General features: G+C 71.4%; 49 protein-coding genes and 2 pseudogenes (1 of these 51 running past the window's edge). 21 read left to right on the forward strand and 30 right to left on the reverse strand.

Annotated features, from left to right (window positions below; all coding sequences use genetic code 11):
- Window positions 1-113 precede the first annotated feature (113 nt).
- Both JK364_RS28695 and JK364_RS58500 read left to right on the forward strand, forming a co-directional pair.
- Window positions 114-1,616 carry a carboxylesterase/lipase family protein gene (locus JK364_RS28695; protein ID WP_201854237.1) on the forward strand — a complete coding sequence of 501 codons (1,503 nt, stop codon included), beginning with the start codon at window positions 114-116 and terminating at the stop codon, window positions 1,614-1,616.
- 61 nt (window positions 1,617-1,677) lie between these two features.
- A pseudogene (locus JK364_RS58500) lies at window positions 1,678-1,953 on the forward strand (IS701 family transposase); the annotation flags it as partial.
- A gap of 48 nt (window positions 1,954-2,001) precedes the next feature.
- Here the strand turns inward: JK364_RS58500 and JK364_RS28705 are convergent.
- The 4 genes and pseudogenes from JK364_RS28705 to JK364_RS28720 form a co-directional block, all read right to left on the reverse strand.
- Window positions 2,002-2,844 carry an IS5 family transposase gene (locus JK364_RS28705; RefSeq protein WP_201854238.1) on the reverse strand — a complete coding sequence of 281 codons (843 nt, stop codon included), beginning with the start codon at window positions 2,842-2,844 and terminating at the stop codon, window positions 2,002-2,004.
- Window positions 2,845-3,039: 195 nt separating this feature from the next.
- Window positions 3,040-3,583: pseudogene (locus tag JK364_RS28710) on the reverse strand (AAA family ATPase).
- The gene (locus tag JK364_RS28715; RefSeq protein WP_201854239.1) at window positions 3,552-4,097 is read right to left on the reverse strand and encodes a SigE family RNA polymerase sigma factor; all 546 of its coding nucleotides are present in this window, start codon (window positions 4,095-4,097) and stop codon (window positions 3,552-3,554) included. The pseudogene JK364_RS28710 and the gene JK364_RS28715 overlap by 32 nt, the downstream one beginning before the upstream one ends.
- 83 nt (window positions 4,098-4,180) lie before the next feature.
- Window positions 4,181-4,630, reverse strand: coding sequence for a hypothetical protein (locus JK364_RS28720; RefSeq protein WP_201854240.1), 450 nt, complete (start codon window positions 4,628-4,630; stop codon window positions 4,181-4,183).
- Between the two features lie 284 nt (window positions 4,631-4,914).
- Between JK364_RS28720 and JK364_RS28725 the strand changes: the two genes are divergently transcribed.
- The 4 genes from JK364_RS28725 (at window position 4,915) to JK364_RS28740 (ending at window position 13,573) form a co-directional block, all read left to right on the forward strand.
- Window positions 4,915-8,529: an nSTAND1 domain-containing NTPase gene (locus JK364_RS28725; protein ID WP_201854241.1), complete on the forward strand. Its 3,615-nt coding sequence runs from the start codon at window positions 4,915-4,917 to the stop codon at window positions 8,527-8,529.
- A gap of 101 nt (window positions 8,530-8,630) precedes the next feature.
- Complete coding sequence (locus tag JK364_RS28730; protein ID WP_201854242.1) at window positions 8,631-9,809, forward strand: methyltransferase domain-containing protein; 1,179 nt, start codon at window positions 8,631-8,633, stop codon at window positions 9,807-9,809.
- A gap of 300 nt (window positions 9,810-10,109) precedes the next feature.
- A complete protein-coding gene (locus JK364_RS28735) occupies window positions 10,110-12,431 on the forward strand; it encodes a phage holin family protein (RefSeq protein ID WP_307841407.1) in 2,322 nt (773 codons plus the stop codon).
- Between the two features lie 35 nt (window positions 12,432-12,466).
- The gene (locus JK364_RS28740; protein ID WP_201854243.1) at window positions 12,467-13,573 is read left to right on the forward strand and encodes a PP2C family protein-serine/threonine phosphatase; all 1,107 of its coding nucleotides are present in this window, start codon (window positions 12,467-12,469) and stop codon (window positions 13,571-13,573) included.
- Between the two features lie 61 nt (window positions 13,574-13,634).
- Here the strand turns inward: JK364_RS28740 and JK364_RS28745 are convergent, their stop codons facing one another.
- The 3 genes from JK364_RS28745 to JK364_RS28755 are packed head-to-tail and all read right to left on the reverse strand — an operon-like array spanning window position 13,635 to window position 15,989.
- Entirely contained in the window at window positions 13,635-14,672 is a 1,038-nt protein-coding gene (locus tag JK364_RS28745) for a bile acid:sodium symporter family protein (RefSeq protein ID WP_201854244.1), read from the reverse strand.
- Window position 14,673: 1 nt separating this feature from the next.
- Window positions 14,674-15,108 (reverse strand): hypothetical protein, encoded by a 435-nt coding sequence (locus tag JK364_RS28750; protein ID WP_201854245.1) that lies wholly within the window; start codon window positions 15,106-15,108, stop codon window positions 14,674-14,676.
- A 14-nt stretch (window positions 15,109-15,122) separates the two neighbouring features.
- On the reverse strand, window positions 15,123-15,989 hold the full coding sequence (locus JK364_RS28755; RefSeq protein ID WP_201854246.1) for an isocitrate lyase/PEP mutase family protein: 867 nt from the start codon (window positions 15,987-15,989) through the stop codon (window positions 15,123-15,125).
- A gap of 253 nt (window positions 15,990-16,242) precedes the next feature.
- Here JK364_RS28755 and proP point away from each other — a divergent pair, with 253 nt between their 5' ends.
- A complete protein-coding gene (gene proP, locus JK364_RS28760) occupies window positions 16,243-17,706 on the forward strand; it encodes a glycine betaine/L-proline transporter ProP (protein WP_201854247.1) in 1,464 nt (487 codons plus the stop codon).
- 188 nt (window positions 17,707-17,894) lie between these two features.
- Window positions 17,895-18,266, forward strand: coding sequence for a nuclear transport factor 2 family protein (locus JK364_RS28765; protein WP_201854248.1), 372 nt, complete (start codon window positions 17,895-17,897; stop codon window positions 18,264-18,266).
- A gap of 12 nt (window positions 18,267-18,278) precedes the next feature.
- Here the strand turns inward: JK364_RS28765 and JK364_RS28770 are convergent, their stop codons facing one another.
- Window positions 18,279-19,082, reverse strand: coding sequence for a helix-turn-helix domain-containing protein (locus JK364_RS28770; protein ID WP_201854249.1), 804 nt, complete (start codon window positions 19,080-19,082; stop codon window positions 18,279-18,281).
- A gap of 80 nt (window positions 19,083-19,162) precedes the next feature.
- Here JK364_RS28770 and JK364_RS28775 point away from each other — a divergent pair, with 80 nt between their 5' ends.
- Window positions 19,163-19,474, forward strand: coding sequence for a 4a-hydroxytetrahydrobiopterin dehydratase (locus JK364_RS28775; protein WP_201854250.1), 312 nt, complete (start codon window positions 19,163-19,165; stop codon window positions 19,472-19,474).
- A gap of 228 nt (window positions 19,475-19,702) precedes the next feature.
- Here the strand turns inward: JK364_RS28775 and JK364_RS28780 are convergent, their stop codons facing one another.
- The 9 genes from JK364_RS28780 to JK364_RS28820 all read right to left on the reverse strand — a co-directional run bounded on the left by JK364_RS28780 (window position 19,703) and on the right by JK364_RS28820 (window position 29,534).
- A complete protein-coding gene (locus tag JK364_RS28780) occupies window positions 19,703-21,067 on the reverse strand; it encodes a cryptochrome/photolyase family protein (RefSeq protein ID WP_201854251.1) in 1,365 nt (454 codons plus the stop codon).
- 90 nt (window positions 21,068-21,157) lie between these two features.
- A complete protein-coding gene (locus JK364_RS28785; RefSeq protein WP_201854252.1) occupies window positions 21,158-21,934 on the reverse strand; it encodes an anti-sigma factor in 777 nt (258 codons plus the stop codon).
- Window positions 21,931-22,515, reverse strand: coding sequence for a sigma-70 family RNA polymerase sigma factor (locus tag JK364_RS28790; protein WP_164432216.1), 585 nt, complete (start codon window positions 22,513-22,515; stop codon window positions 21,931-21,933). Before JK364_RS28790 ends, JK364_RS28785 begins: the two co-directional genes overlap by 4 nt.
- A 203-nt stretch (window positions 22,516-22,718) precedes the next feature.
- Window positions 22,719-23,894 carry a S1 family peptidase gene (locus tag JK364_RS28795; RefSeq protein ID WP_201854253.1) on the reverse strand — a complete coding sequence of 392 codons (1,176 nt, stop codon included), beginning with the start codon at window positions 23,892-23,894 and terminating at the stop codon, window positions 22,719-22,721.
- Between the two features lie 248 nt (window positions 23,895-24,142).
- Window positions 24,143-24,973 (reverse strand): aldo/keto reductase, encoded by an 831-nt coding sequence (locus JK364_RS28800; protein ID WP_307841408.1) that lies wholly within the window; start codon window positions 24,971-24,973, stop codon window positions 24,143-24,145.
- A 79-nt stretch (window positions 24,974-25,052) separates the two neighbouring features.
- A complete protein-coding gene (locus JK364_RS28805) occupies window positions 25,053-25,877 on the reverse strand; it encodes an effector-associated domain EAD1-containing protein (protein WP_201854254.1) in 825 nt (274 codons plus the stop codon).
- Between the two features lie 56 nt (window positions 25,878-25,933).
- A complete protein-coding gene (locus tag JK364_RS28810; protein WP_201854255.1) occupies window positions 25,934-26,608 on the reverse strand; it encodes a hypothetical protein in 675 nt (224 codons plus the stop codon).
- 19 nt (window positions 26,609-26,627) lie between these two features.
- Window positions 26,628-28,454, reverse strand: coding sequence for an AMP-dependent synthetase/ligase (locus JK364_RS28815; protein WP_201854476.1), 1,827 nt, complete (start codon window positions 28,452-28,454; stop codon window positions 26,628-26,630).
- Window positions 28,455-28,640: 186 nt separating this feature from the next.
- The gene (locus JK364_RS28820) at window positions 28,641-29,534 is read right to left on the reverse strand and encodes a LysR substrate-binding domain-containing protein (protein ID WP_086883340.1); all 894 of its coding nucleotides are present in this window, start codon (window positions 29,532-29,534) and stop codon (window positions 28,641-28,643) included.
- Between the two features lie 149 nt (window positions 29,535-29,683).
- Between JK364_RS28820 and JK364_RS28825 the strand changes: the two genes are divergently transcribed.
- On the forward strand, window positions 29,684-30,802 hold the full coding sequence (locus tag JK364_RS28825) for a bile acid:sodium symporter family protein (RefSeq protein WP_230992663.1): 1,119 nt from the start codon (window positions 29,684-29,686) through the stop codon (window positions 30,800-30,802).
- A 9-nt stretch (window positions 30,803-30,811) separates the two neighbouring features.
- Here JK364_RS28825 and JK364_RS28830 read toward each other — a convergent pair whose 3' ends face one another.
- On the reverse strand, window positions 30,812-31,522 hold the full coding sequence (locus tag JK364_RS28830; RefSeq protein WP_201854256.1) for a class I SAM-dependent DNA methyltransferase: 711 nt from the start codon (window positions 31,520-31,522) through the stop codon (window positions 30,812-30,814).
- A gap of 91 nt (window positions 31,523-31,613) precedes the next feature.
- Between JK364_RS28830 and JK364_RS28835 the strand changes: the two genes are divergently transcribed.
- Complete coding sequence (locus JK364_RS28835; protein ID WP_201854257.1) at window positions 31,614-32,072, forward strand: VOC family protein; 459 nt, start codon at window positions 31,614-31,616, stop codon at window positions 32,070-32,072.
- A gap of 158 nt (window positions 32,073-32,230) precedes the next feature.
- Here the strand turns inward: JK364_RS28835 and JK364_RS28840 are convergent, their stop codons facing one another.
- The 12 genes from JK364_RS28840 to JK364_RS28890 form a co-directional block, all read right to left on the reverse strand.
- Window positions 32,231-34,126, reverse strand: a complete 1,896-nt coding sequence (locus JK364_RS28840) for an exo-alpha-sialidase (RefSeq protein ID WP_201854258.1) — start codon at window positions 34,124-34,126, stop codon at window positions 32,231-32,233.
- 463 nt (window positions 34,127-34,589) lie between these two features.
- Entirely contained in the window at window positions 34,590-35,903 is a 1,314-nt protein-coding gene (locus tag JK364_RS28845) for a serine hydrolase domain-containing protein (protein WP_201854259.1), read from the reverse strand.
- A gap of 188 nt (window positions 35,904-36,091) precedes the next feature.
- Complete coding sequence (locus JK364_RS28850; protein ID WP_201854260.1) at window positions 36,092-36,850, reverse strand: SDR family NAD(P)-dependent oxidoreductase; 759 nt, start codon at window positions 36,848-36,850, stop codon at window positions 36,092-36,094.
- Window positions 36,847-38,295, reverse strand: a complete 1,449-nt coding sequence (locus tag JK364_RS28855; protein WP_201854261.1) for an MFS transporter — start codon at window positions 38,293-38,295, stop codon at window positions 36,847-36,849. Before JK364_RS28855 ends, JK364_RS28850 begins: the two co-directional genes overlap by 4 nt.
- Before the next feature lie 80 nt (window positions 38,296-38,375).
- A complete protein-coding gene (locus JK364_RS28860) occupies window positions 38,376-38,960 on the reverse strand; it encodes a TetR/AcrR family transcriptional regulator (protein ID WP_201854262.1) in 585 nt (194 codons plus the stop codon).
- Window positions 38,961-39,151: 191 nt separating this feature from the next.
- Window positions 39,152-40,018 (reverse strand): formate dehydrogenase accessory sulfurtransferase FdhD, encoded by an 867-nt coding sequence (fdhD, locus tag JK364_RS28865; RefSeq protein WP_201854263.1) that lies wholly within the window; start codon window positions 40,016-40,018, stop codon window positions 39,152-39,154.
- A 5-nt stretch (window positions 40,019-40,023) separates the two neighbouring features.
- Window positions 40,024-40,896, reverse strand: coding sequence for a 2Fe-2S iron-sulfur cluster-binding protein (locus tag JK364_RS28870; RefSeq protein ID WP_201854264.1), 873 nt, complete (start codon window positions 40,894-40,896; stop codon window positions 40,024-40,026).
- A complete protein-coding gene (locus JK364_RS28875; RefSeq protein ID WP_201854265.1) occupies window positions 40,893-42,731 on the reverse strand; it encodes an NAD(P)H-dependent oxidoreductase subunit E in 1,839 nt (612 codons plus the stop codon). The genes JK364_RS28870 and JK364_RS28875 overlap by 4 nt, the downstream gene beginning before the upstream one ends.
- A 2-nt stretch (window positions 42,732-42,733) precedes the next feature.
- A complete protein-coding gene (locus JK364_RS28880; RefSeq protein ID WP_201854266.1) occupies window positions 42,734-44,683 on the reverse strand; it encodes a molybdopterin oxidoreductase family protein in 1,950 nt (649 codons plus the stop codon).
- Between the two features lie 27 nt (window positions 44,684-44,710).
- Window positions 44,711-45,709: a 2-dehydropantoate 2-reductase gene (locus tag JK364_RS28885; protein ID WP_201854267.1), complete on the reverse strand. Its 999-nt coding sequence runs from the start codon at window positions 45,707-45,709 to the stop codon at window positions 44,711-44,713.
- A gap of 207 nt (window positions 45,710-45,916) precedes the next feature.
- On the reverse strand, window positions 45,917-46,039 hold the full coding sequence (locus tag JK364_RS57105) for an MFS transporter small subunit (protein ID WP_269146307.1): 123 nt from the start codon (window positions 46,037-46,039) through the stop codon (window positions 45,917-45,919).
- Window positions 46,036-47,424, reverse strand: coding sequence for an L-lactate MFS transporter (locus tag JK364_RS28890; RefSeq protein WP_201854268.1), 1,389 nt, complete (start codon window positions 47,422-47,424; stop codon window positions 46,036-46,038). Before JK364_RS28890 ends, JK364_RS57105 begins: the two co-directional genes overlap by 4 nt.
- Window positions 47,425-47,581: 157 nt before the next feature.
- On the opposite strand from JK364_RS28890, the gene JK364_RS28895 reads away from it, so the two are divergent.
- From JK364_RS28895 to eccCa, 10 genes are all read left to right on the forward strand, one after another.
- A complete protein-coding gene (locus tag JK364_RS28895) occupies window positions 47,582-48,259 on the forward strand; it encodes a GntR family transcriptional regulator (protein ID WP_201854269.1) in 678 nt (225 codons plus the stop codon).
- 169 nt (window positions 48,260-48,428) lie between these two features.
- Window positions 48,429-48,761 (forward strand): hypothetical protein, encoded by a 333-nt coding sequence (locus JK364_RS28900; RefSeq protein WP_201854270.1) that lies wholly within the window; start codon window positions 48,429-48,431, stop codon window positions 48,759-48,761.
- Window positions 48,762-48,782: 21 nt separating this feature from the next.
- Complete coding sequence (locus JK364_RS28905) at window positions 48,783-49,091, forward strand: pore-forming ESAT-6 family protein (protein ID WP_201854271.1); 309 nt, start codon at window positions 48,783-48,785, stop codon at window positions 49,089-49,091.
- Window positions 49,092-49,135: 44 nt separating this feature from the next.
- Entirely contained in the window at window positions 49,136-49,534 is a 399-nt protein-coding gene (locus JK364_RS28910) for a DUF6507 family protein (protein WP_307841409.1), read from the forward strand.
- Window positions 49,531-51,615 carry a hypothetical protein gene (locus tag JK364_RS28915; protein WP_201854272.1) on the forward strand — a complete coding sequence of 695 codons (2,085 nt, stop codon included), beginning with the start codon at window positions 49,531-49,533 and terminating at the stop codon, window positions 51,613-51,615. Before JK364_RS28910 ends, JK364_RS28915 begins: the two co-directional genes overlap by 4 nt.
- An 86-nt stretch (window positions 51,616-51,701) precedes the next feature.
- Window positions 51,702-52,481, forward strand: a complete 780-nt coding sequence (locus tag JK364_RS28920; RefSeq protein WP_201854273.1) for a hypothetical protein — start codon at window positions 51,702-51,704, stop codon at window positions 52,479-52,481.
- 7 nt (window positions 52,482-52,488) lie between these two features.
- Window positions 52,489-52,758, forward strand: coding sequence for a hypothetical protein (locus JK364_RS28925; RefSeq protein WP_201854274.1), 270 nt, complete (start codon window positions 52,489-52,491; stop codon window positions 52,756-52,758).
- Between the two features lie 20 nt (window positions 52,759-52,778).
- Entirely contained in the window at window positions 52,779-54,149 is a 1,371-nt protein-coding gene (eccD, locus tag JK364_RS28930) for a type VII secretion integral membrane protein EccD (RefSeq protein WP_201854479.1), read from the forward strand.
- Between the two features lie 78 nt (window positions 54,150-54,227).
- The gene (locus JK364_RS28935) at window positions 54,228-55,718 is read left to right on the forward strand and encodes a CpaE/TadZ family protein (protein ID WP_201854275.1); all 1,491 of its coding nucleotides are present in this window, start codon (window positions 54,228-54,230) and stop codon (window positions 55,716-55,718) included.
- A protein-coding gene (gene eccCa, locus JK364_RS28940) for a type VII secretion protein EccCa (protein ID WP_201854276.1) crosses the window boundary here: on the forward strand, window positions 55,715-57,671 show its start. Its footprint extends 2,063 nt past the window's final position; 1,957 of the gene's 4,020 nt are visible here — the first part of the coding sequence; the start codon lies at window positions 55,715-55,717; its stop codon lies off the right edge, out of view. The genes JK364_RS28935 and eccCa overlap by 4 nt, the downstream gene beginning before the upstream one ends.

Consider the following 57,671-nt stretch of genomic DNA (forward strand, 5'->3'; position numbering starts at 1 on the left):
TCAAGGCCCCCGCGCTGCTGCTCGGAGCGTAACGGCCGGAAGATCTTTGACGCGTCCGCGAGGGCGATGGAACAGTTGCAACGTTTGATGTAAACGTTGCATAGGAGTTTCTGATGTCGAAAGACGTGCACGGCCCCAGGGTGACCGTCGAGGGCGGCACCGTGGAGGGCCGTTTACTCGAGGGTGTCGCCTCCTTCCTGGGAGTTCCGTACGCCGCGCCACCTTTCGGGTCGAACAGGATGCGGCCCCCGCAGCCGGTGGTTCCGTGGCAGGGCGTCCGCGACGCGGGCCGCATGGGGCCGACAGCGCCGAAGGGGGACTACCCGCCTGCTTTCCGGCGGCTCTTCCTCGAGGTGGAGATCGAGGGGGAGGAGTGCCTCAACCTCAACGTATGGACGCCCGACCCCAAGGTGAGCGGCCTTCCGGTGCTGGTGTGGATCCACGGCGGCTCGTTCGCCAACGGCTCCAATTCCGTGGCGGCGTACGACGGGTCGGCCTTCGCGCGCAGCGGCGTGGTCTGCGTGGCGATCAACTACCGGCTCGCCGCGGAGGGTTTTCTCTTCCTCGGCGACGGCGCGGCCAACCTCGGCCTGCAGGACCAGGTGGCCGCACTGGAATGGGTGCGGGACAACATCGCCGCCTTCGGCGGCGACCCCGGGAACGTGACGGTCGCGGGGGAGTCGGCCGGTGCGATGAGCATCGCCACCCTGCTGGCTATGCCGTCCGCAGCCGGGCTGTTCGCCCGCGCCATCACGCAGTCCGGCGCCGCCGCCAACACGATCACTGCCGAGCAGGGGCTGGCGGTCAGCAACCTGCTGGCCGAAGCCCTCGACGTGCCGGCCACCAGGGACGCCATCGCCGCCGTTCCGCTCGACCGGCTCGTGCGTGCCGCCGCCGAGGCGGTTACCGAGGTCCAGACCAATGCCGACCCCGCCAAGTGGGAAAGCCTCGCAGGGAGCGGTCTGCCGTTCGCGCCGGTGATCGACGGCACCGTCCTGCCGGCCCATCCGCTGGACGCCGCCCGCGCCGGGACGAGCGCCCCGGTTCCGCTGCTGACGGGCTGGAACCGCGACGAAAATCGCTTGGTACTCGTGGGCATGAACATGCTCGACGCGATAGACGAATCCACCCTGCTCGCCGCGGCGGGGGCCTACGGGCTCGGGCCGGAAGCGGTGGAGATCTACCGCGCCGCGCGCCCCGGCGCGACCCCCGCCGATCTGTTCGCGGCGCTCAGCACCGACTCGTCCTACGCCCTTCCGGCCCTCCGGTATGCCGAGGCCCGCATCGCCGGGGGCACCGGGCCCACCTGGGTGTACCGCTTCGACCATCTGGAGCCGACCGACAACCACGGCTTCGGCGCTTGCCACGCGTCGGAGGTGCCGTTCGTCTTCCGGACCGAGGGCCACGACAGCGTACGGGCGCTCATCGGGGACCATCCCTCGCCGACGGCAGCCGCCACAGCGCATGAGGTGTGGGTGTCCTTCGCCCGCGAGGGCACGCCCGGCTGGGAGCCTTATGACACGACCCGCCGTCCCACGGCACTGATCTCGGAGAAGGTTCGCGTGGTCGACGATCCCGCCCCCGACGAGCGTCACGCCTGGGACGGCATCCGCTAGCTAGCGGTGGTTTGTTGACATCGGGTCGGGGCCGCAGTAGAAGGACGAGCGGGGGTGTGTGATGACCGCTCGTCGTCCGTGTCCGCCGGCTCCGGGACCGCTGGAGCAGTACGCCGCCGGCTTTGATGATTTGTTCGACTCTCTGGCCCAGCGTCGGGGTTTTCGTCAGTACCTCACGGGGTTGCCGGCGCCGCGGGAACGGAACAAAACGCTGACATGCCTGGCCGAGGCCGAGCCGGTAGCGGGAGCCCAGCACCCCGCAGTACAGCGGCTGCAGTTCTTCCTCTCCGAATCCCCCTGGGAGCACGAGCGGATCAACACCCGTCGTCTTGACGTCGGCAACCGAGCAGCGCTCAGATAAGGGGTCGTGCGGATAAACGTGCGGTCATGGTCGGCGGTTCGGGCGTTCGTCCCAGCGGTGAGTGGTCCATGCCTGCCGGATCAGGCTACGTACGGTAATGCTCGTGTCGGCGAGGTCGAAGAAGGCGTCGATGACGGTGGCGCGCCGCTCGTAGCAGCGGGCGAGCCGGTAGAAGGCGTTCTGCCAGGCATGGGTGCGTTCGACATGCCAACGCTGAATGGCCTGGATGGGCGCCTTCTCTCCTTTGTGCGCGATGCGTCCGTGCAGGCCACGTTCGTTGAGCAGCGCGCGGGTCTTGTCCGAGTCGTAGCCGGCGTCCAGGTGCACGGTGACGTCGTCGGGCAACGGCCCCAGGTCGTCCAGACGGTCCAGGGTCGGGGCGAGCAATGGGGAGTCGTGGCGGTTGGCGCCAGCCAGGACACGACCCAGTGGAATGCCGTACCCGTCCGTCATGCCCGAGCGTTTCAGACCCTGTTTGGCGCGGTCGACCGGTGAGCGACCGGCGACCTCGCCGCCTCCGGGTGCCTTGGTGATGGAGCCGTCCACGGCGATCTGGTCGAGGACGAGGCCGACGATCCGGTCGTAGGAGTCCAGCGCGATCTGCTTGAGCTGGGCGAACACGCCGAGTTGTATCCACTCGTCGCGGCGGTTGCGGATCGTGGTGGCCGAGCAGGTCGTGTCGGCGATCGCTTCGTAAGAACAGCCGAAGCGCAGCAGTTGCAGCATCTTGTCGAAGATGATCCGGTCACTGATGCGCCGGCGGTGGCAGCCGAGTGGATGGTCTGGGTGGTACTCCGGCCGCTCGGGCAGCAGGGCCATGAATTGGTCCCAGAGCGGTTCTGTCAGCCATGATGGAAGCGCGGGCACAGTTCTCCCCAGTGATCACAGAGTGCAGAGTTGTCCGGCGTCGGCCCAAGCCCCCTCTGGCAGAAGCCGCCACCGGGCCCGACCCCCACCGGCCCGGCGGCCGGCGACGTGGCCCGCGCCCCCCACCTGCCGCCCCCATGCTCAAATGCGCCGAAGGCGCGAAACGGCGCCGCAGACAACACGCGACCTCGACGCTCACTCCAGGACATGCCGCAAATAGCTTCGCGGATCCGCGAGATAACGGCGCCAGTGGTCGACCAGCGCCAGCTCGCTCCAATCCACCCGCCGCATCCCGTGCTCGCCGACCTCGACCGCGTCGCGCAGATGACCTGCCCGCCGTTCTTCACCAACTCATTGAGGTGGCCGATGAGTTCCAGGCAGGAGGCGAAGGAGAGCGCCGCCTCCGGCTCGTCCATGACGTACAGTCCGGGCTGGAGGAACTTGCCCCGGAACGCCGCGAGAAACCCCTCGCCGTGGCTGACCGAATGCGGGCGGAAACCCTCCCGGTGCAGCGCGTCCAACGCGGTCTCGGCGCGCAGGAAGAACCCCTTGCGCGCCGACCAACTGCCCAGCATCCGCCGCCCGCGCGGCGCCGCGTCTCCCCGACGAGAAACGTCACGGGCGCGGTGAACCGCAGCCCGTCCGCCAGCAACCCCCGTACACACGGCACGGACCAGGGCCACTCCTCCTCCTCGTGCGCGCCCGGGTCAATGTGTGCGTACGCACGTTCGATAATCATCGCCCGAGTCTCTCACGTGACGCTCCAGCTCCTCGCGAAGCCGGGCGAGGGTGCGATGCAGCGTGCTCTTGACCGTTCCGGCCGACACGCCGAGGGCGGCGGCCGTCTCCTCCGTGGACATCTGCTCCCAGTACCGCAGCAGGACGACACTGCGCTGCTTCGGGGAGAGCGTCCTCATGACGTCCATCAGCAGAGCCCGGTCGGCGTGCCGCTCGGTGTCGTCCTCGATGCTCGTGTCCGGCAACTGCTCAGTGGGGACCTCCCGCAGCTTTCTGGCCCGCCACCATTCGGTTCGAGTGTTGATCATGGTCCGGCGCAGATAGGCGTCGGCGAGCTGCTTGTCCGCTATGCCATCCCAGCGGTCGTACGTTCGTGCGAGCGCTGTCTGCAGAAGGTCCTGCGCGTCGAACGGGTCGGCGATCAGGCGCCGGGCAGTGCGCAGCAGAGCGTCGTGCCGACTTCGTACGTATTCCTCGAATTCCAGCGCCTCACCAAGGTGCTCGCGCACGTTCACGTGGGGCTCCTTTCCGCCGCGGGCGGGCGCCCGGCTGTGCCGGGCGCCCGCGCTGCTCCGGGATTGGTGCACGTCGGCTGGGTTCAGATGCCCTTGCCGCAGTGCCAGGAGGCGTCGCCCCAGCTGAGGTTGGCGATGCACACGCGGGACTTGTAGCCCGTGTGGTCCCAGTAGTAGCCGGTGGAGTCCTTGGTCTTACCGTCCTTCGGGACGGGGTGCTGATCGGTGATCATTTTGTAGGCCCCGCCGTGCTTGCGCTCCAGCATCATGGTGCAGCTGGTGCCGTTCCAGGACTGGACGACCCCCTGGGCGAACCAGTGACCGTTGATCTTCTTGGTGTTCATCCAGCCCTTGCAGGCGCCCCGGGTGACCACCGAGTCGGGCTCGTATCCGTCGATGTGGACGCCGTGCCGCGCCGACGCGACGGCCGCCGGCCGGTCCGTGCTCACGGCATGGGCCGGAGCCGCCAGTGCGAGTCCGCCGGCCAGGGCCGTAGTCACCGCCGCCAGGGCAATGCTCTTGTGTGCGTTCACGATCTTGTCCTCTCTTCATGGGCCGGGCCCCGATGGCTGCTGCCGTACGGATGCGGGCGTTGCCCACCCCCGTGGAGCTACGTCCGCGCTTCGCACGGCGCCGCCGTGGGGCGTTGCGCTTTCGAGTTCACCGGGGCCGGAATTGTTCGGCACCCCTGTTCCGCCACACCGATCAATTGAGGTCAGGGCCGTGGCAGGTGAGGTGCTTGCCGCAGGTTCGGACGGTGCGTAGCTTGGCGCCGGTCAATCCGTCTCCGGGGGGAGGCGGGAGGGGGGAGTGACCGATGGCGGGGCGTCCTGAGAGCCCGCTGGACCCGAGCGCGGGTCCGGTGCAGCGGTTGGCGTCGGAGTTACGGAAGCTGCGGACGGAGGCCGGAAGCCCCACCTATCGGGCCATGGCCGCGCGCACCGGCCACGGGGCGAGCACGCTGTCCGAAGCGGCGGCAGGGGAGCGGCTGCCCACCCTCCCGGTGATGCTGGCCTACGTGGAGGCTTGCGGTGGCGACCCCGAGGACTGGGAAGAGCGCTGGCGGCAGGCCACCGCCGAAGAAGCCGCCGAGCCACGCTCCGACGACGCCGCCGAGCCTCCGTACCGGGGCCTGGCCCGCTTCGAACCGGACGACGCGGCCCTGTTCTTCGGCCGCGACCAACTCATCGACGACCTGCTGCACCTGACCGCCCACCACCGGATCACCGCAGTGGTCGGCGCCTCCGGCAGCGGCAAATCCTCCCTGCTGCGCGCCGGCCTCATCCCCCGACTGCGCACCACCGACAACCCCGACTTACGCCCGGCCGCCCTGCGGATCATCACCCCCGGCGCCCACCCCCTGCCCGACCACGGGCCGCGGCTCGTCCCCAAAGAGGGCGAAGAGGCCGACACCTGGCTGGTCGTGGACCAGATGGAAGAGCTCTACACGCTCTGCGCCGACCCGGCGGAACGCACCCGGTTCATCGACCGCCTCCTGACCGCCCAGGCCTCCGACAGCCGGCTACGGGTACTGATCGCCGTACGAGCCGACTTCTTCGGACACCTGGCCGGCCACCGCCCCCTCGCCGACACCCTGCGCGACGCCACCCTCCTGGTCCCGCCCATGAACCGCGACGAACTCCGCGAGGCCGTCGTCAAGCCCGCCCAGGCGGCAGGGCTCATCGTCGAACGCACCCTGACCGCCCGCATCATCGACGAGGTCGACGGCGAACCCGGCGCCCTGCCCCTGATGTCCCACGCCCTGCTGGAAACCTGGCACCGCCGCAAGGGCCGCGCCCTCAGCCTGACCGCCTACGAAGCGGTCGGGGGCATCCACGGCGCCGTCGCCCAGACCGCCGAAGACCTCTATACCGACCTGACTCCCGACCAGGCCGCCTGCGCCCGCCGGATCCTGCTGCGCCTGGTCACCCCGGGAGAGGGCGCGCAGGACACCAGGCGGCCCGCACCCCGGGAAGAACTGGAGACAGCCACCGCCACCGCCACCGCCGCTACGGCTACCGCTACCGCTACCGCCGCCGTACTGGAGCGGCTGGTGAAGGCGCGACTGGTCATTCCCGACGGCAGCACGGTGCACCTCGCCCACGAAGCCCTCATCGCCGCCTGGCCCCGGCTACGGAAATGGATCGACGACGCCCGCGAACGCCTGCGCCTGCACCGCCAGCTCACCGAAGCCGCCTACAGCTGGCAGACCCTCGGCCGCGATCCCGGCGCGCTCTACCGGGGCACCCGACTCGCCGCCGCCGAGGAGGCCTTCCCGGTCACCGACGCGAGCAACGAACTCACCCCGCTGGAAGATGACTTCCTCACCAGCAGCTCCACCGCCCGCCACCACGAAGAGCAGGCAGCCGCCCGCACCACCCGACGCCTGCGCCAGTTCACCACCACCTTGTCGATCCTGCTCGCCCTCGCCCTGACCGCCGGACTGATCGCTTGGCAGCAGTACCGGACCAGCGAGCAGCAACGGCACCAGGCGCTCACCGCCCAGCACAACGCGCTCTCCCGCCAACTGGCCGCACAGTCGGCCGGCCTCCTGGGCTCAAACCCTGACGTGGCCTCTCTTTTGGCTGTGCAGGCATACCGAAGCAGTCCTACGAAGGAGGCCACCGCCAGCCTCTTCAGTGCCGCGGCTCTACCGCTCCAACGCCGTCTGACCGGACACACCGACATGGTGGAGTCGGTGGTATTCAGCCCCGACGGTCGCACGGTCGCCAGCGGAGGGGGAGATGGAAAGGTCCGGTTGTGGGACGCGGCGTCCGGCAGGTCGCGTATCACGCTGACAGCCCACGCCGAGGGTGTGGGGTCGGTGGCGTTCAGCCCGGACGGTCGCACGGTCGCCAGCGGAGGAGTGGACGGAAAGGTCCGGTTGTGGGACGCGGCGTCCGGCAGGTCGCGCATCACGCTGACAGCCCACACCCATGGTGTGGAGTCGGTTGCGTTCAGCCCAGACGGTCATACCGTGGCCAGCGGAGGGGGAGACGGGAAGATCCGGTTGTGGGACGCGGCGTCCGGCAAGCTGCGCACCACCTTCCCCGGAGGCACCGACGCCGTGTGGTCGGTGGCGTTCAGCCCGGACGGGCACACCTTGGCCAGCGGCAGCGACGACAAGGGCGCGCGCCTAGGGGAGGACAAGACCGTGCGCCTGTGGAACGTGGCGACCGGCAAGCTGCGCACCACCCTCACCGGAGACCCCCTGACGGTGAAGTCGGTTGCGTTCAGCCCGGATGGTCGCATGGTCGCCAGCGGAGGAGTGGACGGAAAGGTCCGGTTGCGGGACGCGGCGACCGGCAAGCTGCGCACCACCCTTTCCGGGGACCCCGGCATGTCGGTGGAGTCGGTGGCGTTCAGTCCGGATGGCCGCACCGTGGCCGGCGGAGGCTGGGAGGACGGGAAGGTCCGGTTGTGGGACGTGGCGACCGGCAAGGTGCGCACCACCCTGACCGGACACACAGATTTCGTGGTGTCGGTTGCGTTCAGTCCGGACGGTCGCACTTTGGTCGGGGCTGGCGGCTACCAGACCGTGCGCCTGTGGAACGTGGCGTCCGGCAAGCTGCGCACCACCCTCACCGGAAGCACCGGCACCGTGGATTCGGCTGCGGTCAGCCCGGATGGTCGCACGGTGGCCGGCGGAGGGGAGGACGGGAAGGTCCGGTTGTGGGACGTGGCGTCCGGCAAGCTGCGCAGAACCTTCGCCGGGCACACCGATGCCGTGGTGTCGGTGGCGTTCAGTCCGGACGGCCGCACCGTGGCCGGCGCCAGTGACGACGAGGCCGTGCGCCTGTGGGACGTGGCGTCCGGCAAGCTGCGCACCACCTTCACCGGGCGCACCGACGTCGTGAACTCAGTGGCCTTCAACCCGGACGGCCACACCCTGGCTGCCGGTATGTTCGGGGGGAAGGTCCGGTTGTGGGACGTGGCGACCGGCAAGGTGCGCAGAACCTTCACCGGGCACACCGACACTGTGAACTCGGTGGCGTTCAGTCGGGACGGCCGTACTTTGGCCAGCGGCAGTGACGACACGACCGTGCGCCTGTGGGACGTGGCGACCGGAAGGCCACGTGCCGCCTTCACCGGGCACACCGACACCGTGGAGTCGGTTGCGTTCAGTCCGGACGGCCGCACCGTGGCCAGCGCCGGCTACGACAAGACCGTGCGCCTGTGGGACGTGGCGACCGGCAAACAGCGCACCGCCCTCACCCACACCGACACCGTGGAGGCGGTGGCGTTCAGTCCGGACGGCGGCACCTTGGCCAGTGCCAGTGACGACAAGACCGTGCGCCTGTGGGACGTGACCCTCCCTCGTGCAGCCTCCTCCATCAGGAAGCTCTGCCAAGCGGTCCACAGGTCCTTCACCGCAAGTGAAAGGTCGCTCTACCTGCCAGAACAACCCACTGACCCAGTGTGCCGATCATGAGGCGCGAGGCTCTACTCGGGCGGGCCTCTAGTGGTGAGCCCTATGGTGATGAGGGGTGGAGCCCGAGCGGGGTGCTCCGCTCGGTCGCATAGAGGGGACGCATGACGTTCGAGGGCATCGCTCGGGCCGGGCGGGCCGCGTTGGGGCGGGTGCTTCTCGGTGCGGGGGTGATGGGGGAGGACTGGGCCTCGACCTTCGCCGCCGTTGACCGGGCCGCGTTTCTGCCGGAGTTGATGTGGCCGTTCGACACGCGGACACAGGGGGCCGTCGCCGTCGACAAGGCCGGGGAGCCGGACGCCTGGTTCGCCGCCGCCGACAGCGACGCGCCCATCGTGACGCAGTGGGACGACGGCGAGCACACCGGTCCCGAGCCGGGGCGGGTGTCGACCAGTTCGTCGTCCATGCCCTCCGTCGTCTACGCCTTGCTGCGGGACCTGGCCGTGGACGAGGGCATGGCCGTGCTCGACGTGGGCACCGGCACGGGGGAGACGGCCGGGGCGCTGGCGCATCGCTGTGGTGGCCGTAAGGTCACCACGGTTGAGGTGGATCCCGCCGTGTCGCGTCATGCGCGCCAGCGGCTGGGCGCGGCCGGGCTGCGGCCGGATGTCGTGCTCGGCGACGGCGCGAAGGGCTGTGCGGGCAACGCACCGTATGACCGGGTCCTGGCCACCGTCGGCCTCCGGGAGATCCCCGGAGCGTGGATCGAGCAGACGCGGCCCGGGGGCCTGATCGTCGCCCCCTGGGGCACGCATTACACCCATGCGGACGCCGTGGCCCGGCTGGTGGTCCGCCGGGACGGGACGGCGTCGGGGCGTTTCACCGGCCCCGTCGAGTTCATGAAGTTGCGCGGGCAGCGGCTGTCGCCGCCGACGCACGACCGTTACGTCATGGACGAGGGCGGTGGCGCTGATGCGTCCACCACGGGCATCCCCGAGGGCGAGTTCATCGCGCCGCCGTATTCCGCCCTCCCCTTCGCGCTGGGGCTCCGGGTACGGCATTGCGTGCAGGTCGTGGCCGCCCCGCAGGAGGGCGTGCGAGCCGTGTGGTTCTACGGGCTGACCGACCGTTCCTGGGCGTGCGTCGTGTTCCGTGCGGGGGAGGCGGAGGCGCGGGTCTGGCAGGCGGGGGAGCGTCGGCTGTGGGACGAGGTCGAGGCCGCGTACGGGTGGTGGGTCGGCCATGGCAGGCCGGACCACGCCCGCTTCGGCCTTACGGTCGGGCCGGGCCCCGCCGGTCAGCGGGTGTGGCTGGACGATCCGGCCGACTCCTGGGCCCCGTAGCCCGGTCGGTTCCTGGCCCGCTTAGCCCGGTCGGTTCCCGGGCCCCGTAGCGCCGCCGGTTCCCGGGTCCCGTAGCGCCGCCGGTTCCCGGGTCCCGTAGCGCCGCCGGTTCCCGGGTCCCGTAGCGCCGAGCGCATCGCATCGCATCGCGTCGCGCTCCTGGCGAACTGATGGGGCACCGTAAGCGGAATCGATCCGTCCTGGTAACCCGCTGTCCGCCGGGTCGCGGGGGCGCTGTGCCACGCTTGAGGCCGGTTCGCGCGCATGGTGCGGGCCGGTGATGCGAAGTGAGGGCGCGGCGTGCAGAAGCCCCGATGGAAGACCGTGGGGGGAACCCTGCTGCGGGTGGCGGCGGTGTGGGCGGTGTCCACGCTCACGATGCTGGCGCTCGCCGGGATCCTCCCCGACTTTCGCTTGAAGTCAGGTGACGGTGACAGCGCCACGCAGATCGCCATCACGGCGGCCAGCGGCGCGGGGGCCTTCGGGGTGCTCAGCGCGCTGGTGTGGCCGCTGCTCGTACGGGCGTTGCTGCTGATGCCCGCGTTGGTGCTGGGGCTCCTGGTGTTCGTGCTCAACGGCTCGATGCTGCTGATCGCCCTCAGCGTGAACCCGGACGGGCGCGGCGCCGCCGAGCCGGAGACCGCCGTCGTGGTGGCGGCCGTGATGTCCGCCGCGTCGTCGGCCACGAGCACCTTCCTGACCGTGCGGGACGACGGCGCCTACCGGCGGCGGCTGGCGCGGCTGGCCGTGCGGCGCAGGCGGCGGCTCGGTGAGGACGGGGGGAGCGACGAGCCCCCGGGGACGGTGTTCCTGCAGCTCGACGGGGTGGGGCACGCGGTGCTCCGGGAGGCGTTGCGGGAGCGCGAGAACCGGCCCCCGGTGATGCCCACCGTCGCGGGCTGGCTCCAGAGCACCCACAAGGTCACGCCCTGGCGCACCGACTGGTCCAGCCAGACCGGCGCCAGCCAACTCGGCATCCTGCACGGCTCCAACGAGGACGTGCCCGCCTTCCGCTGGTACGAGAAGAAGACCGGGGAGGTGATGGTGAGCAACCGGCCGACCAGCGCGGCGGTGCTCCAACGCCGCGCCGCCGCCCGGGCGAGACACGACGGACTCCTCACGGTGGACGGGGCCAGCCGGGGCAACCTGTTCACCGGCGGCGCCGATCAGCTGGCCCTGGTCCTCTCGGTCGCGGCGCGGCGCGGTAAGCACAACCGCTCCCGCTCCGGCTACTTCGCGTACTTCGCCGACCCCGCCAACGCCACCCGCACCGCCGTGTCGTTCCTCGCCGAGGTGGTCCGGGAGATCTGCCAGTCCACCCGCGCCAAGCTGCGCCGCGAGACGCCCCGGGTGAAGCGGGGCGGGCTGTATCCGTTCATCCGGGCGTTCGCCACCGTCGTGGAGCGGGACGTCGTGGTGACGGCGGTGATGGGGGACATCCTCTCCGGCCGTACCGCGATCTACGCCGACCTCGTGGCCTACGACGAGGTGGCCCACCACTCGGGGCCGCGCAGCCGGGACGCCCGGCAGGTGCTCGCCCGGCTCGACCGCTCCATCGCGCTGATCGCCAAGGTCGCCGAACACGCCCCGCGCGACTACCGCATCGTGCTGCTGTCCGACCATGGGCAGAGCCCCGGCGAGACCTTCGCGGGGGCGTACGGGCTGAGGCTGGAGGACCTGGTGCGGGCCGGCTGCGGGCTGCCCGTTTCGCGGCGGGCCGGGCGGACCCCGAGCGGGGCGGAGGCCCGCGAGGCGGGGCGGGCGGCGCTGCACCGTCCGGAGAAGCCCGGGGTGGACGGGGACGGGTGGTGCGGGGGGCGGGAGGCCCCCGCCGATGTCGCTGACGACGGCAGCACCGGTGACACCGCCGTATCCGATCCCATCGTGCTCGCCTCCGGGAACCTCGGCCTGATCTCCTTCCCCGACGTACCGGGGCGGATGAGCCGCGAGCAGATCGACGCCCGCCACCCCGCGCTGCTGCGCACGCTCGCCGACCACCCCGGCGTGGGCTTCGTGCTCGTACGGTCCGAGGCGCACGGCGCGGTGGTGCTGGGCGCGGACGGGGCCGAGCACCGGCTGGACACCGGTGAGGTCTTCGGGACCAGCCCGCTCACGGTCTTCGGGCCGGGCGCCGAGAGCGCCGTACGGCGCACCGCGCACTTCCGGAACACCCCCGACATCATGGTCAACTCCGCCTACGACCCGGCGCCCGGCACGGTGCACGCCTTCGAGGAGCAGATCGGCTCGCACGGCGGCCTCGGCGGGGAGCAGGGGCACCCCTTTCTGCTGTGGCCGGCCGGGCTGACCCCGCCGGTGGCGGCCGGGGAGGAACTGGTCGGGGCCGAGCGGGTGCACCAGGTGCTGCGGCGCTGGCTGGAGGAGGCGGACGGGCCCCAGGTGCCGGAGGAGGAGGCGGCGACCGCCCCTGTGGAGGTCGCGGCGGCAGAGGCCCCGGCCGCCCCGGAGGCGTCGGAGGCGTCGGCGGCGCAGACCCCTGCGGAGGCCGAGGGGCCCGCCGAGCCACGGCCGACCAAGGCGTCCGACGTCACGGCGGCGGATCTGGAGAGGGCCCCTACGGTCACGTCGGCGGGCCCCGCCGTCACGGCCGACAGCACCGTCTGAACGCACCGCGCCCGCATCGGGTGTAAGCAAGAGGTATGCGCGTTTCGCCCGACCTCACCCGCATCGGTGGGGAAACGCGGTCGAGCAGGGCGCTCTTCGCCGTCCCGCTCGTGATCATCCTGGCGGTCATGGTGATCGACCTCAACTCGCCGCCGACCGTCCACCTCGGCCCCTTTCTGATCGCGGCACCCGCGATCACCGCGTCCTTCGCGGGCGCGGGCGGGACCGCCGTGATCGGAGCCCTCGCCGTGGGGGCTCAGATCATCATCGGTGTATTGCAAGGTGGTCTGTCGACCGCCAACCACGAGGCGCAGATCGTCGTCCTGATCGTGATCTCGGGGCTGGTGACCAGCTTCCGCTACGCCACCGACCGGCACCGGCGCCGGCTGAGCCAGGTGCGCTCAGTGGCCGTGGCGGCGCAGGAGGTCCTGCTGCGGCCGCTGCCCGAACGGATCGGGGAGCTGAGGATCGCCTCGCTGTATCTCGCGGCCGACGAGGAGGCGCAGATCGGCGGCGATCTGTACGCGGCCGTCCGCACCGAGGGCGCGACCCGGCTGGTCATCGGGGACGTACGGGGAAAAGGGCTGGCCGCGATCGGTGACGCCGCCGTGCTGATCGGGGCCTTCCAGGGGTCCGCGTACCGCAATCTCTCACTGCCGGACATCGCCACCCACCTGAACAGCGCCATGTGCTGGAACTGGCGCCACGTCGGAGGTGAGGAGCGGTATTTCCTGGAGTCCTTCGTGACCGCCGTGGTGCTGGACGTCTATGACGACGGCCCGGTGACCGGGATGGTGAACTGCGGCCACCCCCCACCACTCCGGCTCCACAAGGGCGAGATCGCCACGCTGGACGTGGACGAGCCCGCGGTGCCGCTGGGCCTCGAGGAGCCGAAGGAGCGGGACTACCAGGTCGAGATGTTCCGCTTCGAGTACGGCGATCTTCTGGTGCTGCACACCGACGGGGTCATCGAGGCCCGGGACGAGAGCGGCGCCTTCTATCCGCTCCCCGAACGGCTCGCGGGCTGGAAGGGCGGCAGCCCGCAGTCGCTGGTGGACTATCTCCACGCCGATCTGCTCCGGCACACCGGCGGGGTCGTCAACGATGACGCCGCCATCGTGGTGATCGCCCGCTGCGCCTGAGCCGCTGCGCCTGAGCCGTCCCGGCTGAGCCGCCACGCCTGAGCCGCCGCCCCCTCCCGGTCTACCCCCTCGCCTCCGTGATCCGGACGCGCTCCCCCTGAGCCGAGGAAGCCTCCGGCGTCCGCCGGGACCACCGGCCCGCGATGATCGCGCACACCATCAGCTGCAGCTGGTGGAAGAGCATCAGCGGCAGGATCACCGGCCCGGCCGCGTCCCCGAACAGCACCGCGGCCATGGGCAGCCCCGTGGCCAGCGACTTGTTGGAGCCGCAGAAGACGATGGTGACGCGGTCCGCCCGGCGGAAGCCCAGCCGCCGCGCGGTGAACGACGTGGTGGTGAGGGCCAGCCCCAGCACGGCCGCGGCCAGCCCCAGCAGCGCGAGCAGCCGGGCCGGGGTGATCTGGTTCCAGATGCCCTCCGTCATGCCCCGGCTGAACGCCGTGTAGACCACGAGCAGGATCGAACCCCGGTCCAGCAGGGCGAGCACCTTCTTGTGACGGCCGATGAACGGCGCGGTCCAGCGGCGCAGCGCCTGCCCGGCGAGGAAGGGGAGCAGCAGCTGGGTGGCGATGGCCAGCAGCCCCTCGGCCGAGAAGCGGACATCCGAGCCGATCAGCCACGCCGCGAGCAGCGGGGTGACGATCATGCCGAGCAGGCTGGAGTACGTCCCCGCGCAGATCGCGGCCGGGACATTGCCCCGGGCGGTGGAGGTGAGGGCGACCGACGACTGGACGGTCGAGGGCACCACACACAGGAAGAGCAGACCGGTGTAGAGCTGGTCGGTGAGGAGGAACGGGGCGAGGCCGCCCGCGGCCAGCCCCAGCAGGGGGAAGAGCACGAAGGTGCTCCCGCCCACCACCAGGTGCAGCCGCCACTGCCGCAGCCCGTTCAGCGCCTCGCGGCTGGACAGCCGCGAACCGTAGAGGAAGAAGAGCAGCCCGATCGCGATGTCCGCGGCATCGCCGACGGCCGTGGCCGCCGCCCCGCTCGCGGGCAGCAGCGCCGCCAGCGCGACCGTCCCGAGGAGGGCGGCGACATAGGGGTCCACCGCCCTCCCGAGCCGGCCCGGCCATGACAGCGGCCAGGACCTCCGTCTCATATCAATCACCGCCCCCGGCCTGCCACGGCGGGTGGCCGATCTGCGGCAGCACCGGATCCGCGCCGGTGATGTCACCGGCCAGGACGTCGATGGCGCCTCCGCCCCCGTCGTGGTCGCTGCCCGCCGTGCCACGGCTCAGCAGCAGGGTGTTGAGGGTGCGGTCGACCTCCAGCCAGGAGTCGGCGCCGGAGTTGTCGATGACCAAGAGGCCGTTGTGCTGGTCGGAGGCCGGTGCGGCCTGCTCCGGTTCGCAGTCCTCGTCGTGCGGGGTGCCCGTGGGCGGCGGCGCCGCCTTGGCGGGGGCCGCGGGGCCCGCGCACAGCACGCTCGCGGCGGCCGCGAGGAGGAGCCCCGCCGTGGACGGACGGATCGTAAGGATGTCCTTGCGGGGCTTACGGCGCCGGCCGGGGCCGGGCCCGAGGAAGGTCGAGGACATGCGCGCGACCCTCGTCATCCGACCCTGACGGGCTGACGGTCCCCGTGGTGCCTGCTGATGTTCTTCTCCAGCAGCTCCGTGGCGCCCTTGACCCCGATGGCCCCGGTCTCCCGGGTGTCCGGCAGCCGTCCGTCCGCCGTCTTGAGATCGCTCAGCGCCCCGTCGATCGCGCCATGGGCGGCGAACAGGCACGGAGTGCTGTAGATGGCGACATCCACCCCGAGTTCGGACAGCTCGGACAGCGAGAGCCGCGGCGACTTCCCGCCCGCGATCTGATTGAACAGCAGCGGCTTGTCGCCGATGACCTTACGGACCTTGCGGATCCACTCCACACTGCGCACCCCGTCGACGAGGACGACATCCGCGTCGGTCTCGGCCAGCGCGGCCGCGCGCCGCAGGATCTCGGACTCCTCGGTGGCGTCCGTACGCGCCACCACCACCAGGTCCGTCCTGCTGTTCAGCACCAGCTGGAGCTTCTCGAGGTACTCCTCGAGCGGCAGGATCAGCTTGCCGTCGGCGTGGCCGCAGCGGCGCGGGCGCCGCTGGTCCTCCAGGATCACCCCGGAGGCCCCGGTGCGCTCCAGCCGCTGCACCACATGGCAGGCGACCTCGGGGTCCACATAGCCGTCGTCGATGTCCACGAGCAGATGGTGTTCGGGGAAGGCCAGCCGCAGCCGCTCCACGAAGGCGAGCATGTCGGGCCAGGCGATGAAGCCGATGTCGGGAAGCCCGTAATGCGATGCGGCGAACCCGAATCCGGATACGAAGAAGCCGTTGTAGTGCCGTGCGGCGATGGACGCCGAGTACATGTCGTAGATGCCGATGAGAGGAGTCGTGGGGGAAGAACTGATGGACTTTCGGAGGGCATTGCCGTAGAGCATGATGTCCCCTTGAGTTCGGCGCCTTTCGGCGCTGCGTGACGGGTTGTGTGATGGTGTGGATAGGTCTGGCGAAGGCCAAGTTTCGGTAAAGCAACCCGCCGGGTGTTCCTGAAGATGCCTGCCCCGGCTCGGGCCGGGGTCGAACGTTCCTTGAGCGCCGCGGCCATCGCCATGGGTGGTCTGCGACACGCCGGGCATGCCGCGGTGGTCGTCGGGTATGCGCAACAAGCCTGTCCACTGAAAAGAGTTGCTTGTGCCTGTCCAAACCGATGCCGAAGCCCACGCGTCCGCGCCCTCCCGGCACCGCCTGCTCTGGCGTGCCGTCCGGCGGCGCAAGAACCCTCCACTGCGTCGGAGCGACATCACGGTCACCGAGGAGAAGACCGTCCGGAAAGCGGTGAAGGCCGCCGCGCTGGGAAACGCCATGGAATGGTTCGACTTCGGGATCTACAGCTATCTCGCGGTCACCATCGGTAAAGTGTTCTTCCCGTCCGGCAATGGCACGGCCCAGGTGCTCTCCTCCCTGGCGACTTTCGCGGTGGCCTTTCTGGTGCGTCCGGTGGGAGGTTTGTTCTTCGGGCCGCTGGGCGACCGGATCGGCCGTAAGAAGGTCCTGTCCTTCACCATGATCATGATGGCGTCCAGCACACTCGCCATCGGACTCATCCCCGGCTACGCCGCCATCGGCTTCTGGTCCCCCGCGCTGCTCATCCTGTTCCGTATGCTCCAGGGTTTCTCCACCGGCGGGGAATACGGCGGCGCCTCGACCTTCATCGCCGAATACGCGCCCGACAAGCGCCGTGGCTACTACGGCAGCTTTCTGGAGTTCGGCACGCTGATCGGCTACACCTCGGCGGCCGGACTGGTGACCATCCTCACCGTGACGCTCACCGACTCCTCGATGGATTCCTGGGGCTGGCGCATTCCGTTCCTGGTCGCCGCGCCGATCGGTCTTGTCGGTCTGTATCTGCGGCTGAAGCTGGATGACACCCCCGCGTTCCAGAAGCTGGAGGACGAGGGCTCCACCAACGCGGCCGAGCGCGAAAGCCTGCCGTTCTGGCGGGTGTTCCGCACCCAGTGGCGTGCGATGGCGCTGTGCATCGCGCTGGTCGCCGCGTACAACATCACCGACTACATGCTGCTGTCCTACATGCCGACGTATCTGTCGGACACCCTCCACTACAGCAGCACCAGCGCCCTGGTCTCGATCATCATCGTGATGCTGGTGCTGATGGCGGCCATCACCTTCGTCGGCCGGTTCTCCGACCGCATCGGCCGCAAGCCCGTGCTGATGGCCGGCTCGGTCGGCTTCCTGGTGCTCGCCGTGCCCTGCTTCCTGCTCATCAAGCAGGGCGGGACCGTCCCGGTCTTCGCCGGGCTGCTGCTCCTGGGGCTGTGTCTGCTGCCGTATGTGAGCGTGATGTCCGCATCGCTGCCCGCGCTCTTCCCGACGAATGTGCGCTACGGCTCGCTCTCCATCGCCTTCAACATCTCCGTCTCGCTCTTCGGCGGCACCACACCGCTGGTGACCGAGGGCCTGATCAGCAGCACCGGGGACGATCTGATGCCCGCCTACTACACGATGCTCGCGGCGGTCGTCGGCATCATCGCCGCCGCCGTGATGAAGGAGACCGCCCGTAAGCCGCTGGAGGGTTCGCCGCCCGCCGTGGCCACCAAGGAGGAGGCCATCGCGCTCGTGGAGTCCCAGCGGTCCTGAGTCACCCCGGCTTCCATTACCCCGGCATACCCCGGCCTACCCCGGCCTCCATTACCTCCGGCTCCATTACCTCGGCGGTAATCGACCCCCGCGCACGGCGGCGGCAGGGTTGAGGCATCGGGTTCCGGGCCGGCGCCCTCCGGTCCGGGATCCGTTCCCACCAGGGGATTTCATGGAGGAGTGACCAGATGACGCAGTACGACACCGCCGTCGCCCGCTACTTCGAGGCTTGGAACGCCACCGGCCCCGAGGCCCTCGCCAAGGCCGTGGCCGCCGCCTGGACCGAGGACGGCGGCTACACCGACCCGCTGGCGCAGGCGCGTGGCCATGAGCAGCTGGCCACCGTCATCGCCGGGGCCCGGGAGCAGTTCCCCGGCCATGAGTTCCGGCTCACCGGCGCCGTGGACGGCCACCACGACATGGCCCGCTTCACCTGGGAGCTGGTCTCCACGGCCGATGGCTCCGCCCCGGTCGCCGCGACCGATGTGATCACCCTGGCCGAGGACGGCCGGATCCGCTCCGTCCTCGGCTTCCTGGACCGGGTCCCCACGAGCGGCTGAAAAACCGCGTCTCTACGGCCGGCTGAACCGGCCCAGGGCGGCGGCGGTCTCCGGGTCGGCCGGGAGGAAGGTCTCGATGGCCAGCTCGGAGACCGTGACGTCCATGGGGGTGTTGAAGGTCGCGATCGTCGAGATGAACGACAGCACCTCCCCGCCGTGCTCGATCATCATCGGCAGCGCGAAGGGCGGGGTGTCCCCGGCGGTCGCCGTCTCCCGGCCGCCGGTCCCGGGCAGCGGATAGGCCGCCACCTCGTCGTACAGCGCGCGCAGCGGCGTGGAGCGCATCAGCGCCAGCTGCCGGTCCATCTGGTCCAGCAGATGGCCGCGCCATTCGCGGAGGTTGCGGATGCGCGGGGCGAGCCCCTCGGGGTGGAGGGTGAGGCGCATCGCGTTCAGCGGGGGCCGCAGCAGATGCTCCGCCACCCCCTCCAGGAGCGCCGCGATGCCACGGTTGGCCGCCAGCACCTCATAGGTGCCGTCCACCACCAGCGCCGGATACGGCTCATAGCCGGTCAGCAGCCGCTCCAGCGAGTCGCGCAGGGCGCTCATCGACGGGTCGTCCACCGACCGCTCCGGATAGTGCGGGGCGTAACCGGCGGCGATCAGCAGGGCGTTGCGCTCGCGGACGGGGACGTCGAGGTGGTCGGCGAGCCGGAGCACCATCTCCTGGCTGGGCCGCGACCGGCCGGTCTCGATGAAGCTGATGTGGCGGGCCGAGGAGTCGGCGCGCAGCGCGAGCTCCAGCTGGCTGATCCGGCGGCGGTCCCGCCACTCGCGCAGCAGTGTGCCCACCCGGGGCGGCGCGGCAGTCGTCATGACCTGAAGGTAACCGACGCCGGGCGGGGCCCATGGCAGGGTGGAAGGGCCACCGGTCACCCGCGACGAAGGGATGTGTCATGGCGGTCGAGCCGCTCACCGACCAGGAGATCCGGCGACGTCTGGAGCAGCTGCCCGGCTGGTCGTTCGCGGACGACCAGCTTTTCCGGACGTATGTGTTCAAGGGCCATCCACAGGCGGCCGGGCTGGTGGCGGAGATCGCCACCATCCAGGAGGAGCTCGACCACCACTCCGACCTCACCCTCGGCTACAACAAGGTGGGCGTCACGGTGAACACCCACAGCGTCGGCGGCAAGGTGACCGCGCTCGACTTCGAGCTCGCCGGCCGGATCGAGGAGATCGCCCCGCAGCACGGCGCCCGTGCCGACTAGGGGGCTGGCGGATCTTGGCGCCTGCGGCGGGCTGTTCCCCTCCCCGCCCCTTCCCTCAACTGGGGCTCCGCCCCAGACCCCGCTCCTCAATCGCCGGAGGGGCTTGACAGGCGGGGCTCCGCCCCAGACCCCGCTCCTCAAGCGCCGGAGGGGCTGGAGGGGCTGGAAGGCGGGGCTCCGCCGCGTGGTCCGCCGGACACCGCGTAGACCGGCCGGCGGGCCCCGGGGTCACCCCCGGGCGTGCCGGAAGCGGGCCAGCCCCGCCTGGAGGTCCACGAGCGGGTCCGGGTAGTCCAGCCGGTTCCGCTCGGCCTCCGGCAGCCGCCAGGGCGTATGGACGCCGGAGCCGGTCACCCCGGCCAGCTCCGGCACCCAGCGCCGCACATACGCGCCGTCCGGGTCGAACCGCCGGGCCTGCGCCAGTGGATTGAGGACCCGGTTCGGGCGGGTGTCGGTGCCGGTGCCCGCCGCCCACTGCCAGTTCAGCTGGTTGTTGGCCACATCCCCGTCCACCAGCAGCTCCAGGAAGTGCCGGGCGCCGATCCGCCAGTCCTGGTAAAGCGTCTTGGTGAGGAAGCTCGCCACCAGCAGCCGCGCCCGGTTGTGCATCCAGCCCTCGTGGCGCAGCTGCCGCATCCCCGCGTCCACCAGCGGATAGCCGGTGCGCCCCGCCTTCCAGGCCGCGACCTCCGCCGCGTCCTCGCGCCACCGGTCGCCCCGCGGGCGGTAGTCGGCGTACGAGGCGTCCGGCCGGGCGGCCAGCACCTGGTGGTGGAAGTCCCGCCAGGCCAGCTGCCGTACGAAGGCGTCGGCACCAGCGCCGCCCGTCTCCCGCGCCCGGTGCACCAGCTCCACCGGGGACAGACAGCCGAAGTGCAGATACGGGGAGAGCCGGGAGGTGGCGTCGCCCGCCAGATCGTCCTGCCGGTCGGCGTAGCTCCCCAACCCCGACCGCCACCAGGCGCGCACCCGGCGGCGGCCCGCCGTCTCCCCGCCCTCGGGCAGCCCGGGGGAGGGGCTGCCCGGGGCGAGCGAGGCGACCGCCGCCACCGGCTCCGAGCGCAGCCCGGACGGCACGCTCACCGTGCGCGGCGCGGTGAGCGGCCTGCGCTGCCCGGCCCGCTGCCAGGCGCGGAAGTACGGGGTGAAGACCGCGAAGTGGTCCTTGCCCGCCGGGGTCACCTCGCCCGGCTCCACCGCCGTCACCACCGCGCCGTGCACCCGCAGTCGCCGTCCGTCCGCCTCCAGCGCCTCGCGCAGCCGCCGCTCGCGGCGGGTGGCGTAGCCGCTCACCCCGCCGGCGATGTGCACCTCGTCCGCGTCCGCCTGCCGCGCCGCCCGCAGGATCTCCGCCACCGCGTCCCCCCGGCGGACCACCAGCCGCCCGTCGCGCTCGCGCAGCCCCGCGTCGAGATCGGCCAGGGCGTCCGCGAGGAACGCCACCCGGTTGGGGACCGCGAACCCCGTCCGGGCCAGGCCACGGTCCACGACGAACAGCGGCACGACCCGCTCGGCGGCGCGCAGCGCGGCGCGCAGCACGGGGTTGTCGGACAGCCGCAGATCGGAGGTGAAGACGGAGAGGGACGTGCTCATCCCTCTCCCTTACCCCACCCGGCCCCGCGGATCGGCGGCTTCGCGCCCCGTGTCACCCGATGCCTTCTGACAACGCCCGATGTCGTCCGCTCACGCCGAGGGGAACGTCAACAGGACCAGCGGATCGCTCGTCGGGGCCTTCGACCCTCCGGCGGGCTCGACCGTCACCCCCATGGCCGACGCCTTCCCGACCGCGCCGCTCATGACCGCCGCCGTGTTCCGGCCCGAGGAGTCCATCAGACCGGCCGGGCGCATCGTGCCGCCGTCGCTGAACCACAGCTGGTAGATCCGCCCGGCGGGCGGCTCGGGCAGCCCCGAGGCGAGGAACACCGCCTTGTTCAGCCCGCGCGAGACCACCACCGTGCCGGTCGAGCCGTCCGCCATCCGGCCGCTGCGGCTGTGCGCGTCGGGCGCGGCCAGCACCTGGGTCATCTCCTCCGCCTGGGCCACCCGCTGCTCGGAGCGGCGGGCGGTGTCGCGGGCGTCGGACGCCTGCCGGTACTGCCATACCGCGGCCCCGCCGCATACGGCGGCAGCGGCCACACAGGCCGCCAGCGCGAAGTTCATCGCCCGCCGCCCGGTGCGCCGCCGGGGGCCCGCGTGGGACTCCCGGGCCTCCCGCGCCGCCACCCGGGGCGGCTCCTGGCGGACCGTGGCGATCCGCCGCAGCACATCGTCCTTCATCGTCGGCGGCGGGGTCAGGGACGTGGCCACCGCCAGCTTGGCGGCGGTCTCCCGCAGCTCCCGTACCTCCTGACGGCAGGCGTCACAGACCGCCAGATGCCGCTCGAACTCGCTCAACTCCCGCCCCGACAGGGCGTTCACCGCGTACGCCCCGGTCAAGGTGTGCAGATCCGCTCTGGTCATGCGCCGACCCCCATGCAGTCCCGGAGCCGGATGAGCCCGTCCCGGAGTCTGGTCTTCACGGTCCCGAGCGGCAGCGACAGCAGCTCCGCCACCTCACGGTAGGAGCGGCCCCGGTAGTAGGCGAGCGTCACCGACTGCCGCTGCAGCTCGGTCAGCGTCCGCATGCACCGGCGCACCTGCTCGCGTTCGAGCCTGGCCTCCACCTGCTCGGTCACCTCGTCGAACGCCGGGGTACGGGACAGCAGCGCGGCGCGCTCCTCGCGGTCGGAGGCGGCCTGCGCCGAGCGCACCCGGTCCACGGCGCGCCGGTGCGCCACCGTCATGATCCAGGACATGGCGCTGCCCCGGCCCGGTTCGAACCGCGCCGCGGACCGCCACACCTCGACCAGGACCTCCTGGGTGACCTCCTCGGCCTGGGCCGGGTCGCGCAGCAGACTGCGCGTCAGCCCCAGGACCGGCCCGCTGACGGCGTCGTAGAGGGCCGCGAACGCGTTCTGGTCCCCCCGGGCCACCATCTGGAGCAACTCTTCGAGGTCCGGTCCGCGCGCGGCGGGTCCGCCGATATACACGGGTTCTCTCACGGGCCGTCCTTCCGGGAACGATGCGGCGCACACGGAGGTGTCGTACCTCATTCGTCGCCCGGACGGGTGCGGATTGGTCAAGGTGCTCCGAACACATCAAGGTGCGCCGGTGAACGTCGAGGAGTGCTGGTCACATCAAGGTGCGCCGGACACGCGTGAGGCCGCCGCGGTCCGCTCGACCGCGGCGGCCTCGGCGCCCGGCGTCAGCCGGTGGTGAGGGTGAGCCCGTAGGTCGTCAGGATCGGGTTCACCGGCTGGTAGTACGTCGTGCCGCCGACGGTGCAGTTGCCGGAGCCGCCGGAGGTGACGCCCTGCGCCTCGCTGCCCGAGATGAACGAGCCGCCGGAGTCGCCCGGCTCGGCGCAGACATTGGTGCGGGTGACCCCGCTGACCGTGCCCTGGGGGTACTGCACGCTGGTGTCGTGCTGCTGGATGGTGCCGCAGTGCCAGCCGGTCGTCGAGCCGGAGCGGCAGACGGACGAGCCCACCGGCGCTTCCTGGGAGCCGGTGACGGTGACGTTGGTGCCCTCGGGGCCGATCACCCACGGCTGCGGGGCCCAGTCGGCGTTGGTGGCCACCCACGCGTAGTCGTTGCCGGGGAAGCTGGAGCCCTGGAAGGTGCCCTGCGCCACCCGGTTGAAGCCGGCGGTGGTGTCGCCCTGGCTGCCGCAGTGGCCGGCGGTGACGAAGCCGTTCTGCTCGGCCTTGGCCACCGAGAAGCCGATCGAGCAGCGGGCGGCGTCGTTGATGTAGAACGCCTCGCCGCCGCGCAGGTCGTACAGCGGGCTCGGCCGCTCGGCCGACTCCACGATCCGTACCACCTCGCGGTCCGCGCCGCTCGCGGCGACGAAGGCGGCCGCCTCGGTGGGCTCGGCCGACTGCACCACGACGCTGTTGGTCTTGACGTCCACGTACCAGGCGGAGGCGACGTCGGCGGCCGGGGGGCGCTCGGCGGCGGTGCGGTCCAGGGCCTGCTTGGCGTCGACGAGGGCCTTGAGGTTGTGCTTGACGACGGCGGGCTTGGCGCCGCCGGCCGTGATGGTGGCGCTCTGCTCCTTGTCGGTGGTGGCCACGGTGAGTTCGGCGGTGTTGCCGGACACCCACGCGCCGCCGTAGGAGCTGCCCAGGCTCTTGCGCAGCCCCGGTTCGGCCTCTCCGGCCCGGTACTCATTGGATATCCGCATCCGCGCCTCATCGGCCGTCAGGCCCAGATCGCGCTGCATCGAGGCCAGCATCTCGGGGGGCACCTCCCTCCGGGGGCGGGGGGACGGTTCACCGGGGTCGGCCACCGCGGGTATGCCGCTCCCCAGGAAGAGGGCGGCTATCGCGACGGTGCAACCGGCGGCCAGCTCAAGGCCGTGACGGCGTCTGCGGGACATCTTCGGTCTCCTCGGCTAGGCATATGGTCACGCTGTGTGCCCATCTGGGCGCCAAGCGTAATTGCCGGGGACGTGGCTCGCTCGGTGGGCCGCATCGGCCCCGTACGGGGGGCATGCGCCCGGGATATGCCAGGACGGTGAGTGGCGGTGGCGGTGGCGGTGGCGGCGGCGGTGACGGTGGATACGGGTCCGCCCCGCCGCGGTGGACGCGACGGGGCGGAAGGTCTCGGCTGTTGAAGGTCTTGGACTCAGCCGTTGAAGGTCTCGGGGTCGAAGCCCAGACGGTTGCCGGTGTCGAGGGAGTCGATCGCCGCCAGGTCCTCGGCGTCCAGCTGGAAGTCGAAGACGTCGATGTTCTCCTTGATCCGCGACGGGGTCACGGACTTGGGGATCACCACATTGCCGAGGTCCAGATGCCAGCGCAGCACCACCTGGGCCGGGGTCTTCCCGTGCTTCCCGGCGATCGCCGCCAGCTTCGGGTCCGCCAGCAGGCCCTTGCCCTGGCCGAGCGGGGACCACGCCTCGGTGGCGATGTCATGGCGGGCGTTGAAGGCGCGCAGCTCCGCCTGCGGCAGCTGCGGATGCAGCTCGATCTGGTCGATCACCGGGACGATCGAGGTCTCGGAGAGCAGCCGCTGGGTGTGGGCGGCGTGGAAGTTGGACAGGCCGATGGCCTTGGCGCGGCCCTCGGAGTAGATCTTCTCGAACGCCTTCCAGGTGTCCACGTACTTGTCGACCCCGGGCAGCGGCCAGTGGATCAGGTAGAGATCCACATACTCCAGGCCCAGCCTGGTCAGCGAGGCGTCGAAGGCGCGCAGGGTCGAGTCGTACCCCTGGTCGGCGTTCTGGAGCTTGGTGGTGACGAACAGCTCGTCGCGCGCGACGCCCGACGCGGCGAGCCCCTTCCCCGTGCCCTCCTCGTTCCCGTATATCGCGGCCGTGTCGATGCTGCGGTACCCGGCGTCCAGTGCGTTGCGCACCGCGGCCTGCGCCTCGTCGTCCGGGACCTGCCAGACACCGAAGCCGAGCTGCGGCATCCGTACGCCGTTGTTGAGCGTGATGAAGGGGACCTTGCTCACGGGCAGTCGATCCTTACGTCGGATGTGGATTACATGCTTCCAACTGATCCAACGATCAACGGTCTGCCGTCATTCCCGTTCACCAGGGCCGCCCGCGCAGGATCAGCACGCCGTCCCCGTCCCGCCCGAGGCGCTCCGCCGCCCGCCGCGCCGCCCGCTCCAGCGTGGGCGCCTCGCCCAGCAGGCCGTAGAGCCCGCCCGCGAAGGCCGCCGACGCCGCGCCGTCCAGCGGTCTGCGGTGGGCGACCACCACCTCGGCCGCCCCGGCGAAGAGCGCGGCCAGCGGCGCGCCCTCCGGGCAGCCGAGCACCACACCGGGCAGCGGGGCGCCGGTCAGCCGGCGGTAGACGGCCAGCAGCTCGGCCAGCCGCGCGGCCGGTGTGTGATGCGCCCGCCCGCCGCCGTCCTCGAAGACCAGCGCGGCCCCCTCGCGGCGGCAGACCAGATGGAGCACATCCGGGCGTACGGTGAGGATCCGCCGCAGATCGGTGGCGGCCGCGGCGGGGCACCGGTCCACCGTCAGGACGCCATGGGCCGCCCGCTGGACCGCGGCTAACTCCTGGCCGCCCGGGGCGGCGCCGGTCACCAGCACCCGCCGGACCCCGCGCCCGCCCGGCCGCTCCCGTAAGGCGGCCCGGAACACCTCGTTGTGCGGATAGGAGACGCCGGCGGCGGCCAGGACGCGCAGCCTGCCGTCCGCGACCCGGCCCGCGGCGACCGCCCCGGCCACCGCGGACCAGAACTCCCCGGCGGTCGTGGTGGCGGCCGCCGGTATGTGCTCGGCGGGGAAGCCCGCTCTGCGCAGCAGCGCCACGGCGGACGGGCCGACCGGGAAGACCCGCGTCAACTCCCCGAGCTCCTCGGTCGTCAGCGCCGGATGCCCGTCCCCGTCCTGGCCGTCCACCGTGTTCCGTCGCTCCTCGCCTGTGCTCGTACCGCTGTGTGCCCCCGCTTCCGTCCTTACTGAAGCGCGGCCAGGCGCAGCGGTTCCTCGAGCTCCTCCCGGAAGCGGTGCAGGGTGTGCCCCTCGCGCACCGTGGCGCCCACCGCGACCGCCGCCCGGCTCACCGCCCCGCGCGGTGCCCGCACCACCATGGCCAGCCGGTACGTGCCCCCGATGCGCACCGCGGAGGTGTGCCGGATCTCCCAGCCCGGGTCGGAGCGCAGCTCCCGCCGCGCCTCCAGACAGACCCGCTCGCCGAGGGCGGTGTCGCCACCGTCCTGGAATCCGAGCCGCGGGCCGAGGTGGGCCGCCGGTGCCGGTGCCGTCACCTCGGCGGTGAGCTGGCGCGGGGTCATGGACCAGGCCACCGGCTGGAAGACCGCGGTGCCCCGCCGCACCGGTTCCGCCGTGAGGCCGATATCGAGATTGATCGAGTGCAGGGCGGGGTCCGGCGCGTCCCGGGCGCAGGTCACCGACAGATGCACCAGGTAATAGACGGCGTTGTCCGCCTCGGTACGGAGGAAGTCCAGCAGCTCCGGATCCGGTCCGACGAGGTCGGCCGTGACCGGTAAGGCCACCGGCCCGCCCAGGACCACCCGCCCGGCCAGCCTCGGGCCGCTGGGCTGGGGTGTCTCCTCGGACAGCAGGGCCAGTTCGCGTTCGGGAAGTTCGGGGAGAATGACATCGATCATTTCGTGCCCCCTTCGCGGCTCAGGTGTTGTACAGCGCCTCGACCTCGACGGCGTACGCCTGTTCGATGGCCTTTCGCTTCAATTTCAGCGACGGCGTCAGCAGACCATGCTCCTCGGAGAACTGCGCGGCAAGTATCCGGAAGGTGCGAATCGACTCCGCCTGGGAAACGGTGGTGTTCGCCGCGACCACCGCACGCCGGATCTCGGTCTCCAGATCGGGGTCCCGGACCAGCTCGCCCGGCGGCAGCTCCGGCTTGCCGCGCATCGTCAGCCAGTGCGCGACCGCCTCCGAGTCCAGGGTGACCAGCGCCGCGACATACGGGCGGTCATTGCCCACCACGATGCACTGGGCCACCAGGGGATGCGCCCGCACCCGCTCCTCCAGGCCCGCCGGGGAGACCGACTTGCCGCTGGAGGTCACCAGGATCTCCTTCTTCCGCCCGGTGATGGTGAGATAGCCGTCGTCGTCCAGCGTGCCCAGGTCGCCGGTGGCCAGCCAGCCGTCGCGCAGCACCGCGTCGGTCGCCTTGGGATCGCCGAGGTAGCCCTCGAAGACCTGGCCGCCGCGCACCCACACCTCGCCGTCGTCGGCGAGGTGGACCGTGGTGCCGGGGATCGGCACGCCGACCGTGCCGAAGCGGGTCTGCTCGGGCGGGTTGGCGGTGGCGGCGGCGGTGGACTCGGTGAGGCCGTAGCCCTCGTAGATGATGACGCCCGCGCCCGCGAAGAACAGGCCGAGCCGACGCTCCATGCCCGAACCGCCCGACATCGCGTGCCGCACCCGGCCGCCCATCGCGGCGCGCACCTTGCCGTAGACGGCCTTCTCGAAGAATCCGTGCTGCACCCGCAGCGCGGCGCCCGGACCCGGCCCGGTGCCGAACGCCTTGGCCTCCTGCGCCTCCGCGTACCGCACCGCCACGTCCACGGCCTTCTCGAACACCCCCAGCTTGCCGTCCGCCTCGGCCTTGCGGCGCGCCGCCGCGAACACCTTCTCGAAGATGTACGGCACCGCGAGGATGAAGGTCGGCCGGAACGTCTTCAGATCGGGCAGCAGCGCGGCGGCCGAGAGCTTGGGCTGGTGACCGAGCTTGACCTTGCCGCGGACGGCGGCGACCTCCACCATCCGGCCGAAGACATGGGCGAGCGGGAGGAAGAGCAGGGTGGCGGCCTCGTCGCCCCGCTTGGAGTGGAAGGCCTCCTCGTACCGCTCGACGATGTTGTCGCATTCCGCCATCAGATTGGCGTGGGTGATCACACAGCCCTTGGGGCGGCCGGTGGTGCCCGAGGTGTAGATGATGGTCGCGGGCTGCTCGGGGGTCACGGCCAGCCGGTGCCGTTCCACCAGATCGTCCTCGACGGACTCCCCGGCCGCCAGCAGCTCCTCCAGCGCCCCCGCGTCCAGCTGCCACAGCTGCCTCAGATGCGGCAGCCGGCCGACCACCGAGCCGACCGTCATCGCATGGTCCTCATGCTCCACGACACAGGCGGAGACCCCCGCGTCATGCAGCATCCAGCAGACCTGCTCGGCGGAGGAGGTGGGGTACAGCGGGACGCTCTGGGCGCCGATGGTCCACAGGGCGAAGTCGAAGAGCGTCCACTCATAGCGGGTGGGGCACATGATGGCGACGCGGTCGCCGAACCGGACACCACGGGCCAGCAGGCCCTTGGCGAGTGCCGTCACCTCGTCCCGGAACTGGCCCGCGGTCACGTTCTGCCAGCCGCCGTCCGCCGTTTTGCGCGCCAGTGCAACCCGGAGGGGGTCGGAGTCCGCATGGTCGAAGACGGCATCCGCCAGTCCTCCGGCCTGAGGGGGCGTCGCCAACGGGGGGACGGTGAACTCGCGCAATACCTGCTCCTTGAAGCCGCTGGGCACAGCGCCGCGACCGTACCCGATCCGGCCCCCGATGCGGGAGAGGTGTTTTGTGCCCGGAACGTACGGAATGCCGGGCGGACAGTGAGGTGAAAGGGTATCAATCAGGCGTTGGCGAGGGCGGATTGCGTGGAGTCTGGTCCTATGCGCCGCGTGTGTGGCTCATATGTAACGGTCTTCTGCACGAAATCTCTCCGATCGTGGCACAGGCCCGGCCAGGATCGCGGCGGCGAGTCGCTCCGCGGCGGCGTGCGAGGCGTCCTCCCGCCGACGCTTTCCGTACAACAGTACGAAATCCACCGGGCCGAGGTCCGGCAGCCCGGCCCGTTCGGGGACCGGCGCCAGGCCCGGCGGAATCAGGCCATGGGTGTGGGCCATCACCCCGAGCCCGGCGCGGGCCGCCGCGACCAGGCCATTGAGACTGCCACTGGTGCATACGATCCGCCATGACCTGCCGTGTCGCTCCAGCACATCCAGCGCGCGGGCCCGGGTCAGCCCCGGTGGCGGGAAGACGATCAGGGGGAGCGGACGGTCCGGATCCAGCCGCAGCCGCTCGGCGCCGATCCACACCAGCCGGTCCCGCCACACCAACTGCCCGCCCGGCCGGTCCTCGGACCGCTTGGCCAGCACCAGATCCAGCTTGCCCGCCTCCAGCCGCTCGTGCAGCGTGCCCGACAGCTCGACGGTGAGCTCCAGGTCCACCTCGGGATGGTCGCGGCGGAACCCCTCCAGGATCTCCGGCAGCCGGGTCACCACGAAGTCCTCCGAGGCGCCGAAGCGCAGCCGGCCGCGCAGCCGGGTGCCCCGGAACCAGCTCGCCGCCCGCTCGTTCGCCTCCAGGATGGAGCGGGCGAACCCCAGCATCGCCTCGCCGTCCTCGGTCAGCTCCACCCCGTGGGTGTCGCGGGCGAAGAGCTGCCGTCCCACGGCCGCCTCCAGCTTGCGCACCTGCTGGCTCACGGTGGACTGGCGCACCCCGAGGCGGTCGGCGGCCTGGGTGAAGCTGAGGGTCTGGGACACCGCGAGGAACGTCCGGAGCTGGGCGGGGTCGTACATGGCGGCCACTGTACGCCGAGGCCATCACGGGACGCGATGACAGTCAGAGCGGTATGCGGGATTCCCGATGGCCTTGATCGGGAGCACTATGGAGCGGGCGCCGTCCGTGTCCAGAAAAGCCGGCCGAGAAAGAGCGAGAAAGAGAACGAATGCCCAGCCCGCACAGCCCGCACCGCCTGCACCGCCTGCGTCTGCGCAAGATCGCCCTTCCCGCCCTTCCCTCCTGGCTCCCCCTGGACGGCTTCATCCTCGGACTCATCGGCACCGTGGCGCTCGCCGTGCTGCTCCCGGTCAGCGGCCGGGCCGCCACCGTCACCGATGGGGCCACCACGGTCGCGGTCGGCTTCCTCTTCTTCCTCTACGGCGCCCGGCTCTCCACCCGTGAGGCGCTGGACGGGGTGCGCCACTGGCGGCTCCATCTGACCGTGCTGGTGTGCACCTTCGTCATCTTCCCGGCCCTCGGCCTGGCCGCGCGCGGGCTGGTGCCGTACGTGCTGACGCATCCCCTCTACACCGGGCTGCTCTTCCTGTGCCTGGTGCCCTCCACGGTCCAGTCCTCCATCGCCTTCACCTCGATCGCCCGGGGCAATGTGGCCGCCGCGATCTGCGCGGGCTCCTTCTCCAGCCTGCTCGGCGTGGTGGTCACCCCGGTGCTGGTCGCGCTGTTGCTGGGCGGCAGCGGAGGCGGCTTCTCGGCCGACTCGATGATCAAGATCGGGCTTCAGCTGCTGGCCCCCTTCCTCGCCGGGCAGCTGCTGCGTCGCTGGATCGGCGGCTTCATCTCGCGCCACCGGGCGGTGCTGCGGCTGGTCGACCGGGGCTCGGTGCTGCTCGTGGTCTACGCGGCGTTCAGCGAGGGCATGGTCCGGGGCATCTGGCACCAGGTGACCCCGGCGCGGCTGGCGATCCTGCTCGGCGTCGAGGCGGTGCTGCTCACGGTGATGCTCACGCTCACCTCGTACGGCTCGCGGAAGCTGGGCTTCGTCCGCGCGGACCGGATCACGATCGTGTTCGCGGGGTCCAAGAAGAGCCTGGCCGCCGGGCTGCCGATGGCGAGTGTGCTCTTCGGCGCCCAGGCGAGCCTGGCGGTGCTGCCGCTGATGCTCTTCCACCAGATGCAGCTGATGGTCTGCGCGGTGCTGGCCCGCCGCTTCGCGGCGCGGGCGCCGGAAGCGGCGGTGACGGGAGCCGAGAGCGGGTCGGAGGCCGCTCAGGCTCGTACGGACAGCGCGGACGACGTGGACAAGACCGCGCTGACCCGCGTCTGACCTCTGACGTCAGCTTTCGGCGGCCTGGTCTCCGGCGGTCTGGTCGTCGGCGGTCTGGTCGTCGGCAGGCGGCAGTGGCGGCTTGCGGGCGATGAGGGACGCCTGCGGGGTGGGTTCCCAGCGCTCCGGTTCCCGGAAGGTCCGGGCGCGGACCGGCAGTCCGGCCCCGGCCAGCAGCTCGGCGATCCGGTCCGGCTGCCACCGGCGGAAGGTCAGCGACACCTCATGGCCGAACGCCTCCGTGTAGACCCGTTGCTCGTCGCCCACCTGGAAGCCCACCAGCGCGTATCCACCGGGCGCCAGCACCCGGTGGAACTCGGCGAACACATCCGGCAGCCGCTCCTGCGGAACGTGGATCGTGGAGTACCACGCCACCACGGCGGCGAGGGTGCCGTCCGGGATGTCCAGGGCCAGCATCGACCCCTCCTCGAACCGCAGCCCGGGGTGTTCCCGCCGGGCCAGCTCCACCATCCGCGGCGACAGGTCGATCCCGTACACGGACAGCCCCAGACCGTGGAGATGCGCGGTCACCCGGCCCGGTCCGCTGCCCACATCGGCCACCGGTCCGCCCCCGGCGTTCCGCACCAGCTCGGCGAACCCGGCGAACACCGCCCGTTCCAGCGTCTGGGCCGCCAGTTCATCGCGGAAACGCTCGTCGTAGTCGATGGCCATGGCGTTGTAGGACGCCCGGGTGGAGTTGAGGAAGTCGGCTTCGGTCACGGCCGTACACCCTAGCGGGACGCACCGCGGCGGGCCTCGATGCCGGCCTCGTGGGGAGGCCGTTGTCAGACCCCTCTGGGAGGCTTCGGACATGACGACGCTCACGCTGCAACTGACCATCGACTGTGCCGAGCCACGCCGGATGGTGGCCTTCTGGTCCGAGGCCCTGGGCTATGTGCCCGAGCCCCCGCCGGGCGGCCACGCCACCTGGCGGGAGTACTGGACGGACATGGGCGTGCCCGCGGCGGAGCTGCCCCCCGGGGCCGGGGAGATCCCGGAGTCCATCGTGGATCCGGCGGGGCAGGGTCCGCGGGTGTGGTTCCAGCAGGTTCCGGAGTCCAAGGTCACCAAGAACCGGCTGCATCTCGATCTGAAGGTGGGCGGTGGGCGGGATGTGCCCCTCGTGGTCCGCACCGAGCGCGTCACCGCGACCGTGGACCGGCTGAAGAAGGCCGGAGCCACGGTCCAGCGGATCATGGACGAGCCGGGGATGGAGTACTACGCGGTGGTGCTCCAGGACCCGGAGGGCAATGAGTTCTGTGTCGTCTAGACAGGCGCCCCGAAGGGGCGCGGGGCTGGGTCGATGTGCGGCTCCGCCGCGTGGGGGGCTCCGCCCCTTAACCCCGGGGTCCAGGGGCGGAGCCCCTGCCACGCGGCGGAGCCGCATATCGGGAAGGGGCGGGGAGGGGAAAGATCCGCCGGACGTCCCTAGCCGTGGGATGACCGCACGCGGTCCAGGGGGAGGCGGACGAGGGCGCCGGAGTGGGGGTCGTCGAGCGGGGCGTTGAATTCGCGGACACGGCGCAGTTCGGTGTCGGACAGGGCACGGGCGTACAGCCGGAACTCATCGAGATCGCCCGTCATATGGGAGCGGCTGTCCACGGCCTGGCCGAGGTGGAGGCCGAAGGGCGCGGTGCGGCTCACGGTGCCCGGGGCGTCGGGGGCGGTGACCGCGGTGCCGCCGTCCACAGTGAGGGAGAGCCGTCCGCCGCTGCGGACGAGGGCGAGATGGTGCCACTGCCCGTCGTTGTACGCGGCGTCGGTGGACACCGAGGCGCTGGTGAAGGTGGCGAAGCCGTTGACCGTGGTCATCAGCGCCCGGATCCGGTTGCTCCCGGGCTCACCCCGCAGCCAGACCTGCGGCTGTTTGTTGCCGATGCCGCCCATCCACAGGAACGGATGCTGCCCGGAGGCGGCCGAGTAGCGGAACCACAGGCTCACGGTGAAGTCGCGGGTGCCCAGGGGCAGGGCGTTCCGGTACGGGACCCGTACGGCGTCGTCCGTGCCGTCGAAGGACAGCGCGTCGCCGAAGCGGCCGTCGTCGCGCCCCGCCGCGCCGCCGAGCACGGTCGCGGACCGGGCGCCGGGCGCGCGGTCATCGGTGGTGGGGGAGGGCGGCCGGCGGGAGCCCAGCCAGTCCTCGGTGAAGCGGGCGAAGCGGATCTCGTCACGGGCGTCCACCGCACCGCCCTCGTACAGCAGCCCCACCGTATCGCGGGAGACCGCGACCATGTCGGAGTACCCGGACCAGTCGGTGGTGACGACCTTGCCGCGGTCGACACCGTCCCAGGTGCGGGCCTCATCCCAGGAGGAGCGGACCATCATGGTGCGGCGGCGGTCGGGGTCGGCGGGGGCGGAGAAGAGCAGCCGGCTGTAGCCGTCGCGGGCCGGGTCGCGCAGCCGCAGGATCGAACCCTGCACCTGGGGGGTGGGCAGATCGGGGATGGTGCGGAAGGGCGCGGTGAAGCTCTGGCCGCCGTCCTGGCTGATGGCGTAGTCGCGGTGGCCGAGATCGGTGCCGTCCTGCTCCCGGCCGCTGACGTAGATCGAACCGTCGGCGCGCTCGACCAGCGTCATCTCGGACGGCTTCTGGCGGAAGGTGCCGTCCTCCGCGAGCGGGTAGCTGTCCACCGCGCCGATGCGCCAGCGGTTGCCGCCGTCGTCGCTGTAGGCGAGCGCGGCGTGGTTGTCGGTGATGCGGCCGCCGCTGAAGCTCTCGGTGTTGAGGGTGAAGACCAGCCGGCCCTTGTGGCGGCCGCGCTGGAGCTGGATGCCGTGGACGGGGCCGGTGGCGTACCAGGAGTTCCACTGGGCCGGCATCAGCGAGGAGCTCAGATCGCGCGGGGCCGACCAGGTGGCGCCGTTGTCGTCGCTGTACTGGAGGTGCGGGGAGCGGTCACAGGGGATGTCGCAGCTCTGGGAGTCGTCGCGGCCGGTGTTGTAGGTGCTGGCGAGCACGATGCGGCCGGTGCGCTGGTCCACGATGGGCGCGGGGTTGCCGTGGGTGTCACCGTCGCCGTCATTGACCACCTGGAGCGGGCCCCAGGTGCGGCCGCCGTCGGTGGAGCGCTTGAGGACCAAATCGATGTCCCCGGCGTCACCGCAGTTGTCGACCCGGCCCTCGGCGAAGGCCAGCAGGGTGCCGTCCTTGGCCTTGACGACCGCCGGGATCCGGAAGCAGGAGTAGCCCTGTTCCTGGGCAGACTTGAAGAGGACCTGTTGTTCGAAGCCGGAGTCGGCGCGGGCCGCGGACGCGGTGGAATCCGTGTCCGCGGCCCGTACCGGAAGCGGGATCAGGGCCAGCGCCGCGGCGGTGAGGAGCACGGAGGCGCGGCGCCGCCACGGTCTGGCACAGGAGCGGGGTGGTCTGCTGCGGGGACGTGTGCGGAGAACTGACGCCATGGTCACGGCCTGCCCTTCAGACTGCCTCGCGTTGAGGCATCGGCATCTGGACGTCGAGGCCGTCGGGCATCACGCCATGAGGCATCATGCCGTCAGGACATCAAGACATCCCATGTCTCACACATGACTGCGGCTGAAAGTGTCTCGTCCTGCGGTCGCCCGGGACAAGGACCGTGCGTCATATCCTCGTGACACTGCGCCAGTTGAGGTGAGGGCGGGGCGCGAGGGGGACGGTGCCCGCCCCCGGACGGCGCCCCGCTTCGGTCCGCCCATGGCCGTCCGACCCGCCGTGATGACCCGGTCCAGCAGCGATCGGGACAGCTCGAGCTCCTCGGCGGCCGAGGTCATCCGGTCCCGCTCCGCCCGCAGTTCACTCCCATGGGCGTCAGGGTTTACGGCCTCCGATCCCCTCGCACAGAACGCGGTCGATGAGGCCCTGCAAGGCCCGCTCGGCCCGCAGCACCTGCTCGTCATCGGCGGTCTTGCCGCTGGAGCTGATGGTCACCGAGCGCCGCCCGCCCTCGGTGAAGCCGGTGCGCACCGTGGCCCCTTCGAGGTCGCCGCCGTGGCCCCAGAGGTAGCCGCCGCAGCTGAGCGGCTGGCGCATCATCCCGAGCCCGTACTGGGCGTGCGGGAAGGCCACCTCGAAGTCCGGCCCGACGGGCACCGTCCGGCGCATCTCGGCCAGCTGCGCCGGGGGCAGCAGACGACCACTCAGCAGGGCGGTGAAGAACCGGTCCAGATCGCGGTCGGTGCTGATGATGGAACCGGCCGCACCGCCCCAGGAGACGTTCCGCAGCGTGGTGTCCGTCCAGCCGTCGGAGCCGGGGAAGCGCTGATACGTATGGGCGTACGGGCCCTTGATCCGCGGATCGTCCCCGGGCTCGGAGGTGCCGGTCAGACCCAGCGGGCGGATGACGCGGTCGCGGACCTCCTCCGACCATGAGTGGCCGGTGACCTTCTGGATGATCATTCCGGCGAGGACATAGCCGGGGTTGGAGTAGTTCCAGTCGGGCTTGGGGTCATCCGCCGGGGCGGGTGGGAAGTCGGGCCGGTGCTTCATCGCCCCGGCGACCACCCGCTCGGGGGAGACATGGTCGAACCGGGTCCGCTCGAAGTCCGCCGCCGAATCGCCGGTGTCCTCGCTGTAGTCGTAGTTGTGGATGCCACTGGTGTGCTGGAGCAGATTCCTGACGGTGATCCGGCGGCCGTCGTTGCCATTGCCGCTCACCACGCCCGGCAGCCACTTGTCCACCGGATCGCTCAGCGAGAGCCGCCCCTCGGCGACCAGTTGGAGGACGACCGTGGCCACGAAGGACTTGGTGACGCTCGCGGCCCGGTAATGCGCCCCGTACGGCATGGGGCGGCCGGTGTCACGCTCCGCCTCGCCCGCGCGGGCGTGGATCCGGCGGTGGCCGTCGCGCACCTCCACGGTGATGCCGATGAATCCGGCGTCCTCCAGCGTCCGGGCCACCGCACGCCGCAACTCGGCCTCGGTGAGCCGGCGGTCGGTGGAGGTGGCGGAGTCGGTGGAGCTGGTGGAGCTGGTGGAGTCGGTGGACGAGGTGGCGGAGGAGGCGGGGCCGGATTTCGGTGCTGTGGCGGCGGCCGGGACCGCGGCCGCACCGCCGAGGAGGGCGGCGGTGACGGCGGCGGCCGTGACGAGGCGTAAACGAGGGCGCTTCGTGGATGCGTTCATGTCTCACCAGCCTCCGGGGGACGGTGGTGCCCCGGCCATGCGGCAAGCCCCCGGGTTCGGGTGGGGGCAGCCCCATGGCCGGGCTTCGGTCGGGCTCCGGCCGAGCGTTGACCGGGCTCTTGCCGGGCGTTGACCGGGCTCTTGTCGGGCGCTGACCGGGCTCCGGCCGGGCGCGCGCTCGGTGCCGGTCAGGCCGACGAGCCGCTGTCCACCACGAGATCCGTGCCGACCACGGCGCCCGCCGCCGGTGAGGCGAGGTAGAGCACGGCCGCCGCGATCTCGTCCGCCTCCGCCACCCGGCCCAACGGAGTCTCGCTCTTCGCCCGCTCGGCGCGGTCGGCCTCGGTCTCACCCGGCAGCAGTGACATGGGGCCGTCGGAGGCGCCGGGGCTGACCGCGTTGATCCGGACGCCCTGATGGATGTGGTCGAGCGCGGCGATCCGGGTCAGTGTGGCGACCGCCGCCTTGGAGGTGCTGTAGGCGCCGAGGCCCGAAACCCGCAGATGGGCGCCGAGGTTGGAGGAGACATTGACGATCGCCCCGCCGCCGTGCTCCTTCATGTGTGCGATCTGGTGCTTCATGGACAGCCAGACACCGGTGACATTGGTGTGCAGCACCGCCTCCCAGTCCTCCTCGCTGACCTCACCGACGGGCCCCTTGCCGCGCAGTATCCCGGCGTTGTTGACGGCGATGTCCAGTCCGCCGAAGCGGGCGACGGCGCTGTGCACCAGCTCCCGGAGCTGCCCGGAGTCGGTCACATCGGCGGTCACGGCGGTGGCCCGGCCATCGGCGGCCTCGATCAGGCGGACCGTCTCGGCCAGGGTGGACTCGGTGCGGCCCGCGGCCACCACGGAGGCGCCTTCGGCGGCGAAGGCGAGCGCGATGGCACGGCCGAGACCGGTGCCCGCTCCGGTGACGAGGGCGGTCTTTCCGGTGAAGCGGTTCACTGCGTGGCTCCTTGAGGAAGAGAGGAGGGATGGGAGGGACCGGACGGACGGCTCCGCTGGACGCGGAGGTTCAGGGCGGCGACGAGGGCGAGCGCGGCCCCTGTCGCGGTGAGGGAGACGGCATCGCTGCCGAAGGTGAGCACGATGGCGAAGACCACGGTCGGGCCGAGCTCCATCGCGGTGTTCAGCGCCCCGCCCGCGAGCCCGGTCCGCTCATGCGGCACCCCGTGGGTGGTGAGCACGGCGGCCCCGGCGAAGGACGCGGCGGCACCGGCCGGCAGCACCACCAGCCCCGGCAGCAGCGCTGAGGCGTACGGAGTGTGCGGGTCGAGTCCGGTGAGGGCGAGCAGCACCAGCCCGGCCCCGGCAGTGGCCAGCCCGGCGGTGGTGACCACGCGGGGGCCGAGGCGGGCTATCAGCGGCCCGGCCGCCCGCCCCGAGGTGAGCAGGGCGATGGCGAACGGCACAAAGGCGGCCGAGGTCCGCAGCGGCGACCAGTCACGGTCCTGCTGGAGATGGAGCGAGAGGGTCACAAAGGTCATCGCGGTCGCGCAGGCGCTGAACGCGATGGCCGCGAGGGCGAGCGCCCGCCGCCGGTCCAGCAGGAAGCGCGGCGGCAGCAGCGGATCGCCCGCCCGGCGCTCCGCGTACCAGAACGCGATGAGCAGCGCGGCCCCGATGAGCAGGGGCACCAGCACCCCGGCCGACGACCAGGGCAGGGCGTCGGTGGCCACGAGCCCATAGCTGGCGAGCGTGATTCCGGCCGTGGCCAGCAGCGCGCCCGGCAGATCGAGCGCCCGGCCCCGGCTCGGCGGGGTGTCCGGCAGCAGCCGGGGCGCGAGGACGAGGGCGGCCACGGCCACCGCCGGCGGCACGGCGAAGCTCCAGCGCCAGGACAGCAGCTCGGCTATGACGCCGGAGAGCAGATTGCCCGCGGTCGCGCCGAGCACGGAGAGCCCGCCCCAGGTCGCCATCGCCCTGCCGTAGGCGGCGGGAGCGGGGAAGACGGCGCGCAGCACGGTCATGGCGGCGGGTGCTGTCAGGGCCGCGCCCGCACCTTGGGCGAACCTGGCCGCGAGCAGGGTCCCGATACCGGGGGCGAACGGGGCGGCGGCCGAGGCGGCGGCGAAGAGGATGAGCCCGGCGGTGAGGGCCCGCCGCCCGCCGTAGCGGTCGGAGAGGCGCCCGCCGAAGAGCAGCAGCCCGGCGAAGGTCAGCCCGTAGGCGGCGCTGAGCAGGATCAGATCGGCCCGCTCCAGACCGAAGGCGCGGCCGATCTCGGGCAGCGGCACGGCGATCGCCGCGAGCGTGAAGATCAGGGTGACCTGGACAGAGCCGAGCAGGGCGAAGGCCCGGCGATGGTGGGTCGTGATGGTGGTGGAGTCTGTGTCTGTGTCTGTGTCTGCGTCTGTGCCGGTGTCGCACGGGGTGTCGGTGACGGTCATCTCTCCCCCAATATTTGACCGATCGTTTTAATATGAGGGCATGCGAATGGGCTCTGTGCGACTCCCGTGATCGTGGGAAATCAGTCCAGCAGTGCCAACGCCTGCTCCGCCGCGTCCCGCACCCGAGCCGGGTCGTCCGACGCCTTGCCGACCACCCGCAACCCCTGCATCAGCACGAACAGCATCCGCGCCAGCGCGCGGGGGTCGCGGTCCTCGGGGAGCTCCCCCTGGGCCTGGGCCCGTATCAGCGCGGAGTGCAGCGGGGTCTCCACATGGTCCCAGCTGATCTCCACCCGGCGGGCCGCCGCCGGGTCATGCGGGGCCAGCTCGGCCGCCGTGTTGGTCACCAGGCAGCCGGCCAGCCGCATCTCCGGGGAGGCGGCCTCCTCGGCGAAACGGCGCACCAGCGCCCGCACCGCGGGCAGCGCCGGACCGGGCTGGGACAACTCGGCCAGCAGGGACGGGTCGCGCGTCTCCGCATAGCGGTCCATGGCCTTCAGGTACAGCTCGTGCTTGCTGCCGAAGGTCGCGTAGATACTGGCGCGGCCGATGCCGAGATAGTCGACGAGGTCCGCCATCGAGGTCGCTTCGTAGCCGCGCTGCCAGAACAGCTCGAGAGCCGATTGCAGGGCGGCCTCTGGATCGAATTCCTTCGTTCTGGCCATGACCCAACCGTAGCACCTAACCAGAACGAGCGGTCAAGAACACTTTCGAGTGAAAGCCCGGGTGCGGAACGTATGTACGGGGCTGCGGGGCCGCGGGGCGACGGGGCTACCGGGCCCGGTAGGGGCCGGCCGACGCAGGGGGCGCTCCCCGTCGGCCGGCCCGCCAACCCGTGCAGCGGGCGGACCGCTTCTCAGGCCCCGCCGACCGCTGTCCGCAGGGCGAGCCGCTGCTCTCCCGCGTACACGTTCATCGAGGTGCCGCGGAGGAAGCCGACCAGGGTCAGCCCCGTCTCCGCCGCCAGATCCACCGCCAGCGAGGAGGGCGCCGACACCGCCGCCAGCACCGGGATCCCCGCCATCACGGCCTTCTGCGCCAGTTCGAACGAGGCGCGTCCCGAAACCATCAGCACCGACCCCGACAGCGGCAGCAGGCCCTGCTGGAGCGCCCGCCCCACCAGTTTGTCCACCGCGTTGTGCCGCCCCACGTCCTCCCGCAGGTCCAGCAGCTCACCGTTCGGGCTGAACAGCGCCGCCGCGTGCAGACCGCCGGTCCGGTCGAAGACGCGCTGCGCCGCGCGGAGCCGGTCCGGGAGCACGGAGAGCGTCTCCGGCTCGATCCGGACGGCGGAGCCCCCGGCGTCCTCGAGGCCGTCCGCCAGCGGCCAGCGCGCGGTCGTCCGCACCGCGTCCAGGCTGGCCTTGCCGCACAGACCGCAGGACGACGTCGTGTAGACATTGCGCTCGAGCGTGATGTCCGGGACCGGCACGCCCGGGGCCAGCGTCACATCCACCACGTTGTAGGTGTTGTAGCCGTCCTCGGTCGCGCCCGCGCAGTAGACGATGTTCGCCAGCTCGTCCGCGCGCCCGAGGACGCCCTCGCTCACCAGGAATCCGGCGGCGAGGGCGAAGTCGTCGCCCGGCGTGCGCATGGTGATGGCCAGTGGTTTCCCGTTCAGCCGGATCTCCAGCGGCTCCTCCGCCACGAGGGTGTCCGGCCTGGTGCTGACCGCCCCGTCCCGGATGCGGATGACGCGGCGTCGCTCGGTGACCCGTCCCATGTCGATCAGTCCCGGTTCTGTGCGTGGTTCTGTACGTGCTGGTATCCGAAACGGCCCTTGATGCACAGGTTCCCGTGCGTGACGGGATTGTCGTGCGGCGAGGTGACCTTCACGATCTCATTGTCCTGCACATGGAGGGTGAGATTGCAGCCCACACCACAGTAGGCGCACACTGTGGTCGTCTCCGTCTGGGCCGCCTCGTCCCACGTCCCGGCCGTCCGCATGTCGAACTCCGTCTTGAAGCTCAGCGCGCCGGTCGGGCACACTTCGATGCAGTTGCCGCAGTAGACGCACGCGGAGTCGGTGAGGGGCGCGTCGTGCTCGGTGGAGATCCGGGCGTCGAAGCCGCGGCCCGCGACCGCGATCGCGAAGGTGTTCTGCCACTGCTCACCACAGGCGTCCACGCATTTGTAGCAGAGGATGCATTTGTCGTAGTCGCGGACGTACAGGTCGTTGTCGACCTTCGGCTCCTCGTCCACCCGGGCCGCGTCCGCGCCGAAGCGGTCCGGCTCGGCCCCGTACTCCTCGATCCACTCGGCGGCGCGCGGGGTCGTGGACATATCGGTGGAGGAGGCCAGCAGCTCCAGGACGACCTTACGGCTGTGCCGGGCCCGCTCGGTGTCCGTACGCACCTCCATGCCCTGCTCCACCCGGCGGGAGCAGGCGGGGGCGAGGGTGCGGGCGCCCTCCACCTCCACCACGCACACCCGGCAGGCGTTCTTCGGAGTGAGCGTGTCGCCCTGGCACAGGGTCGGGATGTCCTTGCCCGCGGCGCGGCACGCGTCCAGCAGGGTGCTGCCCTCCGGGGCGCGGACCGGTTCGCCGTCCAGGGTGAGGTCGACCAGTCGGCGCGGGGGTCGCAGCGGTATCGAGGTCACTTGAAGGCTCCCAGGCGGTCGATGGCGGACTCCACGGCGTTCCAGGCGGTCTGGCCCAGACCGCAGATCGAGGCGTCCCGCATGGCCTGGCCGACCTCGCGCAGCAGCGCGATGTCCCCGGCCGCGGCGGCGCCCGTACGGTCCTTGAGCCGGTGCAGCGCCTCCTCCTGCCGTACGGTGCCCACCCGGCAGGGGACGCACTGGCCGCAGGACTCGTCGCGGAAGAACTCCGCGATGCGCAGCAGGATGCGGGGCAGCTCCACGCCGTCGTCCAGCACCAGCACCACCCCCGAGCCGAGCGTGGTGCCCGCGGCGCGCGTGCCCTCGAAGGTGAGCGGGACGTCCAGTTCGTCGGGGCGTACGAATCCGCCCGCGGCGCCGCCGAGCAGCACCGCGCGCAGGGTCTCGGGCGGCCCCGCGAGTTCCAGCAGCTCCCGCAGCGTCGCCCCGAACGGCAGCTCGTAGACGCCGGGCCGGGCGACCGTGCCGGAGACGCAGAACAGCTTGGTGCCGGTCGAGGTGTCGGTGCCGGTACGCGCGTACGCCTGTGCGCCCTCGGTCAGAATCGGCAACACATTGACCAGCGTCTCCACGTTGTTGACCGCGGTCGGCTTGCCGAACAGCCCCTTCTCGACCGGGAAGGGCGGTTTGCTGCGCGGTTCACCGCGCCGCCCCTCGATCGAGTTGAAGATCGCGGTCTCCTCGCCGCAGATGTACGCGCCCGCGCCGCGCCGGATCTCGATGTCGAACGCGAACCCCTGGCCCATGACGTCCTTACCGAGGAAGCCACGGGCCCGGGCCCGGTCGATGGCGGTGCGCAGCCGGCGCAGCGCCCGGGGGTACTCGCCGCGCAGATACAGATAGCCGCGGTGGGCCCCGGTGGCGTAGCCCGCGACGGTCATGGCCTCGATGAGGGCGTAGGGATCGCCCTCCATCAGGGCCCGGTCCTTGAAGGTGCCCGGTTCGCTCTCGTCGGCGTTGCAGACCAGATAGTGCGGATGGTCGGGCTGCTGGGCGGTGGCCGACCACTTCCGCCCGGTCGGGAACGCGGCCCCGCCCCGCCCGACCAGACCCGCCTCGGTCACCTCCCGGATCACCCCGGCGGGCCCGAGCGCGAACGCGCGCCGCAGGGCCGCGTATCCGCCGTGGGCACGGTAGTCGTCCAGCGACCCCGGGTCCACCACCCCGACCCGGCGCAGCAGCACCAGGCCGTCGGCGCCGGCCTGGGGGACCGCGGCCACCGCGGGCGGCTCGGCCGCCGCCGCGTGCGGCGCCGACGCCGCCTCGGCGACCGCCTCGGCGGTGGCGGGGGCGACGACCGCGGTCCGCGGGGCCTCGCCCGCGCGGATCACCAGGGCCGCCGGGGCGCGCTCGCACAGGCCCAGGCACGGGCTGGGCTGCCAGACGGCCCCGGACCCCGCCGAGCCCGCCGGGCCCACGTCCCGTTCGAGCTCCGCGCACACCTCGGCGGAGCCCCGGGCCGCGCACGCCAGATCCGTACAGACGTGGACGACGGTCGCCGGACGGGGTTTCACCGCGAACATCGCGTAGAAGGTCGCCACTCCGTAGCCCTCGGCCGGAGGGACCGTCAGCCGGCGGCACAGATAGTCCAGGCCGCCCTCGCTGATCCAGCCCACCCGGTCGTTGAGGGCGTGCAGCCCGGGCAGCAGCAGATCGCGCCGCTCCCGTGCCTCGCGGCCGCCGCGCGCCCAGCGCAGATCCGTGTCCGTACGGTCGTCCGCGCCCTCCCAGGCGGACTCGGGCGGGCCGAGCAGCGCGTCGACCGCCGCCCGCTCCTCGTCCGTGGGCTTGCTGTCACCGAATCGCAGATCCACGATCAGCTCCTTACGGCGGTCACGGGAATCTTCTCGATCCTTATGGCCGACGCCTTGAACTCCGCCGTCCCCGCGATGGGGCAGTTCGCCTCGATCGTCAGGGAGTTGGTGTCCACCTCGTCGGGGAAGTGCATGGTCATGAAGGCGAGCCCCGGCCGCAGCCCGGGATCGATCCACACCGGTGCCACCACCGAACCGCGCCGCGAGGAGACCCGCACCCGCTCCTCGGCCTCCACCCGGTAGCGGGCCGCGTCCTCCGGGCACAGCTCGATGTACTCGCCGCGCCGCAGCGGAGAGGCGAAACCCCCGCTCTGCACCCCGGTGTTGTACGAGTCCAGGCGCCGCCCCGTGGTGAGCCGGATCGGGAAGGCGTCATCGGTCAGATCGACCGGCGGATCGTGCTTCACCGGTCCGAAGGGGGCGAGCGGGCCGCGCAGCGCCGGATCGCTCTCCCACAGGCGGCTGTGCAGATAGGTGGGCTCGAGACGGTCGGTGCTGGGGCAGGGCCACTGGATGCCCTGGTGCTCCTCCAGCCGCTCATAGGTCATGCCGAAGTGGTCAGGGGAGACGTCGCGCAGCTCGTTCCAGACCTCCTCCGCGCCCTCGAACTTCCAGTCGTGGCCGAGCCGCCGCGCCAGCTCGCAGATGATGTCGATGTCCTCGCGCGCCTCGCCCGGCGGCTCCACGGCCTTCCGCACCCGCTGGACGCGCCGCTCGCTGTTGGTGGTGGTGCCCTCCGTCTCGCACCAGCCGGCGGTCGCCGGGAGCACCACATCGGCCAGCTCGGCGGTCCGGGTGAGGAAGATGTCCTGCACCACCAGGTGCTCCAGCGACTCCAGCCGCCGGACGGCCTGCTCGGTGTCGGCCTCGGACTGGGCCGGGTTCTCGCCGACGCAGTAGACGGCGCGCAGTTCGCCCGCCTCCATGGCCTCGAACATCTCGGTGAGGTTCAGTCCGTAGCGCGGCTGGATGACCACGTCCCAGGCGCGCTCGAACTTGGACCGGATGGGCGGGTCCAGGATGTCCTGGAAGCCGGGCAGCCGGTTGGGGATGGCGCCCATGTCGCCGCCGCCCTGCACGTTGTTCTGGCCGCGCAGCGGCTGGAGCCCGCTGCCGTACCGGCCGACATGGCCGGTCAGCAGGGAGAGGTTGATCAGCGCCCGGACGTTGTCGGTGCCGTTGTGGTGCTCGGTGATGCCGAGCGTCCAGCACAGCTGGGCGCGTTCGGCGGTGGCGTAGGCGTGCGCGAGATCGCGGATGGCGTCCGCCGGGACGCCGGTGACCTTCTCGGCGACGCTCGGCGTCCAGGGCTCCACATGGGCCGCGTACTCCTCGAAGCCGGTGGTCGCGCGCTCGATGAAGGACCGGTTGGCGAGCCCCGCGTGGATGATCTCGCGGCCCACGGCGTGGGCGAGCGGGATGTCGGTGCCCACGTTCAGCCCCAGCCAGCTCTCCGCCCATTCGGCGGTCGAGGTGCGGCGCGGATCGACGGCGTACATCCGGGCGCCGTTGTGGATGCCCTTGAGGACGTGATGGAAGAAGATCGGGTGCGCGAAGCGGGCGTTGGAGCCCCACATCACGATGAGGTCGGTGTCCTCGACCTCCGCGTACGACGAGGTGCCGCCGCCGGAGCCGAAGACGGCGGACAGCCCCGCGACGCTGGGCGCGTGGCAGGTGCGGTTGCAGGAGTCGACGTTGTTGGTGCCGATCACCACCCGGGTGAACTTCTGGGCGACGTAGTTCATCTCGTTGGTGGCGCGGGCGCAGGAGAACATGCCGAACGCGTCGGGCCCGTGGGCCGCCGTCACGGCCCGGAACCCGGCGGCGGCCCGGCTGAGCGCCTCGTCCCAGGAGGCGCGGCGGAGCTCTCCGCTCACCGAGTCCCGCACCAGGGGGTGGGTCAGTCGCGGGTACTGCTTCTGCTGTCGGTTGCGTTGGCGGTTACGGGCCACGACGGGCTCCTTACGGCGGTCACGCCGTCATGCGGCGTCCGGAAGACCGGCGCCGGTGCTGGTCGCCGCGAGCAGATCGGCGAGGGCGTGCACGGCGCGCAGGGTGGGTACGGGGGTGCCGGTGAGACCGGCGAGTTCGACGACGGCGGCGAGCAGTACGTCGAGTTCGAGCGGCTTGCCCTTCTCCAGGTCCTGGAGGGTCGAGGTCTTGTGGTCGCCGACGCGCTCGGCGCCGGCCAGCCGCCGTTCGATGGAGATGGCGGGGTGGCAGCCGACGGCGGCGGCGACGGCGAGCGTCTCCCGCATCATCGCCTCGACGAGCGCGCGGGTGTCGGAGTGGCGGCAGATCTGGCCCATGGTCGCGCGGGCGAGCGCGCTGATCGGGTTGAAGGAGATATTGCCGAGCAGCTTGATCCAGATGTCCTTGCGCAGATCGTGCTCGACAGGGCATTTGAGCCCGCCCGCGGACATCGCCTCGCTGAACTCGACGCAGCGCCGGGAGACGCTGCCGTCGGGCTCGCCGATGGAGAAGCGGGTGCCCTCCAAGTGGCGTACGACGCCGGGCGCTTCGATCTCGGTGGCCACGTAGACGACACAGCCGATCGCGCGTCTTCGGGGAAGCGTGGCCGAGACCGCGCCGCCCGGGTCGATGGATTCGATCCGGTGGCCGGCCAACGGGCCGTCGAGCCCGTGGAAATACCACCAGGGGATTCCGTTCTGGGCCGCGATGACGGCCGTACGGTCATGGAGCAGGGGGTGTACGAGCGGCCCGCACGCCGCGTACGAGGTGGCCTTCAGGCCCAGGAAGACGTAATCGACCGGGCCGATGTCGGCCGGATCGTCGGTGGCGGCCGGGTGCGCGGTGAAGCCGAGGTCCGGACGGTCGCTGCGCACTATCACGCCACCCGCCCGCAGCGCCGCCAGATGCGGCCCACGGGCGAGTAGATGGACCTCGGCGCCCGCGCGGTGCAGGGCGGCTCCGACGAAGGCGCCGATCGCACCGGCGCCGACTACTGCGACTTTCATGGTGGGACTCTCCGTTCGGTTGAGGGGACCGAGCGTGTGAGTATCGTCGACAGAATATTGAATACAGTATGCCCGAGAAGAGGGTCAAGGAGTCGGACGACACCTCAACCCTCTTCCGGTTTCCCGGTGATGGACCCTCGGACGGTGAAGACAGCTCGGACCGTGAAGAGCTCAGCCGGCGGAGCGAGGTCAGCCGACGGAGTGAGCTCAGCCGGTGAAGAGCTGGGTGGCCTTCCGGACGAGTTCGTAGACCCCGTACCCGAAGGGCAGCACCACCCAGGCCCAGACGGCCACGGTCAGCGCGGTGCGGTTCCTGGTGGGCTCGGTCATCGGTCCCCTCCCTTCTCGGCGGGCGCCGCCTCGGGCTCGGCCGCCGCGGGGGCCGGTTCGTGGAAGCGCGGATGGACCGGCCTTATCAGCTCGTTGGCGATGAAGCCGACGACCAGCAGCGCGATCATGATGGTGAGCGAGAGCGAGTACAGCCCGGGGCCGGTCTTCCCCGCCTCTTCCTGGTGGTCGGCCACCTTGTTGACGATGTACGGGCCGAGGACCCCGGCCACCGACCAGGCGGTGAGCAGCCGCCCGTGGATCGCGCCCACCTGATACGTGCCGAACAGGTCCTTCAGATACGCCGGAACGGTCGCGAAGCCGCCGCCGTAGAAGGAGAGGATCACCAGGGCGCACACCACGAACAGAGGCTTTGAGGAGTCCCCGAGCTGTGAGATGGCCAGATACATCAGCGCGCCCACGCCCAGATAGACCCGGTACATGTTCTTGCGTCCGATGAGGTCGGAGGTGGACGACCACAGCAGCCGCCCGGCCATGTTGGCCGCCGACAGCAGGGCGACGAAACCGGCCGCCGCGGTGACGGACACGGGGGTGTCGGTGTCCTTGAAATAGTCGCCGATCATGGGCGCGGCCTTCTCCAGGATGCCGATGCCCGCCGTCACGTTCATGCACAGCACCACCCACAGGAACCAGAACTGCGGGGTGCGGATGGCGTTGCGCGCGGAGACGTCGGCCGTGCTGATCATGTGCCCCTGCTCCTGCGGCGGCTCCCAGCCGGCGGGCCGCCAGCCCTCGGGCGGTACGCGCACCAGCAGCACGCCGAGGGTCATGAACACCGCGTAGGTCACGCCGTGGACCAGGAAGGTGGCGGCGATGCCGCCGTTGTCGGTGCCGAAGTGCTCCAGCAGCTTGCTGGACCAGGGCGAGGCGATCAGTGCCCCGCCGCCGAAGCCCATGATGGCGATGCCGGTGGCCATGCCGGGCCGGTCGGGGAACCACTTCATCAGCGTGGAGACGGGGGAGATGTAGCCGATGCCCAGCCCGATCCCGCCGATGAAGCCGTAGCCGAGGACCACCAGCCAGTACTGGCTGGTGGCGGCGCCGAGCGAGGCGACGAGGAAGCCGGAGGAGAAGCAGACGAGGGAGACGAACATCGCCCAGCGCGGGCCGTTGCGCTCCACGAGCGTGCCGCCGAAGGCGGCGGACAGGCCGAGCATCACGATGCCCAGCTGGAAGGGGAGCGCGCTGGCCGTGCCCGAGAGGTCCATCGAGGACTCCAGGGGCGGCTTGAACACGCTCCACGCGTAGGCCTGGCCGATGGAGAGGTGGACGGACAGGGCGGCGGGCGGCACCAGCCAGCGGCTCCAGCCCGGTGGGGCCAGAGTGCGCGAGCGATGGAGCGGGCCGACGCGATCATTGGTGAGCATGTGCCCGGACTTTAAGGATTCAACGAGTCGATGACTAGACGTCAAAGCGCCTGGGATGTGTCGGCGGCGTGGACGGGTTGGGTAAACTGTAGACAATAACCAATTCACGCATCCGTGAATCCGGACATCCGGTGAACAGCGAGCCAGAGGGGGCGCGATGCTGTCCAGAGGACTGCCGCAGGGCGCGATGCCGAAGCTGGAGCGGCCCGGGCCACTCCGTGAGCGCGTCTACGAGGCGCTGCTCGAACTCATCACCACCCGCGCCCTCCGCCCTGGCCAGCACCTTGTGGAGAGCGAGCTCGCCGGCCAGCTCGGCGTCTCCCGCCAGCCGGTGCGCGAGGCCCTCCAGCGGCTCAACACCGAGGGCTGGGTCGATCTGCGGCCCGCCCAGGGCGCGTTCGTCCACGAGCCCACCGAGGAGGAGGCCGATCAGCTCCTTACGGTACGCACGCTCCTCGAGGCCGAGGCCGCCCGGCTGGCCGCGGCCGGGGCCGACGAGACCGGCGTCGCCGCCCTGGAGGACCTGTGCGCGAAGGGCGAGCGCGCGGTCCTGGACGACGATGTGGACGGCGCGGTCGCGGCCAACGCCGAATTCCACGCCAAGGTGATGGAACTGGCCGGAAACGCGGTCCTGTCCGAACTGGCCGCCCAGGTGGACCGCAGGGTCCGCTGGTACTACACCCCGGTCGCCCGCCAGCGCGGCAAACAGTCCTGGATCGAGCACCGCGAGCTGATCGCGGCCATCACCGCGGGCGACCAACACGGCGCCACGGCCGTCATGCGCGCCCACACCGAACACACCCGCCGCACCTACCACGACCGCGAGCGTCCCTGACCCGATCCGGGGGTCCGCTGATCCGCCGGTCCTGTTACGGGTTGGGCGACCGGCTGTTACAGAGCGGTGGCGGGACTGTCGGTGCCCGGGGCCATACTGAGATGGGTCGGGCCTCCGACGCGGGGCCCGCTCGACGGAACCATGGCGACTACCCAACGGGGGTGGGTTCGTGAAGTTCGACATGGGCAGTTCCACGCTGTCAACGCTGACGTCCCAGACATCCGGATCGAGTGATGACCTGGGGGCGCTCATCCGCCAACTGATCGCCGCGGCACAGCCGCTGGAGGGCCGTTTCAACGGCTCGGGCAAGGCGGCGTTCGACCAGTTCAAGCAGAACGCGGACGAGATCACCGCGGCGCTCAACGGCTCGCTCCGGGACATCCTGGGCGGTCAGTCCGGGATGGACAAGGCATTCGGCAGCGGTGACGTGGAGTCGGCGGACAACGCGCGGCAGACCATGGCCGCGGCCAATTTCGACGCGGCCCGCTTCGGCGGCCGGTGAACACGGCGGGGGTGACGAGCGATGGGGAATCAGGATCGGCGCAGCTATGACACGGGGGCGTCGGGTGAGGTGCAGGGCAGCCTCGGCGTGGTGATCGGGCAGCTGGAGCGGGTGCTCACCGACCGGGACCGGGCCGTGAAGGCGGCCATGGCGGACTTCACCGCCGACGGTGTGGCGGACGAATACCACGGCAAGGAAGCGCGGTGGAACAAGGCCGCCGCCGAGGTGCGGCAGATCATCCAGCTGGTGAAGTCCACGCTGGAGAAGAACGACGGCACCGCCCAGCAGACGCTGTCCCGGGCCAAGGCCGCAGTGGACGCCATCGGCTGAACTCGCGCGACACCGCGCGCCGTTGAGGCTGAAAGGGGGACGTGGTGGGGAAGCCTGAGGACGGCTGGGACATCGACACCAGTGGGGTGCGCGGTGTCCTTCTCAAGACCGGACATGTCGCCGACGACATCGAGGGCCAGGCGAAGTCGTACGGCAAGCACCTGCTGAGCGTCGCGAAGTCGGCGGGCACGCTGAGCATGGGGTGCGGGCCCAAGCCCGAGGGCGGGCCCGTCGCCGCCGCACTGGTCGAGTTCGAGCAGAAGACAGAGAACGACATCAAGTACATCGCCGCGCGCTCCGGCAAGTCGATCAAGGGTGCGGCGACCGCCACCAAGGAGTACGTCGGGGGCGACCTCGCCATGGCGGCGCACGCCCAGCGCGAGGCGTTGAAAGCACCCGATCTGAACCCTCCGGGTCAACACCATCGGAACGGTCCGAGATGATCAGTCTGGATGGCATTCCCGAATTCACGGGAAACCTGGAGCAGTTGGAGAAGGACGCTCCGGCGCTGAAGACGGACGCCGGTCACATCCGTAAGACCGGCCAGGGGGTCCACGACCAGTTCCAGGGCCTGTCGGCGTACTACACGGCGCCCGAGGCCGAGCAGCTGTTCGCGACCACCAGGCCGGTCAAGGAGAAGGCCGACGGGTTCGCGACCGGGCTGGAGGCCGTCAGCGGCGCCCTGAGCGCATACGCCACCGAGGTGCGGCCGATCGTCGAGCGGCTCAAGCGGCTCAGGGCGGACGCCGCCGAGTTCATCAGGGAGAACGGGGGCGACGACGACTGGAAGCACGACGGGGACAAGGTCCAGCACAACAATGATCTGATGGCCGACGTGGGCGAGGCCACGGCCGCGTTCGAGGCCGCCGAGCGGAGCTGTGCCAACAAGATCAGTGCTCTGGTCGGCGGCACCCACTGGGTGGTCGACGACGGTACCCACAAGCCGGGGATGTACGGCTACACGGCCGATGTCTTCCAGCACGCGGAAAAGACGCCGTGGGGCACCCAGGAGTCGGAGACGCACCACTGGTACGAGTTCGGCCACTGGATCAAGAGCTTCGTCTGGGACGGCTTCATCGTCGACGGCGTCTGGGGCACCATCCGGGGCCTGGGCACCATGGTCGGCGTCGACGGCTGGGACGCCTTCAAGAACTCCTGGGCGAACCTCGGCAAGCTGGCCGTGGGCCTGTCGCTGAACACGCTGGTGCCGGGCTGGTTCGCGACGCCCGACTCCATGTTGCCGGGGTTCCTCAAGAGCACCAAACACACCATGATCAACGCCGGTAAGGCGATGGTGGCGTGGGACGAGTGGGGCAAGAACCCGGCGCGCGCGGCGGGCGGGGTCACGTTCAACGTGCTCACGGCCATCGCCACGGACGGCGCGGGGTCCGCCGCCAAGTCGGGCGCCGTCGCGCGGACGCTCAGCGTGGCGGGGAAGGTCGGCAAGGTCGTGGACCCGATGACCTACGTCTTCAAGGGCGCGGGCATCGGGCTGTCCAAGCTCAAGGTCGGCGACCTGGTGAGCCATCTGAGGAATTTGCGCGCCGGGAGCGGTGTGCAGCTGCCGGACGGCTCGCTCAAACTTCCGGACGACACGGTCTTCCGCCCGGACGGCTCGGTCAAGCTGCCCGACGGCAGCGTCCTGCACAAGAACGGCGCCCTCGAACTCCCCGACGGCACCGTGCACCACCCGGTGCACGAGCCGTCCGCCGCCGAACGGCAGGCGCCGGGCGCGGCCCAGCACCCCCGGCAGCGGGAGCTCGCCCATGTGGGTGCCCCCGGCCGCGAGGTGGGCCGCGCCCCCGACGACCTGGGGCCCCGCGCGAGCAAGGACGATCCGAACGACCCACCGAACGACCCGCCCGAGAAGCACACCCCCACCACGAGCGGCGGCTCCCACCCCACCACCCACGACACCGGTACCCCCACCCACGACCCCGCCGCCCCGGGCGGTGGCAGCGGCCCGGGTGGCGGCGGTGGTCCTGGGGGCGGCGGCCCCCACGACCCGGGTGGCCCTGGTGACACTGGTGGTCCCCATGAGTCGGGCGGTCCAGGTGACGACGGGCAGCCGTCGGGTCAGCGCGGATGGAAAGCGAGGGATGACATCGTCGGCTCGGCTCGGGGCAAGACGCTTCTGCCGCCTAATCGGCGACATTCGCTCAGCGGCGTGAAGCACGGGAAGGTCGTCCAGGAGAACACCATCATCCGGCCGGAGTTCAAGGACGCGGTGAACAAGGATATCGCCGACATCGCGGCCGGCCGGGCTGAGTTCAATCCTCGCACCCAGCACTACACCATTAACGGCAGAAGCTACGGGGTTGAGCCGAGCGGTAGGGTATTCCCGGTGTCCGGACCCGGTCTGGTCCCCATGAATCGGGTGGAGTATGAAGCGTTGAAGGCAATCATGAAGGTCAATGGTGACCTGGGCAAACTCGAAAAGATGTTTTCCAACGCGCCGAAGTTCACGGAAAACCCTGGTGCCGTCCAGAAGGCGATCGACATGTATCGGGAATACTACTCATGATGTACAACCTCCTGGTTCCGGGTGAGCGTGTACCCGAGCGGCTGGATGCGGTGCTGTCCGGGGCGTTCGGAGTCCCGGTGGCGGATGTGGACGTCTCCGACGAGTCCGAGGTGGAGAACCGCAACTGGAACGCCACCGTCACGTGTGAGTACGAGGAGATGTCCGGCGATGTCCGCTGGGCGCTCACGGTGTACGCGAGCGAGGAAGTGAGCCCGCAGCCGTCCGAGGAGGCGTTGGCGAGGGCGCTGGCGCGGGAGCTCGACGTGCCCGTGCTCTTCCTCGGGGAGGGGCCGCTTCCGCCTGGCGTTCGGCAGGTGGCGACGCCGGAGGGGCAGGTGACGCACGCCCGCATCGGGGAGCCGGAAGCCGATGAGGAGGGTGCCACGGTCGAGGCGGTCGAAATTCCCGTCGCCGGATTTCCCAAAGCCGCTGTACACAAGCTTCCGGAAATCATCAGGGAGTTGCGGCTTTCCACACCAGTGACTGACTCCCATGTCGCTCCAGAGGCGGGCGGGCCACTGAGCAGGGTCTACGATCTGCTGGTCAATTGGGAGCGGCTTACGGTGCGTATGGCGCAGGGGTGGCCCCCCTCCCACTGGTACCCGGCCTCGATGTACGCGGAGGATCTCGCCTTTCGCGACGAGCTCACTGAGCGTGTCGCGGCGCTTTCCGGGCCCCAGCGGGTATCCGCCCAGCGGGCCCTTGGCGAAGTGGACGCGATCTACCGCGGGCTCACAACTGATGACGGCGGCCGGGCGCTCGCCGCGGCGGTATCCGTACCCTCGGCGTACAGCGAAGGCGAACTCCCGTGGTACTGGCGGCGTCGTCCGGTCGAGCTTCCATGGGGCGAGGACCAGGCGGGCTGAGCGACCGATGGCACGGGACTACGACAGTCAGCTGCTGGAGTCGGTGGCGGTCCGGCGGCGGCGGATTCGGGACGCGTTGTTGTTCGGCGCGCAGCGGGGGCGGCGGTCGGTGGATGAGAGTTTGGGGAAGGTGTTCGCGGGCATCGTGATCGCGGCGGTGCTGTGTGCCGGGTGCGTGGGGTGGTCGTTCATCTCCGACACCATCGGCAAGCAGGGCCGGTCCGCGCCGGGTGTGCTGACGCCTTCGTCCACCGCGGCGACGGACACGGCCCGGTAGGGCCTGTCGGGGGAGGGGGAATCGTGGGGGCGGCGAAGCAGGCGCGGAGCGCTGAGTTGAGCCGGGTCACGCTGGTCGGGGAGCGGCGGCGGGTGGACATCGTGCTGCCCGCCGACGAGCCGGTCGGCCGGCTGCTGCCGGATGTGCTGCGGCTGGTCGACGACCAGGTGGCGGACCGGCCGGCGCTGCGGCATCTGGTCACCGCCGAGGGGGTTGTCCTGGCGCAGGACGCCACGCTCACGTCCGCGGCGGTGCCGGACGGCGCGGTGCTGCGGCTGGTACGGGAGCGGGACGTTCCCGCGGCGCCGGTGGTGCACGATGTCACCGACGAGGTGGCCGAGGATCTGGACCTCCGGGCATGGCGGTGGTCGGCGGCGGCGCGGCAGTGGACCGCGAGCGCGGCCACCCTCGCGCTGGCGCTGGCCGTCGGGCTGCTGGCGCGGCGCGGCCTCCCCGACTCCGGTGTGGCCACCGCCCTGGCCGTGGCGGCCGCGGCGGCGGCGCTGACCGGGGCCGCGGCCGCCCGGCTGCGCAACCGGGACCTCGGCGCCACCCTCATGCTCACCGGCGGCGCCCTCGGCGTGCTCGCCGCCTGGACGGCCGCGGACGCCCACGGCTGGGGCGGCACGGCGCGGCTCGCCGGGGTGGCGGGGGCCATTGTGGTGACGCTGCTGCTGCTCGGGGCCTCGGCCACGGTCGGGCGGGGCGCGTACATCGGCGCCGGTGCCGTCGTGGTCACCGGCGGGCTGTGGGAGGTCGTCGCCGCGTTGCAGGACGGCGCCCACACCGATGCCCAGCAGGCCCGGTCGGGCGCGGTGCTCGCCGTGGTGTCCGTGGTGGCGCTCGGCCTGCTGCCGCGCCTCGCGCTGACCGCCGCCGGGCTCACCGGTCTTGACGACCGGCGCTCGGGCGGGGTGTCGGTCAGCCGGCACGAGGTGGTGACCGCGCTCGCGGCCACCCACCGGGGGCTGGTGTTCGCCACGCTCGTCACCGCGGCGTCCGCCACCGCCGCCGGGTTGCTCGCCGTCGGCGACTCCTCCCCGTGGACGGTGCCGCTCACCGCGGTGCTCGCGATCGTCCTGCTGTCCCGGTCACGGGCGTACCCGCTGGCGGCCGAGGTGGTGGCGCTGCTCGCCGCGGCCCTGGTGCTGCTGGTGCGTCTGGTGGTGCTCTGGCTCGACACCACCGACGGCCGACCGTACGGGCCGCTGGCCGCGCTCGCCGTCGCCGCGCTGCTCCCGCTGGGCGTGCTGACCGTACGGCCGCCCGAGCATGTCCGCGTCCGGCTCCGGCGGATCGTGGACCTGGTCGAGGCGGTCGGCGTCATCGTGCTGTTTCCGCTGGTGGTCGGGGAGTTCGGGGTGTACGGGCGATTGCTGGACGCGTTCTAGCGCCGGTTACCGGCCGTTGTTCTTGCCCTTGCTTGTCGTAGTCGACCGTTGTCCGTATCCGAGCCGAGAGGAGGCGTCATGGGCGCAGGGGATTGGCAGAGCGATGTGCTCCACCAGTTGCGGAACACGCCTGTCTCCAAGAGCCCCGGGCCCTCCGGGACCGCCGAGGACGCGGATGTCGGGAAGAGCGGTCATGAGGCACCGGAGGCGGTCGGGGGTCCGCATGGCCCCAAGGCTTGGGATGCCGCTGATGCCTGGGACGCGTCCAAGGCTGATGCGCCCAAGGCTGATGTGTCCAAGGCTGATGCGCCCAAGGCTTCGGACGGTGCTTCTGGTTCCAAGGCGTCGGAGGGCTACAAGGCTCTGGGCGCTCTGATGGCTTCGGGCGCTCCCGGGGCCGGGGAGGCGCCCGGCGGTTCGGGAGCCACCGAGGCCCACCCCGCCCTCGCCCCACGGCGGGTGAACGGGGCGACCGGCCCAGACGGTCCCGCGCCCGCCGCGCCCGCTACGCCAGCCGCCCCAGCCGAGCCCCCCGCGCACGCCGCGCCCCCCGAACCCCCCGAACCCCCCGAACCCCCCGCCCCAGCCGACCGGCGTCCCCAGGCGCGCCCCCAGCATCTGCCCGCCCCCACACCCGTGCCGCCCGTCGACCCCCGGCTCGCCCTCGCCCAGGGCAGGCTCCGCAGTGGGGACCCGGTCACCCGCCGCGCCGGGCGCACCCTGCGGCGGCTGGTCGCCGCGTCCGCCTCGCGTGAGGTGGCGGAGGCCACCGAGGTTGCCCGGGCGCTGCAGCAACCGGTTACCACCGGGCGGCAGATCGCGGTGAGCAGCATCCGTGGCGGCGCGGGCAAGACCACTGTCGCGGCGCTGCTCAACCTCACCTTCGCGCACTACCGCCAGGACCCGGTCCTCGTCGTGGAGGCCGACCCGGCGCTGGGCAGCCTGCCCATCCGGCTCGGCGCCGAGTCGGTCCGCTGGACATGCGCGGACGTGGCCCAAGTCGTCTCTCCCTCGATGCAGTTCGCGGAGGTCACCGGCTATCTGGTCCAGCTGCCCGAGGGCGGCTGGCTGCTGCCCGGGAGCCAGGGCCGCATCGGCACTCCGCTGGACATCCGGGCCTACCGCACCGTGACCATGGCGCTGCGCCGCTACTTCGGTGTCACCGTCGTCGACTGCGAAACGCTGCCGGGGGAGCTGGCGCGCACGGCCCTGGACACCGTGCAGGCAAGGGTGCTGGTGGCGCCCGCCACCCTGGAGGGCGTGGCGAGCACCCGCACCGTCCTGGACTGGATGGCGGCGGTGCCGCGGCCCATGCTGCCCGGCACGGTGGTCGCCCTCACCGAGTCCTCGCCCGACACCGCCCTCGACCTTGGCGTGGCCCGCGCCCACCTCGCCGAGAGCGGGGTCGAGGTGATGGCCATCCCGTACGACCGTCATCTGGCCGCGGGCGGCGCCATCCGTACCGGGCTGCTCGCCCACGGCACCCGGCTGGCCGCGGGCCGCCTGGCCGCCGCACTCCTGGACCGCGCCGTGCGTGACAGGGGAGGACACAGGGGAGGACGGCGATGACAACGCGCCTGGTGCACCGGCCCGCCCGCGCCACCCGCCCGCTGTCCCAGCCCGAGCCGCGCGCCATCGAGGCCCCGCCCAACCTGCCCGAGGGCAAGGCGGCGGGGGCCGCCATGTCGCTGCTGCCGATCGCCGGGGTGATGAGTTCGGTCGTCATGATGACCGTGCTGCGCAGCGGCCAGTTCGCGGCGATCGGCGCCCTCGTCCTCGTGGTCACCGTCGTCGGTGCCCTGGTGCTGCTGTTCTCCCAGCGCGGGCGCGCGCAGCGCACCCGCCGTCAGCAGCGCGAGCGGTATCTGGAGTATCTGGAGGAGCTGCGTGAGGAGCTCGGCGCGGAGGAGCGGGCCTGGCGCGCCACCGCGCGGGTGCTCGACCCGCCGCCGCAGGCCCTGTACGACGTGGTGCGCGACCCGGCCCGGCTGTGGGAGCGGCGCCGCACCGACCCGGACTTCCTGCGGGTGCGGATCGGCACCGGCGAGATGCCGCTGCGCCCGCTGACCGTGGCCCGCCAGTCGGGCAGTGTGCTCACCCCGCCCGACCCGTTCATGCTCAACGAGGCGGGCGCCCTGGTCGGGCGCTACGCACTGGTCACCGATCTGCCGCTGACCGTGCCGCTGGACCGGGTGGGCAATGTCAGCGTGGTGGGGGAGCGGGACGCGGTGCTGCGGGTGGTGCGGGCGCTGCTCGTCCAGACCGCCGCCACCCACGCCCCCGACGACGTGGCCGTGGCGCTCGCCGCCCCTGGCGACCGGGTCGAGCGGGACTGGGCCTGGCTCAAGTGGCTGCCGCATCTACTGGACGCCGAGGAGCGCGACGGGCCGGTCGCCGCCCGCCGGATCGCCCCCGATCTGCCCCAGCTCGCCCGGCTCCTCGGCCGCGACCTCCGGCAGCGCGCCGCGTACGCGGCCGAGGTGCGGCGGGGCCTGTCCGGGGCCGACGCGCTCGGCCTCAGCGGCCGGCTGCTCGTCATCAGCGATGACCACGGCGGGGAGGCACGGGAGCTGCCGCGCCCCGACGAGGCCGTGGCCCACCGCGAGATGGGCGTCACGGTGCTCCACCTGGTCGCCGAGCGGGTGCGGGAACCGGGCGAGGTGGCGGTCCGCATCACCGTCGGCGAGGACGAGGTGGTCGTGGAGGACCTGCGCGGCGGGCAGCCGACGGGCGCCCACGGCACGGTGGACGACGTCACCGCCGCCGGGGCCGAGGGCCTGGTCCGGATGCTGGCCCCGCTGCGGTTGTCGGCCGAATCCCTCGTGGACGCCCCGCTGTCCGGACCCGTCGACTTCCCCGAACTGCTGGGCGTCGACGACCCCGGCGCCCTGGACCTGGCCCGTGCCTGGGCGCCCCGCGGCGAGCGCTCCTTCCTGCGGGTGCCCATCGGCGTCAACGACGCCCACGAGCCGGTGCTGCTCGACCTGAAGGAGTCCGCCGAACTGGGCATGGGCCCGCACGGCCTGTGCGTCGGCGCCACCGGCTCCGGCAAGAGCGAACTGCTGCGCACCCTCGTCCTCGCCCTGGTGGCCGGCCATCCGCCACAGGACCTGGCGCTGGTGCTGGTCGACTACAAGGGCGGCGCGACCTTCGCCCCGTTCGACGGGCTGCCGCACGTGGCCGGTGTCATCACCAACCTGGAGAACCAGGCCGGGCTCGTGGAGCGGGTGCACACCAGCCTCGCGGGCGAGGTCAAGCGCCGTCAGCAGGTGCTCAAGGACGCGGGCAATGTCGCGGACATCTCGGGTTACGCGGCGGTGCGCGAGACGACGAGACCCGACCTGGAGCCGCTGCCGCACCTCTTCGTCGTCATCGACGAGTTCGGCGAACTCATCACCGCCAAGCCCGACTTCATCGATCTGTTCCTGTCCATCGGCCGCATCGGCCGCAGCATCGGCGTCCATCTGCTGCTGTCCAGCCAGCGCATCGAGGGCGGCAAGCTCAAGGGCCTGGACACCTACC

The sequence above is a fragment of the Streptomyces endocoffeicus genome, assembly GCF_016741935.1.
Classification (GTDB): Bacteria; Actinomycetota; Actinomycetes; order Streptomycetales; family Streptomycetaceae; genus Streptomyces; species Streptomyces endocoffeicus.

Bases quoted from the DNA above. Each gene is read 5' to 3' on its own strand.
- JK364_RS28730 (WP_201854242.1), top strand. From the start codon at position 8,631: ATGACGTTCGAGGGCATCGCTCGGGCCGGGCGGGCCGCGTTGGGGCGG.
- fdhD (WP_201854263.1), bottom strand. From the start codon at position 40,018: ATGGGACGGGTCACCGAGCGACGCCGCGTCATCCGCATCCGGGACGGG.
- JK364_RS28775 (WP_201854250.1), top strand. From the start codon at position 19,163: ATGGCGGTCGAGCCGCTCACCGACCAGGAGATCCGGCGACGTCTGGAG.
- JK364_RS28890 (WP_201854268.1), bottom strand. From the start codon at position 47,424: ATGCTCACCAATGATCGCGTCGGCCCGCTCCATCGCTCGCGCACTCTG.
- JK364_RS28825 (WP_230992663.1), top strand. From the start codon at position 29,684: ATGCCCAGCCCGCACAGCCCGCACCGCCTGCACCGCCTGCGTCTGCGC.
- JK364_RS28925 (WP_201854274.1), top strand. From the start codon at position 52,489: ATGGCACGGGACTACGACAGTCAGCTGCTGGAGTCGGTGGCGGTCCGG.
- JK364_RS28885 (WP_201854267.1), bottom strand. From the start codon at position 45,709: ATGAAAGTCGCAGTAGTCGGCGCCGGTGCGATCGGCGCCTTCGTCGGA.
- JK364_RS57105 (WP_269146307.1), bottom strand. From the start codon at position 46,039: ATGACCGAGCCCACCAGGAACCGCACCGCGCTGACCGTGGCCGTCTGG.
- JK364_RS28810 (WP_201854255.1), bottom strand. From the start codon at position 26,608: ATGATCGATGTCATTCTCCCCGAACTTCCCGAACGCGAACTGGCCCTG.
- JK364_RS28770 (WP_201854249.1), bottom strand. From the start codon at position 19,082: ATGACGACTGCCGCGCCGCCCCGGGTGGGCACACTGCTGCGCGAGTGG.
- JK364_RS28765 (WP_201854248.1), top strand. From the start codon at position 17,895: ATGACGCAGTACGACACCGCCGTCGCCCGCTACTTCGAGGCTTGGAAC.
- JK364_RS28935 (WP_201854275.1), top strand. From the start codon at position 54,228: ATGGGCGCAGGGGATTGGCAGAGCGATGTGCTCCACCAGTTGCGGAAC.
- JK364_RS28820 (WP_086883340.1), bottom strand. From the start codon at position 29,534: ATGTACGACCCCGCCCAGCTCCGGACGTTCCTCGCGGTGTCCCAGACC.
- JK364_RS28860 (WP_201854262.1), bottom strand. From the start codon at position 38,960: ATGGCCAGAACGAAGGAATTCGATCCAGAGGCCGCCCTGCAATCGGCT.
- JK364_RS28780 (WP_201854251.1), bottom strand. From the start codon at position 21,067: ATGAGCACGTCCCTCTCCGTCTTCACCTCCGATCTGCGGCTGTCCGAC.
- JK364_RS28695 (WP_201854237.1), top strand. From the start codon at position 114: ATGTCGAAAGACGTGCACGGCCCCAGGGTGACCGTCGAGGGCGGCACC.
- JK364_RS28750 (WP_201854245.1), bottom strand. From the start codon at position 15,108: ATGTCCTCGACCTTCCTCGGGCCCGGCCCCGGCCGGCGCCGTAAGCCC.
- JK364_RS28725 (WP_201854241.1), top strand. From the start codon at position 4,915: ATGGCGGGGCGTCCTGAGAGCCCGCTGGACCCGAGCGCGGGTCCGGTG.
- JK364_RS28745 (WP_201854244.1), bottom strand. From the start codon at position 14,672: ATGAGACGGAGGTCCTGGCCGCTGTCATGGCCGGGCCGGCTCGGGAGG.
- JK364_RS28855 (WP_201854261.1), bottom strand. From the start codon at position 38,295: ATGACCGTCACCGACACCCCGTGCGACACCGGCACAGACGCAGACACA.
- JK364_RS28845 (WP_201854259.1), bottom strand. From the start codon at position 35,903: ATGAACGCATCCACGAAGCGCCCTCGTTTACGCCTCGTCACGGCCGCC.
- JK364_RS28915 (WP_201854272.1), top strand. From the start codon at position 49,531: ATGATCAGTCTGGATGGCATTCCCGAATTCACGGGAAACCTGGAGCAG.
- JK364_RS28895 (WP_201854269.1), top strand. From the start codon at position 47,582: ATGCTGTCCAGAGGACTGCCGCAGGGCGCGATGCCGAAGCTGGAGCGG.
- JK364_RS28785 (WP_201854252.1), bottom strand. From the start codon at position 21,934: ATGACCAGAGCGGATCTGCACACCTTGACCGGGGCGTACGCGGTGAAC.
- JK364_RS28795 (WP_201854253.1), bottom strand. From the start codon at position 23,894: ATGTCCCGCAGACGCCGTCACGGCCTTGAGCTGGCCGCCGGTTGCACC.
- JK364_RS28755 (WP_201854246.1), bottom strand. From the start codon at position 15,989: ATGCTCTACGGCAATGCCCTCCGAAAGTCCATCAGTTCTTCCCCCACG.
- JK364_RS28835 (WP_201854257.1), top strand. From the start codon at position 31,614: ATGACGACGCTCACGCTGCAACTGACCATCGACTGTGCCGAGCCACGC.
- JK364_RS28740 (WP_201854243.1), top strand. From the start codon at position 12,467: ATGCGCGTTTCGCCCGACCTCACCCGCATCGGTGGGGAAACGCGGTCG.
- JK364_RS28905 (WP_201854271.1), top strand. From the start codon at position 48,783: ATGGGGAATCAGGATCGGCGCAGCTATGACACGGGGGCGTCGGGTGAG.